We start from the raw sequence: 45,525 nt of genomic DNA, 5'->3' as shown, positions 1-45,525 counted from the left end.
CCTCGGCAGGGGTCTCGGCGGCGGGCTCGGCGGCGGCCGGGACCTCGGCGGCAGCGGACTCGTCGGCCTTCGGCGCACCGGTGGGCGCGGACGCACGGCGGGTGGCCCGGCGGCGGGTACGACGCGGAGCGGCCTCCTCACCGGCACCGCTCACCTCGGTGGCAGCGGCAGCCTCGGCCGCAGGAGCCTCGGCAGCGGCGACCGGTGCGGCCTCGGCGGCAGCGGACTCGTCGGCCTCCGGCCCACCGGTGGGCGCGGACGCGCGGCGGGTCGCGCGACGGCGCGGACGGGCGGCGGGCGCGGCCTCCTCCGTGGGCGCGGGCTGCTCCTCGGCCTGCTCGGTCTCGACGGCGGACGCGGCCGGAACGACAGCCTCGGCGGCCTCGGCGGACGCCGGCGCACCGGCAGGCGCGGAGGCACGACGCGTGGCACGGCGGCGCGGACGAGCGGCCGGCGTGGCCTCTTCCGCGGCGGCGGAGGCAGGGACGGTGGCCTCTGCGGCCACCGGGGCCTCTGCGGCCTCCTCGCTCACACCGGTCTCAGCAGCACCGACCGGCGCGGAGACGCTGCGCGTGGCGCGGCGGCGGGCCCGGCGCGGGGCGGCCTCCTCCCCGGAGAGGACCTCGCCACCCTCGGCGACGGCGACGGGCTTCTCGGTCTCGGCGGCGGACGCGGCCGGGACGACGGTCTCGACGGCCTCGGCAGGCGCCGGCGACCCGGTGGGCGCGGACGCACGACGTGTGGCACGGCGGCGCGGACGGCCTGCGGGCGCGATCTCCCCGGCAGCAGGTGCCGCGGCGGCCTCGACCGCTTCGGCCTCGATCGCCTCCACGGCCTCCTCGGCACCTTCAGCCCCCAGCGCCTCAGCGGCGTCAAGGACCTCGGCGACCTCGTCGGACTCCGCGGCCGGTATGGCCGGCACGGTCACCTCGGCGGGGGCCTCGGCCGCGGCGGCGGGCGGGCCCGCCGGGCGGGAGGCGGCACGGCGACGCCTGCGCGGCGGCAGGGTGTCGCTGGGAGTGTTCAGTTCGGAACCCTCGCGGGGTTCGGTCGGCTCGAGCATGCGGGCGTTTCTCCCGTCAGGCTCCCGGGCGCCGCGCCTGGTCCGGCACCGGTCTCGATCGACCGTCCGCCGTTGACGTCCACGGCCCGCGTGATCCGCGATGGCCGCCGTCCGGGGCGCGGGCGCCGCACGGGAGCACTCTGTGTCCTGTCTCGCCGGTTCCGTACGCCTTGTCGGTACGGCCTGGCGAAAGTCTTCTGGTCGGTGCGCTGCCCGACCCAGGTGGCTCCCGAGTACGAGGGCGGCGCTTACGACGTCCGTCCCTACGCGGGACCTTCCGGCGTCGGCGCCGTCGCGGCGGCGGCCGGTGCGGCCGTCAGGGCCCCGGCTGCCTCGCGGTCGGGCGCGAGCGGGTCGGTCACCGTGCCGGTCTCTTCATCGAGCAGCCCCTGCGCCAGCCTGGTCACCGCTGCGGGGACCGGCGGCGCCAGGTCGGCCACGGCGCGGAGACCGGACAGGACGTCGTCGGGTCGTACGGCAGGCGTCACGTGCCGAACAACCAGCCGCAGTATCGCACAGGGCTGGTCGGTAGGCCTATCAGCCGGTGAACCGTGCGTTTCCAGGCTCACCACGGCCGGGCGGGCGTCGAAGGTGCGGACGCCGCTCTTGGTCATCCGCTGGACCTCGACGGTCTCCGTCCGGTGGAACGCGTCGACCGCGCGCCCGGCGTCGGCCGGGTCGACGCCGTCCAGCCGCAGCTCCCAGACGGAGGCCGTCAGCCGGTCGGCGAGGCCCGGGGTCCGCGCCTCGACCGCCTCGACGACGTCGAGCCCGGGGGGCAGCGACTCGTCGAGGAGGACGCGCAGGGTCTCCGGGTCGCGCGGTGCGGTGAGCGCGATCTCCAGGTACTCCGCCTCGCTGCCCGTGCCGGTGGGTGCGGCATTGGCGTACGACACCTTCGGATGCGGCGTGAACCCGGCCGAGTACGCCATGGGCACCTCGGCGCGGCGCAGCGCACGCTCGAAGGCGCGCTGGAAGTCTCGGTGGCTGGTGAACCTCAGGCGGCCGCGCTTGGTGTAGCGCAGTCGGATGCGCTGCACCGCGGGTGCGGGCGGCGGGCCTTCGGGCTGTCGCTTGCCCAGTGTCCTAGTCCTTCGTGAGTGCGGTCGTACTGCTACCAAGAGTACGTGCCGCGCGCCCCTGAGGTTCCCGCCGGTCCACAGCGGCCGCCTGCCGTGGTTCCCCGAACAGCATCCGCCGGAGGTCGGCGCGGGCCTGCCGTACCGTGTCGCGGGCGCCGGTCAGGGCCTCGCGGACGGCTCGGCCCAGCACGCGTGCGCCCTCGGCGGCGGGCCGCAGGACGCCGTCCCGGACGAGGTGACCGGCCGGGGTCAGGACGGTCCGGTACACCCAGCGCACGGGCTCCACGAAGATCCACCGGAAGAGGGCCCCGAGCGCCCGGCCGAGGGCCCGGGAGATCCGTCCGGCGATCCGCCAGGCGTGCCCGAGGGCGTCGCCGACCTCACGCGCGACGACGGCGAGGAACCGGCCGACGGGGGCGAGAACCCGGCGCCGCAGCGCGAGGGCCGGCAGGACGAGGAGGACGCGGAGAGTCCAGTACAGGGCGACCCCGATGCCGGTGCCGATCAGGCCGAGCAGCCGGCCCAGCCCTCGTACACACCGGGCGACAGCACGCCCGACGGGCGTGAGCACCCGGTCGTACAGCCATCGCGCGGGTACGACGAGCAGATGCCTGGCCAGCCGGGCGACGGCCGTGTACACGCCGGTGCCGACGGCGGCGAGGACCGCGCCGACGCCCCTCAGCAGCCAGGTGATCGCGTGCCCGATCGGGCTGAGCACGCGCGCGTACACCCACGCGAGGGCGTGCCCGAGGGGCGTGAGCACGTACCGGTGGCACCACAGGGCCGGTACGACGACGAGAACCGTGCCGAGCCAGGCGAGCGCCCTGCCGACGGGGACCAGGACATAGCTCCACAGGCCCACGGACGGCCACACGAACAGGGCCTTTCCGACCCACAGCAGCGCCCGGCCGAGCGGCCTGAGCACGGTGTCCCGCAGAAACCTTCCGGCGACGACGAGGGCGTCCCACGCCATGCGCACCGGCACCACCAGCACCAGGACGACGATCCGCAGGGGCACCCGGATCGCGACGGTCAGAACCCTTCCGGCTGCCGGGGCCGGGGAGGCGGCTTGTGAGGTTCCATACCGGAGTAGACGCCGGCACCGCCCGTTCGGATCCGGCGATCCGGCCTCGCAGGCACTCGATGAGGGCCGCGGCGGGCGTCTCATGTCTCCGGGAACGGGGTGGCAGCTCGGCGGTGTCCACCAGATCCGGTGCGACACCGTCGAGCACCGAGCGTACGAAGCGCCGGGCCACGACGACGTTCTCCGGGACCGGAGTCAGGCGTCGCGGCGGCACTCCGGGACGACCGGGGCTGCCCGTACCGGCTGGGTAACCAGAAAGACCCGCCCGAAGAGGGCAGGTGCCCGGTCCGGCAGGCGCATGTCCGCGCCACCCCCGCGTGCTAAGTGCCGTCCGGTCGCGGCAGGTCCTGCTCGGTCCAGATGATCTTTCCCGTGGGTGTGTAGCGCGTACCCCAGTGATGGGTCATCTGGGCGATGATGAACAGGCCCCGTCCGCCCTCCTCGTCACTCGCGGCGTGCCGCAGGTTGGGCGCGGTGTGGCCGGTGTCGGAGACCTCGCAGATCAGGGCCCGGTCGCGGATCAGGCGTACCTTGATCGGACCGCCGACGTAGCGGATGGCGTTGGTGACCAGTTCGCTGACGATGAGCTCGGTGGTGAACGCCAGGTCGCCCAGCTCCCATTCACCGAGTTGCTTGCTGACGGTGGTGCGGATGGTGGCCACCGCCGCCGGGTCCGGGAGCACCGCCCACTCGGCGAACTGCTTGCGGTCGAGCCGGCGGGTGCGGGCCACGAGCAGTGTCGCGTCCACGTCCACCGGCCCCGGCAACAGGGCGCTCACCGCGCGGTCGCACAGTGTCTCCAGGGGCGCTCGGCCGTCGCCCAGGACGCGGGACAGCTGCGCGAGCCCGGCGTCACGGTCGTCGGCCGCCTGGAGGAGGCCGTCCGTGGAGAGGGCGACGAGACTGCCCGGGGCGAGGTCCAGTTCCGTGCTCTCGTAGGGCAGGCCGGCGATTCCCAGCGGCGGCCCGGTCGGCAGCTCCGGATAGTCGACGACGCCCGTGTGGGCTTGTACGACGGCCAGCACGGAGTCCCCGGCCCGGGCGAGGCTGCACTTCCCCGAGACGGGGTCGTACACCGCGTACAGGCAGCTCACGCCCAGCGCCTCGTCGACGTACGGCCTCAGGTGTCCCGGGCCTTGGCCGGCCTCGCCTTCGTGCGCGGTCTGCTCGACCAGGTCGGCCAGGCGGGACAGCAGCTCGTCCGGGCTCAGGTCCAGCCGGGCCAGAACGCGCACGCCCGTACGCAGGCGTCCCATGGTGGCCGCGGCACGCAGGCCATGACCGAGCACGTCCCCGACGACCAGGCCGACCCGGGTACCCGACAGGGGAATGACGTCGTACCAGTCGCCGCCCACCCCGGACCCGCTGTCGGCGGGCAGGTAACGGCTCGCCGAGTCGACGGCGGCGTGCGTCGGCAGACGGCGCGGAAGCAGGCTCCGCTGGAGTTTGAGGGCCACGGCGTGACCCCGGGTGACCACCGGCATCAGCAGGAGGCCGATCAGCAGGGAGCCGAGGCCCAGGACGGTGACGCCGCCCGTCCTGCCGATCAGCGGCAGGTCGACGGCTGTCGTGCCGTACCCGGGGTTCGCGTAGACGACGAAGGCGGCGTAGACGAACAGCGAGATCATCATCAGCCCGCCCAGCCCCGGCAGTACGCCCTTGAAGACCAGGTCCCTGGCGCTGCGGGTCAGGACCTTGCGGTAGTACCAGATGCAGGCGAAGCCGGTCAGGCCGTACTGGAACGCGATCGCGAGACCGACCGAGTCGATCGAGTCGGCCAGGACGTTCCGGCTGAACGACGCCAGCAGGACGAACAAGGCGATCGAGGCCGCTCCCATGCCGACGGTCCCCCAGGTCGGAGTGAGAAACCTGCGGTGGACCCGGGCGAACCGGGAGGGGACCGCCTTGTGGACCGCCATGGAGAAGACGGTCCTGGCCAGGGGCAGGATGGTGGTCTCGGCGGAAGCCAGCGCGGAGGTCAGCACCATCAGGATCAGCAGTCTCGACAGGAGCAGCCCCATGTCGTGGCTCCCGAACACGGCGTCGCCCAGCCCGGACAGCACGTCGCCCGAGTTGTGGGTGTTGCCGAGCCCGATGCCCGAGGTGCCGACTCCCGCGAACGCCTGCGCCGAGGTGGAGACCAGGCTGTACGTGATCAGGAGCAGCACGGTGGACACGACCGCGGAGCGCCCGGGGATGCGCGCGCTGTCGATGGTTTCCTCGTTGACCGAGAATGCGGTGTCCCAGCCCCAGTAGATGAAGACCCCCGCGAGGATTCCCGAGGTCAGGGCGCTTACCGAGGGCACCTCGAAGGGGTTGAACCAGGAGGCCGAGACGTGGATCGCCGTCGCGGGAGGGTCGGTGTAGACCCTCACCAGCGCGGCGATGGAGAAAAGGAACAGCATCACCATTTCCAGGCACAGCAACCAGCGCTGGACGGCCGCCGAGAACTCGATGCCGACGTAGCAGATCACGGTCAGCATGGCGATCCAGACGACGCCCGCCACGGTCGTCCAGAACCTGTCGTCCGCCAGTCCGTCCAGGCCCACCAGCCGGAAGCCGTACGCAGCGGCGATCTGGGCGAGGTTGCCCATGACGATGATGTTGGCGACGATCAGGCCCCAGCCGCCCATCCACCCCGTGCGCGGCCCGAAGGTGCGGGTGGCCCAGCTGAAGGTGGTCCCGCAGTCGGAGTTGCTCGCGTTGAGCTCCCGGAAGGCGCACGCGACCAGCACCATCGGTATGAACGCCAGCATCGTGACGATCGGGGCCTGCAGTCCGACCCCCGCCACGATGACGCCCAGGGTGGCGGCCAGGCTGTACGCCGGGCCGGCGGAGGCAAGGCCCATGGCCACCGAGGAGAACATGCCCAGGGCGTCGTTCTTGAGCCCTTTCCGGCCGGCCCCCGTCCCGGGGGCGGGGCGGCCGGCGGACACGGCGCCGTCGAAGTGCCTCACACTTGATTGCACCGCCGGGCCGGTTCCCTCCGCAACAGCGCAGGGCAGCAGCGGGAACCGCGCCGGTCACAAAACCGGGCGGCGCGTCCGACGCCCGCCGACCGCCCTTGGGGCGGTGGTTTCACGGCCTCTCGGTGTCGGTCCACGCTCGGATCGCCTCGGCATGTTCACGGATCAGAGACATCCGGGCCTCCCATTCCTCTCCGCGCCGGTGGTGGGGATGGGCGGTGATCTGGCCGCCGTGCTTGCGGTAGACCAGTCCGGTGTCGCCGATGAACCATCCGTCGGCCAAGGCGTCCAGACCGAGGAGAAGTCCGGTGTCGCCCGAGGCCGGCAGGGCCATCCAGCCACCCAGCAGCGCCAGCAGGGAGCGCCTCACGCACAGGGTGGCGGGGTGGACCTGGGGGCGGTGGTGCTCGGTCCAGAAGCGGAACGCGCTTCCCCGGGGGAGCCGGCCCGGTTGCGGGTCGCTGAGTTCGAAGGAGACGGTGCTGCCGTCCTCGAGGAGGTCGACGACCCGCGATGTCGTCCAGCCGACCGAGGCGTCCTCCTCCAGCACGGCGATGTCCCGTGCGAGAGAGCCGGCGGTGAGCTGGTCGTCGGAGTCCAGGGTCTTCAGGTAGACACCGGTCGAGCGGGCGAATGCCATGGTGCGTGCCACGTGGGGGCCGCCGGCGCGGGACGCCGAGATCCGGATCCGTGGATCGTCGGCCGGCAGATACGACTGTGCGCGCACGCCGCTGCCGTCCTCCTGCACGCACCACTCCCAGGACCATCCCTCGGGAAGGTCCTGGGAGAGCAGAGAGGCGTAGGCGTCGGGAAGAAAACGGACAGCATCGATGTGTACCGGGGTGACGATGGAGACGACGTTCACGACTCTCTTCCTGGTTCGCGGAGCGCTGTACGGGGGACCGATGCCGGCCGAGGCACGCGGCCCCTCCGGCCTGGACAGGAGAACTCCGGGTTCATCGGGGATCCGGCCCTCGGAGACGGCCTCGCCCAGCGGCAGCGCCCTGCCTTGCAACCGCTGGTCAACGCCTCACCGGCGACGGTGACGACGCTGACGAGGGGCACGGGTTCGGCGCTCCAGCACTGTGGTGTGGTAACGGGCTCGCTGCGGGGTTCAGGCTACAGGTGGCGCCGCCGACCCTCCCTTTCCTGTACGACGCCCGGATCAACTCCCGTACGACGCCCGGGTCGACCCCGATCCGGCCCGGCCGGCACCCCGCCCTCCTGGTGGTCCGTCAGCAGCGCGCCCCGCGCGGCGGAGAGGCTGCATCGTCGTGCTGTTCGGATCCCCGCAACGCCGCCGCCCCGCGGCCGACATGCCGCGCGTGGCGTAATGAACCGCTCCGGCGGCTTCCCGGGTCACGTTGTGCGGAGGTGGTCGGCAGCGAGGACGGGAAAGCGGGTGATCCACCGGGCCATGGGCACGGAGAGCATCGACCGATCGGAGGGCTTCGGCGAGCGGCTGCTCGGCCTGCTGCTGGACAGAGCGCGGCTGCTGCCGCCCCAGATGATCGCCCCGCTGATCGCGGAGGGGGTGGCCAGGATCGGCGGTCGTGACGTCTCCATCCTGCTCCAGGACTACGCGCAGGAGCTGCTGGTGCCGCTGCCGGGCAGGAAACTGCACGTGACCCAGCCGGAGCCGATGGCCGACTCCCCCGCCGGGCGGGCTTTCCTGCGCGGGGACGCCGTCGAGGTGCCGCAGGCCGCAGGCGTCCGGATCTATCTGCCGCTGCTGGACGGCAGTGACCAGGTGGGCGTCATGGCCCTCACCCTGGACGCCGTCGGCGACGACGACCGGCGCCTGCTGCACAGGCTCGCCAGCCTGGTCGCCGACATGCTGGTCACCAAGAACGCCTATACCGACCAGTTCTTCCAGGCCCGGCGCCGGGAGCCGATGAGCGTGTCCGCGGAGATCCAGTGGAGCCTGCTGCCGCCGCTGACGATGTCCGTTCCCCAGGTCGAGGTGGCCGGGGCCCTGGAGCCCGCCTATCGCGTCGCCGGCGACAGCTTCGATTACGCCCTCAACGACAACATCCTGCACATGGCCGTCATCGACGCGATGGGCCATGGCCTGGACGCCGCCACGATGGCGACCGTGGCCATCGGCGCCTACCGGCATGCCCGGCGCGTGTTCATCAGCCTGGACGAGAAATACACGTTCATGGACGAGGCCATTTCCCGGCAGTTCGGCCCCGACCACTTCGTCACGGCGCAGCTGATGCACCTGAACATCACCACCGGTCAGATGGAGCTGGTCAACGCGGGCCACCCCGCGCCGCTGCTGATCCGCGGCGGCCGGGTGGTGCGGCAACTGGAGAGCGCGACGACGCTGCCCGTTGGTTTCGGCGGCGAAATGCCCCGAGTCAAGGAACACGTGCTCCAACGAGGCGACCGGGTGCTCTGCTACACCGACGGCATCATCGAAGAGCATGTCGGCGGGGAGGTGTTCGGCGAGGAACGCCTCATCCACTGCGTCAACCGCCTGGGAGAAGAGCCGTCAGTGGGTGTGCGGGCGGATCTGCGCCGCCTCTCCCACACGCTGAAGAACGAACGGGGCGGGCTCACCACCGACGACGCCACCCTTTTCATGATCGAGTGGCACGGGGGAACCGCCGACCACCTCGCGACCCTCGGCTGAACGTCTCGACTGAACGTCTCGACGTCGGCCGAGTCCGCACCCGGCACCGGGCCGAGATCGGACCCGCGAGCCTCACTCACGTCAGTGAGCTCGCGCGTCAGGCCGAGGCCGTGGGGAGAGGCTGTTCGGTCCAGATGGACTTGCCGGTCCGGGTGTGCCGGGTGCCCCAGCGCCGGCAGAGTGCGGAGATGAGCTGCAGGCCTCGGCCGCCCTCGTCGGTGGCGGAGGTGTGGCGGATGTGCGGCGTGGTCAGGCTGGCGTCGGAGACCTCGCAGATCAGTGCGCGGCTGCGGAGCATGCGCAGCCGGATGGGGCCGCAGGCGTGCCGTACGACGTTCCCGACCAGCTCGCTGACCAGGAGTTCGGTGGTCATGATCAGGTCCTCGTCGGCCAGGTCCCAGTCGGTGAGCTGGGCGCGGACCAGCTCACGGGCCTGGCCTGCCGCCATCGGGTCCTCCGGCAACGGCCACTCCGCGACGTTCTCCGCGTCCAGCGGGTGGGTGCGGGCCAGCAGCAGGGCGGCGTCGTCCACCAGCGCGCCTTGGGCGGGCAGGAGAGCAGAGGTGAGGGTGGCGCAGAGGGCATCCAGGCCGGACGCGTCCGCCGGTGCGGCCGGCATGGCGTTCACGGACTGGAGGAGGAGCTCGGCGAGGCGGCTCATGCCCGTGGTGACGTCCCTGTCCTTGCTCTCGACCAGGCCGTCGCTGTAGAGGGCGAGCAGACTGTCGGCGGGCAGCAGGGTCTCGAGGGTTTCGAAGGGGGGAGCGGCCACCCCCAGCGGCGGGTCCGGGGTCATGGGCAGGAAGGTGACGGGGCCGTCGGGGTGGGCCACCGCCGGGGGCGGATGACCGGCGCTGGCGTACGACAGACGCCGGGTCACCGGGTCGTAGATGCCGTACAGGCAGGTCGCGAAGGCATCGTTGCCCAGGTCGCCGACGATGTCGTTGAGGTGACCGAGGATTTCGTCGGGTGGCAGCTCCAGCTCCGAGAGGGTGCGCACGGCCGTGCGGAGGGCACCCATCGTGGCGGCCTCGGCCATGCCGTGGCCCATGACGTCGCCGATCACGAGCGCCACCCGGGCCGCGGACAGCGGGATCACGTCGTACCAGTCGCCGCCCACGTCGGCCCCCTGTTTGGCCGGCTGGTAGCGCGCCGCCGCCGTCACCTCGGGCAGCTGGGGCAGGGCCCGCGGCAGCAGGCTGCGCTGGAGAGTACGGGCCCGGGTCGTCGCCTCGTCATAGAGCCCGGCCCGCTCCAGGGCCTGCGCGATCAGTCCGCTGAGCGCCGTCAGCAGCGTTCGTTCGTCATCGTTCAGCACCCGCGGTCGCCCGAAGGAGATCACCGCCGCGCCGATCTCGCGCCCCGATACCGCCAGCGGCAGAAAGGCCCACGCCTGCTTGCCACCCTCCCGGATCAGGATCTCGGTCCTCGGGTATCGATTCAGGAACTCCTCCGGGGAGGAGATGAAGAGCGTGGTGCGGGTGCGCAGGGCGTCCCCCAGCGGGCTGGTGGTGTCCCTCACCGTCCACTGCCCGTCCAGCTGCCGGGTGAAGCGCTCCGAATATCCCCGGGAGCCGACCACGGTCAGGCGGTCGCCGACCACGCCGAGCATGACGAGTCCGGTGGCCCCGAGGGGGGTCATCACGCCGTCGGCCACCGCGGCCATCACATCCTGCGCCGTGACGGCCTCGGCCAGCTCCCGCGTGATCCGCTGCACCAGGGCCGCCCGCTCCGCCGCCGCCCGCTCCGCCGCGGACCGCTCGAGCTCCCGCAGATGCCGCTCGGTGGTGTCGGTGATGTAGAGCGTCAGGCCTTGCGGCACCGGGACCAGCCGCAGGTGGTACCAGGACGTCCCGTCCGGCCCCGGTACGTCGAATCCGGCCGCTTGGCCCTCGGCCGCCGTGGCCCGGAACCGTTGCTCCAGCCCCGGCACGGCATGCAGCGCGGGAATGTCCCAGAGCAGGGCTCCGGCCACATCGCCCGCGGCGCCGAAGAGCCGCTCGGCGGCCTGGTTGAGAAATCCGATGCGCCAGTCCGTGTCCAGGGAGACGAAGCCGTCGCTCATGTGCCGCAGCGCCCGACCCACCGACTCGGCGGCGGTGTGCGTCTCGCTGCTGTCCCGGAGGGTGCCGATCACCTTCACCGGTGTCCCCTCCTCGTCCGTGAGCGTCCGGGCGCGAGCCTCGATCCAGAGGTACGTGCCGTCCTGGCGCCGGACCCGGTACTCGTCCTGGAAGCCGCCGCGGAGCTGGATGCCCATGTCGAAGCCGCTGACCGCCCCCGGCAGGTCGTCCGGGTGGATCAGTTCCGCCCACGCCTCGATGCCGCCGGCCATCACCCCCGGATCGATGCCGGCCAGCACCTCCTCGACGGGTCGGTCGGAGGTCAGCTCACCGGTCCGCAGGTCCCAGGTGTACGTGATGGATGGCACCCCTTCCGCGTCCCACCGGGATGCCTCCCCCTCGGCGTCCCACGGGGGAGTCTCCCGCGGTCCCGCCCCGTTCTCCAGGGCGCGCAGCAGGGTGGCGGACGGACCGAGGATCCCGGACGACCTGAGCCTCTCGGACATCCATGCCGCCACCTCGTTCAGGAAGGAGCACTCCGCCGCGCCGGGCTCGTCGCCCGGGGCGAAGAGGACCGAGAGCGCGCCCCGTCGCCGGCCGCCCGGAATGGGGACGGCCAGGTGAGCGATGCCGGCGGGGACTCGGGAGGGCCACAGGGCAGCGGGGTCCCGGCCCGGCACCGGGTCGGGCGGGGCCAGGTCGGGCTGCCAGGTGAGGGCGTCCTCGCGGGCGGCCCTGCTGGGCGGCGCCGTGCCCCGTGCCGGGATGATCAGCCAGGGCCGGATCATCGACTCCGGCAGGCCGCTGTGAGCGACCAGGTAGAGGATGCCGCTCATACCGCCGCCCGGGAGATGAACCATGCCGCCCAAGCCGTGCACCTCGGCCACCGCCTGCTGGAGCGCGGTCAGCAGCACGTCGACGTCGCGCCGGTCCTCGTCCACGGCTTCGAGCAGCCGCATCCGTATGAGGGGCCGCTCCGAAGGCCGTACGGCCTGTACGGTCCCCGAGCCCTGCGGCTGGTGCAGCGGATGGGAGGAGCGGGGCATGAACGGGTCGGTGTTGTGCGCATCGCCGCCTCTGGACTTCACCACTGCCGACAGTCACCTCCGCTGGCCCGCTGAGCCACATGGGGTCGGATGCGTACCTGCAGCGATCTACATCCGCACAATCCACATCCATCCTAGTCGGGACAATTTAAGCGATTTCACCCACTCAGGGGAACCGCTCGCATCGATGAACCGACAGTGGGATCACCTCACCGCTCGTCGCCCCTGAGGCTTTGCCCGACGGCTGGTGCGGCACGCGCAGCACAGTTGATCATTGGCCGTCTTCGAAGACGAAGAGCGGTTTGCTGCCGTGTGCGGGTGCTTCGGCGAGCGAGACGGCCTCTTTGAAGCTTTCGATCGGGAACGTCCGCCCCCGGGGGATGCTCAGCACCTCGTCGACGACGAGACCGCGAACCCGGGACAGCGCGCGCAGCGCATCCTCCGGTGGGGCAGTGCCGAACCAGCGGTTCAGCCAGAAGCCACGGACGGCCTTGGTCTCGTAGATGACCGAGCGTGCCTGCAGCGGGATCGTCAGTGCCGCAGGGTCGGTCTGCCGATGGGTCGAGAGCGCGCCGTAGACCACGAGCTCCCCTCCCGGAGCCAAGGCCTGGGACACCTGGGCACCCACGGGCCCCGCGACACAGTCGACGGCCTTCCGCACGCCGGCCGGCCCCGCTGTCTCAGCCACACGCCGCACCAGGTCCTCGTCCTCGGTGCAGATGACCTCGTCACCACCCAGCGCTTTGATCTCCTCGACGGCATCGCGTCGCCGCACGACATTGATCGTGCGAACACCCAGATGCCTGGACAGCTGAATGACGAGCCGGCCGACGGTGGAGCCCGCGGCCGTCTGCAGCAGCCATTCGCCCGGCTGTACGTCGAGTTCGCGCGTCACGAGGAGCAGCGCGGTCAACGGGTTGACGGCGAGTTGACAGGCGCTGGAGTCGCTCAGCTGGTCAGGGACCGGCAGCAGCCTTCGCGTGTCGGCAACGAGGTACTCCTGCCAGGTGCCGGCCACGGGGGGCCCGGGTACCGCCGGGACCACAGCGGCCACCACGCGCTCACCGACCCTCAGTCCCTCGGTATCCGGGCCCAGGGCCGCAATACGACCCACGCATTCCATGTGACCCCCGACAGCGGGAAACCCCGGGGAGAAGCCGTAGCGGCCGCGCAGCACGTGCAGATCACTGGCGTGAATCGGAGTCGCCTTCACACGGATCAGCGCCTGACCGGATTCCGGCGTGGGAACAGGCCGGGATTCCAGCCGCAGGACATCGGTGGGCTCGCCGGCCTCTACGGCTACGAGCGCGCGCATGGATCGAGGCATGAGCGGCCTTTCGTCTCTCAGCGCCCGAGAAACGTGTCGGCGCGCTGGATTCGTGCGGCCTCCTGAGGCCAGTGATCAGGACCGCTCGCCGCAGCGCGCCACACTGAGTTCGGATATGAATCCGTCATTTCACGCTACGCCCGGCCCCCGAAAGATTCCCGGCGGCGGACCATGCACCGCGGCGCGAACGCCCGGAAGGCAGCCGACGGCACCGGCGGGCCAGGACGCGAAACGCCGACCGCGCCTGGCGCAGCGGTCACCTCCTCCTCGCTCACCCGCGGGCCACCCGGTCGCTCCCGCCCGTGTTCAACCCGCGTCCGTCATGCGGCGGGCCGACCCTGCCGCCCGATCGGCTCGGGCCAGAAGGCCGGCTCGACTGCGAGGCCACCACATCAGGTCGGCCAGGAGGAGCACGACCATCAGCCACGAGGCGGTGATCTCGCCCGTGGCGCTCATCACGGTGTCGTACACGGCGAGAACGAGCGCGAGCGCGGTGACGAGCAGGACAACCCAGCGGCGCAGCCGCTCCTCCTCGGCGGCCCGGCGCAGGGCGCCGACGTACCCGATGACGGAGGGCGCCAGCCGGGGATCGCCGATGGCCTCGCCCCGCCGGGTGGCGCGCACCACAGCCGCGCGATCGGCGCGGTTCATGCCCTTGGCCTCGGGCCAGATCCTGTCCATACGGCGTGCCACCCGGACCCCGTAGAAAAGGCTCAGCACCACGAAGACCACCGCGGCGCCCGCCCATGACCTCGCCTCGATGAGAACGAAGGCCCCGAAGAAGACACCGGCGGCAAGTCCGGCGCCCACAGCCCGGCACACCGACCCCCGCTGCCACATCCAGCCTGGAACGAGAATCACCCGTTCACGGTGGCCACTGCCCCTCAAGGACGCAACCACCGCACCGGCACGTCGACACCCCGGCACACGCACACGGCGCACCACAAGGGCCAGCCGACCGACCTGGCAATCTCTTCAGCCAACGGCCGGGGCCCGAGCGCGGGCACTCCTCTCCCCCGCCGCAAGCCGTGATGCGGGCGCCGCAGTTCAGTTCCCGGTCTTCGCCTTCACGTTCACAACGAGTTTTCTTGCGAGCCCTAGGGCCAGTGCCCCCGGTCGCGGGAATAGACGTTGTTACTGGAAAAGACGATGTCGTGACCGACGCACCCCTTCTCTCGGCACGGGATACCGTTGAGCCCCTTGCTGCCAGGCAAGGGGCTCAACGGCTCACACAGTCATCCGTAAGCGTGGAGTCCGTCCTCCCCCTCGTCCTCACACACTCCCGCCGGCATCTCAATCACCCGATCGAGTGCCTCCCCCACCTCAGTGCGAGTGCCCACTCGAAGCCGGCGCCGGAGCTGCGTTCTTGACCGTCAGCGGCAGCAACTTCTTGCCGGTCGGGCCGATTTGGATGGCCGTGTCCATCTGCGGGCAGACGCCGCAGTCGAAGCACGGGGTCCAGCGGCAGTCCTCGACCTCCGTCTCGTCGAGGGCGTCCTGCCAGTCCTCCCAGAGCCAGTCCTTGTCCAGGCCGGAGTCGAGGTGGTCCCAGGGCAGGACCTCCTCGTAGGTGCGCTCGCGGGTGGTGTACCAGTCGACGTCGACGCCGTAGGGTGCGAGCGCCTTGTCGGCGCAGGCCATCCAGCGGTCGTAGGAGAAGTGCTCGCGCCAGCCGTCGAAGCGGCCGCCGTCGTCGTACACCGCGCGGATGACCGCGCCGATGCGGCGGTCGCCGCGGGAGAGGAGGCCCTCGACGATGCCCGGCTTGCCGTCGTGGTAGCGGAAGCCGATCGAGCGGCCGTACTTCTTGTCGCCGCGGATCTTGTCGCGGAGCTTCGCGAGCCGGGCGTCCGTCTCCTCCGCGCTCAGCTGCGGGGCCCACTGGAAGGGGGTGTGGGGCTTGGGGACGAAACCGCCGATCGAGACCGTGCAGCGGATGTCGTTCGAGCCCGAGACCTCGCGGCCCTTCTGGATGACGCGCGTCGCCATGTCGGCGATCTGCAGGACGTCGTCGTCGGTCTCCGTGGGCAGGCCGCACATGAAGTACAGCTTCACCTGGCGCCAGCCGTTGCCGTAGGCCGTGGCGACCGTGCGGATCAGGTCGTCCTCGGAGACCATCTTGTTGATGACCTTGCGGATGCGCTCCGAACCGCCCTCGGGGGCGAAGGTGAGGCCCGAGCGGCGGCCGTTTCGGGTCAGCTCGTTCGCCAGGTCGATGTTGAAGGCGTCGACGCGGGTGGAGGGCAGCGAGAGGCCGATCTTGTCGTCCTCGTAGCGGTCGGCCAGGCCCTTGGCGATGTCGCCGATCTCCGAGTGGTCCGCGGAGGACAGGGACAGGAGGCCCACCTCCTCGAAGCCTGTTGCCTTGAGGCCCTTGTCGACCATTTCGCCGATGCCCGTGATCGAGCGCTCGCGGACCGGGCGGGTAATCATGCCGGCCTGGCAGAAGCGGCAGCCGCGGGTGCAGCCGCGGAAGATCTCCACCGACATGCGCTCGTGAACCGTCTCGGCCAGGGGGACCAGGGGCTGCTTGGGGTAGGGCCACTCGTCGAGGTCCATCACCGTGTGCTTGGACACGCGCCACGGAACGCCCGACCTGCTGGGGACGACTCGGGCGATGCGGCCGTCCGGGAGGTACTCGACGTCGTAGAACGCCGGGACATACACCCCGCCCGTCTTCGCCAGGCGGAACAGCACCTCCTCGCGGCCGCCGGGGCGGCCCTCGGCCTTCCACTCGCGGATGATCCGGGTCATGTCGAGCACGGCCTGCTCGCCGTCGCCGATGACCGCCGCGTCGATGAAGTCGGCGATCGGCTCGGGGTTGAAGGCGGCGTGGCCGCCCGCCAGGACGATCGGGTCGTCGTCCGTGCGCCCCCTGGACTCCAGGGGGATTCCGGCGAGGTCCAGGGCGGCGAGCATGTTCGTGTAGCCCAGCTCCGTGGAGAAGCTGAGGCCGAACACGTCGAATGCCTTCACCGGGCGGTGGCTGTCGACCGTGAACTGCGGGACGCCGTGCTCGCGCATCAGCGTCTCCATGTCCGGCCACACGCTGTAGGTGCGCTCGGCGAGGACGCCCTCCTGCTCGTTGAGGACCTCGTAGAGAATCTGGACGCCCTGGTTGGGCAGGCCGACCTCGTACGCGTCCGGGTACATGAGTGCCCAGCGGACTTCGCACTCGTCCCAGTCCTTGACGGTGGAGTTGAGCTCTCCGCCGACGTACTGGATGGGCTTCTGCACGTGCGGGAGCAGTGCTTCGAGCTGCGGGAACACCGACTCGGCGGCTTCGGCAGGCATCTCGCGAACCTTCGTGAGCTGACAGGGGTGACCATCAAGCCTAACCCGGCCGAGGACCTCCCCCGCACGCTCAGCCGGTCGCCCCGGACGTGATCTCCTTCCACAGGGCGGGCAGCTCCGCCTCCGCGCGTGCCGCCCGGGCCTCCTCGCGCCCGTACAGCACCCCGTACGTGAAGGCGCTCTCCCCTGCCGCGTGGGCCACCGAGGACAGCTCGCGCAGGGTCAGGCGGGTCATGACGCTGTCCTGGTGGTCGCCGAGGAGGGTGGTCAGGGACTTCATGTCCTTGGTCAGGGAGCGGGCCGGTCTGCCGAGGGCAGCGGTGGCCGCCTCGGCCGCGTACCGGGTGCGCTTGGCCTTCTTGCGGGCCTCGTGCACGGCGAGGTCGCGTTCCTCGCCGGGCGGGACGCCGATCGCCCGCTCGACCAGGGCGGACAGGGTCGCCAGGTCCTTGTCCATGGCCTTGGTGAGCACCTTCTGCGGCTTCTTCCCGGCGGCCTTGCGCAGCGGCGGGTCGGCGAGGAGGGCGTCCAGGGTGTCCAGCAGGGTCAGATAGCGGCGGGAGTCCAGTACGCCGGTCAGATGGGCATGTGCGCCGCCGCGGCGGGCCTCGGCCCAGGAGGCGAGTCGTTCGGGGACCGGTCCGGCGACCAGGTCGGACGGGAGGGCGTCCGTGGCGGCCGTCAGGCGTTCGGCCATCACCTCCTGGTCGCGGCCCACGCCCAGCTCGCCCGCGAGCCACTTCAGCTCGTCCGCGACGGGGTCGGTGGCGGCGCGGTCGAGGACGGAGCGGAAGCTGCGCAGGGTGCTGCGGGCGCGGCGGGTGGCGACCCGCATGCGGTGCACGGAGTCGGGCACGTCCCGGCGGACGGCGGGGTCGAGCTCGACCAGTACGTCCCGCTGGGCGCGCAGATAGGCGAGCACGTGGTCGCCGGCCGTCACCGGCGGCGCGGGCTTGTGCTTCCCGCGGCGCGGTCCTCCTGTCTGGTCCAGGGCCCGGGCGAGTTTCGACGGTGATTTCGAGGGGCGTACGCCCGCCCTGCGCAGCCGTTTGTCCACCAGGTCCAGGAAGGCGGGGTCGCCTTCGTCGGCCAGTTCCACCTCGATCTCGGTCCACTGCGCGGTCCCGCCTTTGCCGCCGAGCCGCTCGGCGGTCACGGCGTCGACGCTCGCCTCGGCCAGCAGGGTGCCGTCGGCGTCGACCAGGTGGCGCACGTCCCGGGCGGAGCGCAGCCGGACCAGTGGGACCAGCTCGGCGTCCCGGACCCGGGAGCGGACCAGGGCGGCGATCTCCTCCGGGACGGAGTCGGAGAGCGGGGCCCGGATCTCGTCCCGCACGCCCGGTTCGACCGGGAACTTCAGATGCCAGCCCGCGTCCGAGCCTCCGGTGCGGCGGCGCAGGGTCAGGGCGGCGGCGGTCAGGCGCTCGTCGGCGGTGTCGTAGTAGATGGCGTCGAGCTCCAGTAGGCCCTTGTCCAGGACGGCCGCCACTGGGCCGACGCCGGTCAGGTCGGGCAGCCCGCTGTCGTCGGACTCGTACTTGCGCTCGATCTCGCGTTTCGCATCCGCCATGGATCGAATCTAGTTGTCCGCGAGGCGGTGCGGCAGGGGCAGCGCCGGGTGAATGGCCGGAAAACTCCCGTGGTCCACCCGGCGAACGGCGCCCTGTCCAGCACCCGCCGGACCGCCGGAGGCCTACGCCGACATGGGTCTCTGGACCTTGATCGACTGCAGTAGTCCTATGGCCACCCAAACGGCGAACATCGACGAGCCGCCGTACGACACGAACGGCAGCGGCAGACCGGTGACCGGCATGATGCCGAGGGTCATGCCGATGTTCTCGAAGGACTGGAAGGCGAACCAGGCGACGATCCCGGCGGCCACGATCGTCCCGTACAGCTCGGTGGAGTCGCGGGCGATGCGGCAGGCCCGCCACAGCACCACGCCGAGCAGGAAGATGATGAGGCCGGCGCCGAGGAAGCCCAGCTCCTCCCCCGCGACCGTGAAGACGAAGTCGGTCTGCTGCTCGGGTACGAACTGGCCGGTGGTCTGCGAGCCGTGGAAGAGCCCGGCCCCGGTCAGGCCACCGGAGCCGATGGCGATCCGGGCCTGGTTGGTGTTGTAGCCGACGCCCGCCGGGTCCAGTCCCGGGTTGGCGAAGGCGGCGAACCGGTTGATCTGGTACTGGTCCAGGATGTGCAGCTGCCAGATGGCGACACAGCCGATCACACCCATGGTGAGCAGGCCGAAGACCCAGCGGTTGGAGGCGCCGGAGGCGAGCAGCACGCCCAGGATGATGGCCACCATGGCGAGCACCGAGCCGAGGTCCGGCATGAGCAGCAGGATCAGGCACGGTACGGCCGCGAGGCCCAGGGACTGCGCCACGGTCCGGTGGTCCGGGTACATCTTGTCGCCGGCGTCCACCCGGGCCGCGAGCATCATCGCCATGCCCACGATGATCGCGATCTTGAGGAACTCGGCGGGCTGCAGCGAGAAGCCGCCGATGACGAGCCAGTTGCGCTGGCCGTTGATGGTGGCGCCGAGCGGGGTGAGGACGGTCAGGGCCAGCAGCACCGACAGGCCGTAGAGGATCGGCACGGCGTTGCGCAGGGCGCGGTGGCCCAGCCAGAGCGTGGCGATCATCAGGGCGAACCCGATGCCGAGGTTGATCAGGTGGCGTTCCAGGAAGAAGTACGGGTCGCCCTGGTTGATCTCGGTGCGGTTGCGGGTCGCCGAGAACACCAGCGCGGACCCGATCAGGGACAGCGCGACGGCGGCCAGCAGTATCGGCCAGTCGAGCCTGCGGGCCAGCGAGTCACGGGCGAAGATCCTGGTCCAGCCGGCCCGCTCGGGGCCGTACCCGGAGACGGAGAAGCTGTTCGCGCCGGTCATGAGGGCATCCTCCGGCTTCCCCGCCCGGGGATCCTGCGTCCTCGCCTGCGGGTGTTGCGGTTGCCCGTGGTGGGCGAGGGCGAGGTGGCGGGCTGCTGGTCGCTGCCGTTGCTGGGGTTGTTCTGCTGGGAGGCCTCGGCGTCCTTCGCCGGGTCGCCGGCGACCGTCGGGGCCTCGATGGTGCCGTCCGTGCGGACCTTCGGCAGGCCCTTCTGCGGCTCCGGCAGCAGCGCCTTCTTGGTGTCGATGGAGCCGTCGCCCTGGACGCCGTAGAGCGCGCTGTAGATGTTGCGCACGGCCTCACCGGCGGAACCGGAACCCGTACCGGCCTGGGAGATCGTCATGATCACCGAGTAGTCCTTGGAGTACGTGGCCAGCCAGCCGGTGGTCTGCTTGCCGTAGACCTCGGCGGTACCGGTCTTGCCGTGCAGTGCGATCTTGCTCTGCGGCCAGCCGTTGAACTTCCACGCGGCCGTACCGCGGGTGATGACGCCCGCGAACGCGTCGTCCATGCCCTTGAGGGTGGCCTGGCTGACCGGGAGCTTGCGCTCCACCTTGGGCTTGATCTCCTGGACGCTCTTGCCGTCGGCGCTGATGACCGCCTTGCCGATGGTCGGGACGTACTCGGTGCCGCCGTTGGCGACGGCGCCGTAGATCATGGCCTCCTGGATCGGCGTGACGAGGGTGTCGCCCTGGCCGATGGAGTAGTTGATCTCGTCACCCTCGCGCATCTTGTTGCCTTCGAGGCAGTTCTCGTAGGCGATCTTCTCGACGTAGGAGCCGTCCTTCTTGCCGCTCTTGCACCAGGCGTCCTTGTTGGCCTTCCAGTAGTCGAGCTTCCACTGGCGGTCGGGGACGCGGCCGGTGACCTCGTTGGGCAGGTCGATGCCGGTCTCCTTGCCCAGGCCGAACTGGTGGGCGGTCTTGAAGAACCAGTCCTTGGGCTGGCCCTTCTTGGGGTTGATACCGCCGTCCTTCTTCCACTCCCGGTCGCCGAGGCCGTAGAAGACGGTGTCGCAGGAGACCTCCAGGGCGCGGCCGAGGGAGATCGGGCCGAAGTTCTCGCCCTCGAAGTTCTTGAAGACCTGGCCGCCGACCGAGTAGGAGCTGGTGCAGGGGTAGCCGCCGTCCCAGGGGTAGCCGGCCTGGACGGCGGCGGCCGTGGAGACCACCTTGAACGTCGAACCGGGGGCCGCCTGACCCTGGATGGCCCGGTTGAGCAGCGGGTAGTCGGAGTCCTTGCCGGTGAGGGCCTTGTAGTCCTTGGCGGAGATGCCGCCCACCCACACGTTCGGGTCGTAGGTCGGTGCCGAGGCCATCGCGACGATCCGGCCGGTCTTGGCCTCCATGACGACGACCGCTCCGGAGTCGGCCTTGAAGTTCTCGCCGGTGTTCTTGTCGAACTGCTGGCGGGCGGCCTTCATCGCCTTGTCCAGCTCGTACTCGGCGACGCGCTGGACGCGGGAGTCGATGCTGGTGACCAGGTTGGAGCCGGGCTCGGCGGCGTCCGACCTGGCCTTGCCGATGACCCGGCCGAGGTTGTCGACCTCGTAGCGGGTGACGCCGGCCTTGCCGCGCAACTCCTTGTCGTACTCCCGCTCCAGGCCGGAGCGGCCGACCATGTCGGAGCGCAGATAGGGCGAGTCGGTGCCCTTGGCCTTCTGGATCTCGGCGTCGGTGACGGGCGAGAGATAGCCGAGCACCTGCGCGGTGTTGGCGTTGCCCGGGCCCGGGTAGCGGCGCACGGCCTCGGGCTCGGCGGTGATGCCGGGGAAGTCCTCGGCGCGCTCACGGATCTGCAGGGCCTGCTTGGGCGTCGCCTGGTCGGTGATCGGGATCGGCTGGTACGGCGAGCCGTTCCAGCACGGTTTGGGGGTCTTGGCGTCGCACAGCCGGACCTTCTGGATGACGTCCGCGGGATTCACGCCGAGGACACCGGCGAGCTTGGTGAGGACCGCCTTGCCGTCGTCCTTCTGCTTGAGCAGGTCGGTGCGGGAGGCGGAGACGACCAGGCGGGTCTCGTTGTCCGCGAGGGCCACCCCGCGGGCGTCCAGGATGTCACCGCGCACGGCGGGGTCGACGACCTGCTGGACGTGGTTGCCGGACGCCTCCTTCTGGTACTGGGCGCCCTCGCGGATCTGCAGGTACCAGAGCCGGCCGCCGAGCGTGCCGAGCAGGGAGAGGACGAGGATCTGGATCACGACGAGCCGGATCTGGACCCGTGGGGTCCGGCCGGTCTCGGGGATGTTGGTCACTGCGGTTGCCTCCCCCTCTCAGTGCGCATGTGCGAGAACGCGTACGAATGATGAACGACCAGCCTCTGAACCCGCGTTCCACGAATGCTGACCCGTTCGAGTGAACTCCCCGGGCGTTTCGACCGCCTGACCCGCGCTCACAGCCGCTTGACCCCCTTGATCCGGCCGACCCGCGTGGAGCGGGTGCGGGCCTTGGCCTTCAGCGCGCCGAAGCCGCCGCGCTGGCTGCCGATGCGCAGGCCGGTGCCGGAGGAGAGCCAGCCGGCGGAGATGTCGCCGGCCTTGGCGGCGGGGCCGGACTCGGTCAGCGGATCGTTGTCCGCCCGGCGGGCCAGCCACATGATGCCCGGGACCACGAACGGGGCGAGCAGCAGGTCGTACAGGGCCGCCGAGAACAGCAGCCCGGGCAGGCCGACATGGCGGGCCGCGGTGTCGCCGACGAGCGCGCCGACGCCCGCGTACAGCAGCGTGGAGCCGATGGCGGCGGCCACCACGACGGCCATCGGGCCGGTCGCCGACTTCAGGCGGCCGTTGTCCGGCCTGATGAGCCCGGCGAAGTAGCCGGTGACGCACAGTACGAGGGCGTAGCGGCCGGCCGCGTGGTCGGCGGGCGGGGCCAGGTCGGCGAGCAGGCCGGCACCGAAGCCGACGAGGGCGCCACCCACATGGCCGTACACCATGGCGAGGCCGAGGACGGTGAGCAGCAGCAGGTCCGGGACGGCGCCCGGCAGATGCAGGCGGGCGAGGACGCTCACCTGGATCACCAGGGCCACGACGACCAGCGCGCTGGAGAGCAGGATCCGGTTGAGGCGCATGGAAGAGTCAGCTCCTAGTGCTGCTGGCCGGTCGTGTTGTTCGCGCCCGCCGAGGGGGTCACCGTGACGGTCACCGTCGGCGTCGGAACCGGCTTGGGCTGGGCCGGCAGGACCTCGTCGCGCGGGTCCTTCTTCGGGGCCTGGACGACCACGCCGACGATGTCGAGCTTGGTGAAGCCGACGTACGGGGTGACGTAGATCGTGCGGGTGAGGCCGCCGTTGGAGGGCTCGATGCGGGAGACCACGCCGACCGGCACGCCGGGCACGAACGGCCGGTCGGCCTCCGAGCCGAAGGTGACGAGCCGGTCGCCCTTCTTCACCTCCGCCTTGGCGTTGAGCAGTTCCACGCGCAGCGGGCGGTCGCCCTGCCCGGAGGCGAAGCCGAGTTCGTCGCTGCCCTCCATGCGGGTGCCGACGGTGAAGTCGGGGTCGTTGGCGAGCAGCACGGTGGAGGTGTCGGGGCCGACGGTGGTGACGCGGCCGACCAGGCCGTCGCCGTTGAGGACGGTCATGTCGCGCTTGATGCCGTCGTTGGCGCCGGCGTCGATGGTGATGGTCCAGGAGAAGCCCTGGGCCGCTCCTATGGCGATGACCTGGGCGCCCTTGATGCCGTACTGGCCCTCGCCGGCGATCTTCAGCATCTTGTCGAGCTGGTTCAGCCGGCTGCGGTTGCGGTCGTCGCTGCCGAGTTTCGCCTTGAGGGCCGCGTTCTCCGTCTCCAGCAGAGCGAGCCGGTCGTGCCGGTTGCCGGAGTCCCGGATCGCGGAGACGGCGTTGCTGACCGGATCGACCGCCGAGGACAGGCCGTTCTCGACGGGGCCGAACACCGCGGCCGCGGCCTGCCGGGCACCGTCGACCGGGGAGTTCCGGCCCCCGCGGATGTCGACCGTGATCAGCGCGAACGCGATGGCGATCAGCAGGACCAGAAGCAGCCGGCTCTCTTTCGTGTCCCTCACGTGCGGCGGCCGTGCCCTTCCTCAATAGGAATTCGGGAGCCCCTTTGCGGTGCGATGCGCGAAACGCAAACCCGAGGGGCCCATTTGGGGAGCTTATGCCTCTATATCAACGATCCGCCGCACGAGAGGAGAACGTCTCGTACGGCGGAATCGAAGAGCGACGTCATCTGCGCGGCTGGGCGTCCAGGACCTGCTGCAGCGCCTCGAACTCCTCGACGCACTTGCCGGAGCCGAGCGCCACGCTGTCCAGCGGGTCCTCGGCGATGTGGATCGGCATGCCGGTCTCCCGGCGCAGCCGCTCGTCGAGCCCGCGCAGCAGGGCTCCGCCGCCGGTCAGAACGATTCCTCGGTCCATGATGTCGCCGGACAGCTCCGGCGGGCACTTGTCGAGGGTCGTCTTGACCGCGTCGACGATCGCGTTGACCGGCTCCTCGATCGCCTTGCGGACCTCGGCGGCCGAGATGACGACGGTCTTCGGCAGCCCGGACACCAGGTCCCGGCCGCGGACTTCGGTGTGCTCGTCGGCGTCGAGGTCGTACGCCGAACCGATCGTGATCTTGATCTGCTCGGCCGTGCGCTCACCCAGCAGAAGGCTGTACTCCTTCTTGATGTACTGGATGATCGCGTTGTCCAGCTCGTCGCCCGCGACCCGGATGGACTGGGCGGTGACGATGCCGCCGAGCGAGATGACCGCGACCTCCGTCGTGCCGCCGCCGATGTCCACCACCATGTTGCCCGTGGCCTCGTGGACCGGCAGGCCGGAGCCGATGGCGGCCGCCATGGGCTCCTCGATGATGTGCACCTGGCGCGCACCCGCCTGGGAGGACGCCTCGATCACGGCGCGGCGCTCGACGCCCGTGATGCCCGAGGGCACACAGACGACGACCCGCGGCCGGGCGAGATACCGCCGCTTGTGGATCTTCAGGATGAAGTAGCGGAGCATCCGCTCGGTGATCTCGAAGTCGGCGATCACGCCGTCCTTCAGCGGGCGGACGGCCACGATGTTGCCCGGCGTCCGGCCGATCATCTTCTTCGCTTCGGCACCGACCGCGAGGATCCCACCCGTGTTGGTGTTGATCGCGACGACGGACGGCTCGTTGAGTACGATCCCGCGACCCCTGACGTACACCAGCGTGTTGGCGGTCCCGAGGTCGACAGCCATGTCACGGCCGATGAACGACATTGAGTTCCCCATCCGGATTCATCTGGCCTTCCCCAGCTTTTGAGGGCATATCAGGTCGGCGAGGCGGGTGCTGTGACGTGAAGGCCTCCATCGTAAACGCGCCTGCACGAACACTGCGCGAGGGTCTCCGCCATTGTCACCAGATGGCCGCCCGCCCCGCTTGTGGAGACGGTCCATCGGAGGCACGCGTTCCCCCGAACGGCAAGGCATATGCCAAGGGACGGCCGGAAATGTACGGCCGTCCCTGGTCAGGCGCCACCGAACAGAGCTGACGCCCACTCAGAAAAATTACCGAAAACTCAGCGGGAGCTCACGCCCGGCCCGGGAAGAAGATCTTCACCTCGCGCTCGGCCGACTCCTCGGAGTCGGAGGCGTGGATCAGGTTCTCGCGGACGATCACTCCGTAGTCGCCGCGGATGGAGCCCGGCGCGGCCGCGATCGGGTCGGTGGGGCCGGCGAGCGCGCGCACGCCCTCGATGACCCGCTCGCCCTCGACGATCAGCACGACGACCGGACCGGAGGACATGAACTCGACCAGCGGCTCGTAGAACGGCTTGCCGACGTGCTCGCCGTAGTGCTGCTCCAGCGTGGCACGGTCCAGGGTACGCAGCTCCAGCGCGGTGATCTGCCAGCCGGCCTTGCGCTCGATACGGCTGATGATCTCGCCGGTCAGGCCGCGACGGACGGCGTCGGGCTTGAGCAGGACGAGGGTGCGCTGGCTCACGGGTGGACTCCTTCTGAGGTCGTCTGCGGTGGTGGGACGAGGTTACAGGGCGTGTCGGGACCCCCGTTACGCAGCGTCAGGTGTAGACGAGCCGGACTCCGCCCGGGCGGCGAATGCGGCCTTCGCCTCGTCCACTTTTCTGCCGAAGTGCACCGACGCCCACCACAGCGCCGCGAACACCGCGCCCATGAAGTACATGGTCGGGACGAAGACGCCGGAGGCGATCAGCGCGAGCTGCAGGGCCCAGCCGAGGGCCACCCCGCCGGGCCGGGTCACCATGCCGCACAGCAGCACACACAGCAGCATGGCGATGCCGCTGACCAGCCAGACCGTGGACACGGACAGGCTCGGGTCCTTCATGGCGACGAGCCCGGCGAAGCCGATGACGAAGAACTCACCGATCAGTGTCGATGCACAGAGCGTACGCATCCGCGATCCTCAGCCCTTCCCCAGCAGCAGCCGGGCCTCGCCGACGGTGATGACGGAACCGGTGACGAGCACACCGCCGCCCGCGAACTCGCTCTCCTCCTCGGCCAGCGTGATCGCGGCCTCCAGGGCGTCCGGCAGCCGCGGCTCGACCTGCACCCGCTCCTCGCCGAACACCTCGACGGCGAGCGCGGCCAGCTCGTCCGCGTCCATGGCGCGGTGGCTGGAGTTCTGCGTGACGACGACCTCGGCGAAGATCGGCTCGAAGGCCTCCAGCAGGCCCCGTACGTTCTTGTCGCCGCTCGCGCCGACCACGCCGATCAGCCGGCTGAAGTCGAACGCCTCCTGCACCGCCTCGGCGGTCACCCGCGCGCCCGCCGGGTTGTGCGCGGCGTCCAGCACGATGGTCGGGGAGCGCCGTACGACCTCCATGCGGCCCGGCGAGGACACGGCGGCGAAGGCCCTGCGGACGGCGTCGATGTCCAGCGGCTCGGCGCGCTGGGCGCCGACACCGAAGAACGCCTCGACGGCGGCGAGCGCCACGGCCGCGTTGTGCGCCTGGTGGGCGCCGTACAGCGGGAGGTACACCTCGGGGTACTCGCCGCCGAGGCCGCGCAGGGTGAGCAGCTGCCCGCCGACGGCGACCTGCCGGGCGACGACCCCGAACTCCAGGCCCTCGCGGGCCACGGTGGCGTCCACCTCGACGGCCTTCTTCAGCAGCACCTGCGCCGCGTCGACCGGCTGCTGGGCCAGGATCACGGTCGCGTCCTGCTTGATGATCCCGCCCTTCTCGCCGGCGATCTCCGCGGGCGTCTCGCCGAGGCGGTCGGTGTGGTCCAGGTCGATCGGGGTGATCACGGCGACGTCACCGTCGATGACGTTGGTGGCGTCCCAGGAACCGCCCATGCCGACCTCGACGACGGCGACGTCCACGGGGGCGTCCGCGAAGGCGGCGTACGCCATGCCGGTCAGGACCTCGAAGAAGGACAGCCGGTACTCCTGCGACGCGTCCACCATCTCGACGTACGGCTTGATGTCCTGGTACGTCTCGATGAACCGCTCGGCGGAGACCGGGGCGCCGTCCAGGCTGATCCGCTCGGTGATCGACTGCACGTGAGGGCTGGTGTAGCGGCCGGTGCGCAGCTCGAAGGCGCCGAGCAGGGCCTCGATCATGCGGGCGGTGGAGGTCTTGCCGTTGGTGCCCGTGATGTGGATCGAGGGGTACGAGCGCTGGGGCTCGCCGAGGACGTCCATCAGCGCGGAGATGCGGCTGACCGAGGGCTCCAGCTTGGTCTCGCCCCAGCGGGTGGCCAGCTCGGCCTCGACCTCACGCAGGGCCTTGTCGACCTCCGGGTCCTCGGGCCGCGCGGGTACGTCGGCCTGCGGCGGGCCTCCCTGGGTGCGCAGGGTGCGGCTGCCGGCCTCGATGACCGCGAGGTCGGGGTCACGGGTGGTCTCGGCCTCGATGATCTCGTCGAAGTGGTCGAGGGGGTCGGGCTGGTCGGTGCCGTTCGGGTCGCTCACAGGGCCCAGTTTACGGAGCGGCACCGACAATGGATGCAGTGGCTTGGGACGCCCGCTGAAGCAGCGGCGGCGATGCCGTGCGGGCAAGCGAAGGCCCCCGGTACCTCGAACACACCGGGGGCTTTCACTCACGTGACGCGGCTCACGCCTGCGGCAGCTTCTCCAGCTGGGCGGTGATGCGGGCGATGTCCTCCTCGGCCTTGGCCAGGCGCGTGCGGATCTTGTCCACCACGTGGTCCGGAGCCTTGGCCAGGAAGGCCTCGTTGCCGAGCTTGGCGTTCGCCTGGGCCTTCTCCTTCTCGGCGGCGGCCAGGTCCTTGGCGAGGCGCTTGCGCTCGGCGGCCACGTCGATCGTGCCGGACAGGTCGAGCGCCACCTCGGCGCCGGCGACCGGCAGGGTGGCCGTGGCCGTGAAGGAGTCGCCCTCCGGCTGCAGGCGCAGGAGCTGGCGGATGGCGGCCTCGTGCGGGGCGAGGGCCGTACCGTCGAGCTCCAGGCGGGCCGGGACGCGCTGGCCCGGCTGCAGGCCCTGGTCGGCGCGGAAGCGGCGGACCTCGGTGATGACCGACTGGAGGCTCTCGATCTCCCGCTCGGCGGCCGTGTCGCGGAAGCCACTGTCCTTCGGCCAGTCGGCGATGACGAGCGACTCGCCGCCGGTGAGGGTCGTCCACAGGGTCTCCGTGACGAAGGGGACCACCGGGTGGAGCAGCCTGAGCGTGACGTCCAGGACCTCGCCCAGGACGCGCTTGCTGACCTCGGCCGGCTCGCCGCCCGCCAGGAAGACCGTCTTGGACAGCTCGACGTACCAGTCGAAGACCTCGTCCCACGCGAAGTGGAAGAGGGTGTCCGACAGCTTGGCGAACTGGAAGTCGTCGTAGTGGGCGTCGACTTCGGCCACGACCGAGTTCAGGCGGGAGAGGATCCAGCGGTCGGTCGCCGACATCTTCGCCGGCTCCGGCAGCGGGCCCTCCACCGTGGCGCCGTTCATCAGGGCGAAACGGGTGGCGTTCCAGATCTTGTTGGCGAAGTTGCGGGAGCCCTGGACCCAGTCCTCGCCGATCGGGACGTCGACGCCCGGGTTGGCGCCGCGGGCCAGCGTGAAGCGCAGGGCGTCGGAGCCGTACTTGTCCATCCAGTCCAGCGGGTTGACCGCGTTGCCGAAGGACTTCGACATCTTCTTGCCGAACTGGTCGCGGACCATGCCGTGCAGGGCGATGGTGTGGAACGGCGGGGTGCCGTCCATCGCGTAGAGGCCGAACATCATCATCCGGGCGACCCAGAAGAAGAGGATGTCGTAGCCGGTGACCAGGACGGAGTTCGGGTAGAACTTCGCGAGCGACTCGGTCTGTTCGGGCCAGCCGAGGGTCGAGAAGGGCCACAGGCCGGAGGAGAACCAGGTGTCGAGGACGTCGGTGTCCTGGTGCCAGCCCTCGCCGGTCGGCGCCTCGTCGTCGGGCCCGACGCACACGACTTCACCGTTCGGGCCGTACCAGACCGGAATCCGGTGACCCCACCACAACTGCCGCGAGATGCACCAGTCGTGGAGGTTGTCGACCCAGTCGAAGTACCGCTTCTCCATCTCCTGCGGGTGGATCCTGACGCGGCCGTCGCGGACGGCGTCGCCGGCGGCCTTCGCCAGCGGGCCGACCTTGACCCACCACTGCATGGACAGGCGCGGCTCGATGGTGGTCTTGCAGCGCGAGCAGTGGCCGACGGAGTGGACGTACGGCCGCTTCTCGGCGACGATCCGGCCCTCGGCGCGCAGTGCGGCGACGATGGCGGAGCGGGCCTCGAGCCGGTCCAGGCCCTGGAAGGGACCGTGGGCGGTGATGACGGCGTGCTCGTCCATGATCGTGATGGACGGCAGGTCGTGCCGCTGGCCGATCTCGAAGTCGTTCGGGTCGTGGGCCGGGGTGACCTTGACGGCGCCGGTGCCGAACTCGGGGTCGACGTGGGTGTCCGCGACGACCGGGATGGAACGGTCGGTCAGCGGGAGCCTGATGAGCTTGCCGACGAGGTGCCGGTAGCGCTCGTCGTCCGGGTGGACGGCGACCGCGGTGTCACCGAGCATCGTCTCGGCGCGGGTGGTGGCGACGACGATGGAGTCCTCCCCGTCGCCGTAGCGCATGGAGACCAGCTCGCCGTCGTCGTCCTGGTACTCGACCTCGATGTCCGAGATGGCCGTCAGACAGCGCGGGCACCAGTTGATGATGCGCTCGGCGCGGTAGATGAGCTCGTCGTCGTAGAGGCGCTTGAAGATGGTCTGGACGGCCTGGGAGAGGCCCTCGTCCATGGTGAACCGCTCACGGGACCACGCGACGCCGTCGCCGAGGCGGCGCATCTGGCCGCTGATCTGCCCGCCGGACTCGGCCTTCCACTGCCAGACGCGGTCGACGAACGCCTCACGCCCGAGGTCGTGCCGGGACTTGCCCTCCTTGCCCAGCTCCCGCTCGACGACGTTCTGCGTGGCGATGCCGGCGTGGTCCATGCCGGGCTGCCACAGCGTCTCGTAACCCTGCATGCGCTTACGACGGGTGAGGGCGTCGATGAGGGTGTGCTCGAAGGCGTGGCCCAGGTGCAGGCTGCCCGTGACGTTCGGCGGCGGGATGACGATCGTGAACGGCGGTTTGTCGCTCTTGGCGTCCGCCTCGAAGTAACCGCGCTCTACCCAGCGCTCGTACAGCGGCCCCTCTACATCGGCCGGCGCGTACTGGGTCGGCAGTTCGGTGTCGGGCGCGGGTGGCTGCTGCTGAGCGTTCTCGGTCACGGGGCTCAGTTTAGAGGTGTCACGGGGTGGTCCCGAAACACGTTTGTTCTGTAACGGTGCGCCCCCCGGTGCCGCGTGCTTTCCGGGCCTGGGCCAGGATGTCAGGAACACATAAGCGTCCTAGGGGGAACCCAGAAATGAGCAACAACCAGCCGGGCCCGTACGGCCAGCCACCCCAGCAGCCGGGTCCCTACGGCCAGCCGGGGCAGCCGGGTCCGTACGGCCAGCCGGGGCCCTACGGCCAGCCGGGCCAGCCGGGCCCGTACGGCCAGCAGCCGCAGGCCCCGCAGCCCGGCTATGGCTACCCCCAGCAGGCACCTCCGGCCGCCCCGCCGCAGCCGGGTTACGGCTACCCGCAGCAGGGCGGCGTGCCGCAGCAGCCGAATCCTTACGGCCAGCAGCAGCCGAACCCCTACGGGCAGCAGCCCTACGGCATGCCGCAGGCTCCGCAGCCGGCCGGCGGCAAGAAGAAGACCGGCCTGATCATCGGCGCGGTGGCCGTGGTGGCGGCCGTGGCGGTGGGGGCGTACTTCGCGTTCGCCGGCGGCACCGGAGTGACGGACGACGGTCCGCACAAGCTGACGACTCCGCAGGCCGTCATCAACGGCACCTACACGAAGAGCGACGCCGCCGACTCGTCGAACGGCCCCGGCGACTCCGACAAGTCCGACTTCGAGAAGTGGGGGGTGACGAACCCCACGGAGGTGGCCGCCGAGTACGACAGCGGCAGCGGGCTGACCAAGAAGGCGATCAAGTTCAACGGCGTGTACGGGAGCATCAAGGACCCCGAGGCGCTCGTCGACTCCATGTTCGCCAAGATCAAGACGGCTTCCCAGAAGGACCAGAGCGGTTCCAGCTTCAAGGGCAAGCTGATCGGCAGCCCCGAGACCGTCCACCCGGCGGGCTTCTCCAACGGCGTCATGAAGTGCCAGGTGGCCCAGATCGACACCTCCGCCTCGTCGTCCACGGACGCGGGCGTGCCGAAGAGCATGCAGATGCCGCTCTGCATCTGGGGCGACCACAGCACCGCGTCCCTCGTGATGTCGTACAGCGTGGCCTCCCTGGCCTCGGGGCAGGCCGGCTCGCTCGACGACGCCGCGGAACTCGCGGCCAAGCTGCGCAACGACGTGCGCGTCAAGGCCTGACGCCCGCACAACGCGGAAAGGGGCCCCGGTCGGTCGACCGGGGCCCCTTTCCGTGCCTGGGAGTTACGCCGACTTCTGCTCGCCGGAGCCGCGGCCGCGGGCGTCCCGCGGGATCAGGGTCGGGTTGACGTTGGAGAGGACCACGTCGGCCGTGATGACGACGCGGGCCACGTCCTTGCGCGACGGGACCTCGTACATGACGCCCTGGAGGACTTCCTCCATGATGGCGCGCAGGCCCCGGGCGCCGGTCTGGCGGAGGATCGCCTGGTCGGCGATGGCCTCCAGGGCCTCGCGCTCGAAGTCCAGCTCCACGCCGTCGAGTTCGAAGAGGCGCTGGTACTGCTTGACCAGGGCGTTGCGGGGTTCCACCAGGATCTTGAGGAGCGCTTCGCGGTCGAGGTTGTGGACCGAGGTGATCACGGGCAGGCGGCCGATGAACTCCGGGATCATGCCGAACTTGACCAGGTCCTCCGGCATGACGTCCTCGAAGACGTCCTTGGCCTCCAGCTCGCGCTTGGAGAGGATCGTCGCGCCGAAGCCGATGCCCTTCGCGCCCGCGCGGGCCTCGATGATCTTCTCCAGGCCGGCGAAGGCGCCGCCCACGATGAACAGGACGTTCGTCGTGTCGATCTGGATGAACTCCTGGTGGGGGTGCTTGCGGCCGCCCTGGGGCGGGACGGAGGCCGTGGTGCCTTCGAGGATCTTCAGCAACGCCTGCTGGACGCCCTCGCCCGAGACGTCACGGGTGATCGAGGGGTTCTCGCTCTTCCTCGCCACCTTGTCGATCTCGTCGATGTAGATGATCCCGGTCTCGGCCTTCTTGACGTCGTAGTCCGCCGCCTGGATCAGTTTCAGGAGGATGTTCTCGACGTCCTCGCCGACGTAGCCGGCCTCCGTGAGCGCCGTGGCGTCGGCGATCGCGAACGGCACGTTCAGCATGCGCGCCAGGGTCTGCGCGAGGAGGGTCTTGCCGGAGCCCGTGGGGCCCAGCAGGAGGATGTTGGACTTCGCCAGCTCGATGGCGTCGTCACGGCCGCCCGGGCCGCCGTTCTCGCCTGCCTGGACCCGCTTGTAGTGGTTGTACACCGCGACGGAGAGGGCCTTCTTAGCCGCCTCCTGGCCGACCACGTAGCCCTCGAGGAACTCGTAGATCTCGCGGGGCTTGGGGAGTTCCTCCCAGCGCACCTCGCTGGTCTCCGCGAGCTCTTCCTCGATGATCTCGTTGCAGAGATCGATGCACTCGTCGCAGATGTACACACCGGGCCCTGCGATGAGCTTCTTGACCTGCTTCTGGCTCTTGCCGCAGAACGAGCACTTGAGCAGATCGCCGCCGTCACCGATGCGTGCCACGGTGTGCTTCCCCTTCGCCTGGGAGACGCCCGGACGCTTTCGAGTCCAGCGGCTCCTGGTGCTGCCTTATGTCGACGGTACCTTGCCGGGCCCCGTGTTCGGGCCCCCCTTGGCAGGGTTCACTTTGACGCGGACCCTGCCAAGAAGGGCCCAGAGTATGCCGTTCCGCCTCAGCGGACCGCGGCGTTGTTCAGCTTGCGGGTGGAGATGATCTGGTCGACGAGGCCGTACTCCAGCGCCTCCTCGGCCGTGAGGATCTTGTCGCGCTCGATGTCCTCGCGGATCTTCTCGATCGGCTGGTTCGAGTGCTTGGCCAGCATGTCCTCCAGCTGCTCGCGCATCCGGGTGAACTCGTTGGCGATGATCTCCAGGTCGGAGAGCTGGCCGCGGCCGGTGGAGCCCGCCGGCTGGTGGATCAGCACACGCGAGTTCGGCAGGGCCATGCGCTTGCCGGGCGTACCGGCGGCGAGCAGGATGGCCGCCGCGGAGGCCGCCTGGCCCATGCAGACCGTCTGGATGTCGGGCTTCACGAACTGCATCGTGTCGTAGATCGCCGTCAGGGCGGTCATGTCGCCACCGGGGCTGTTGATGTAGATCGAGATGTCCCGGTCCGGGTCCATCGACTCCAGGCACAGCAGCTGCGCCATGACGTCGTTGGCGGAGGCGTCGTCGATCTGGACGCCCAGGAAGATCACGCGCTCCTCGAAGAGCTTCGCGTACGGGTCGTACTCGCGGATGCCCTGGGAGGTGCGCTCGACGAAGCGCGGGATGACGTAGCGGCTGTCGGGGCGGGGCCCTTCGTACATGCCGCTGGCGGCGCCGGGGAAGTTGTTCATGGGGTGTTCACCGTCCTGGTGGCGTTCTGGGGGCTGGGGTCGTGGCGGTGCTTGGCGTGGCCGGGCCGGTCAGGCACCGGTGCCGCCGCCTCCCGGAACACCCGAGGCGTGCGTGATGATCTCGTCAATGAGACCGTACTCCTTGGCCTCTTCCGGGGTGAACCAGCGGTCGCGGTCGCCGTCGCGGATGATCGTCTCGACGGACTGGCCGGAGTGCAGCGCGGTCAGCTCGGACATGGTCTTCTTCGTGCGCAGCAGGTACTGGGCCTGGATCTTGATGTCCGAGACCGTACCGCCCAGGCCCGCGGAGCCCTGGTGCATCATGATGTCGGTGTGCGGCAGGGCGAAGCGCTTTCCGGCGGTGCCGCCGGTGAGCAGGAACTGGCCCATCGAGGCCGCCATGCCCATGCCGATCGTGACCACGTCGTTCGGGATGTACTGCATGGTGTCGTAGATCGCCATGCCGGCCGTCACCGAGCCGCCGGGGCTGTTGATGTAGAGGTAGATGTCCTTGTCCGGATCGGCGGCAAGGAGAAGCAGCTGTGCGGTGATCTTGTTGGCGATGTCGTCGTCAACCTGCTGGCCGAGGAAGATGATCCGCTCGCCGAGCAGCCGGTTGTAGACCTGGTCGCCGAGGCCACCACCGATGGAAGGCTCGCCGGCGGCTGAGGGCATCAGATTCGTCACGTATCCACCTGCTCGTCTTACGACGGCGCCGGGCCGTCTCATTGTTCTGCCTTTCATGGACCCTAACGCGAGGGTCCCTTCGGGGAATCCCGGAGATGGTGGTGTTCGCCGGGGGCGTAGCGCTCCGCTGGGGGGCCGGTGCGGTTCGTAGGGGGTGCCGGGGTCGTCGTCGGGCCGCGGGTGAGTGGGGGCGCGTGGGGGCTTGTCGCGCCCGTGCGGCGGAGCCGCATTTGGGATGCAGCCCCGCGCCCCTTTCGTCGGCGCGCCCCAGTACGGCAAACGGGCCCCGGGGAAAGTCCCCAGGGCCCGCTGTGCGTGCCTTACAGGCGCCGTAGGGCCGGTCAGCCCTCGGCGTTCTCCTCGGAGGTCTCCGAGCCCTCGGCGGCCTCGACCGTCTCGATGGCGGTCTCGGTCTCCTCCTCGTCCTCCAGGTCGACGACCTCGCCGTTGGTGTCCTTCACCGTGGCGGCCTCGACCACGACGGCCAGGGCCTTGCCGCGGGCGACCTCGCCGACCAGGAGCGGCACCTGGCCGCCCTCGACGACGGCCTGGGCGAACTGGTCGGGGGACATGCCGGAGGAGGCGGCGCGCCGCATGAGGTGCTCGGTGAGCTCCTCCTGGTTGACGTTGAGCTGCTCCTTCTTGACCAGCTCGTCCAGGACGAACTGGGTCTTGATGCCCTTGACCGCGGCCTCGCGGGTCTCGGCGTCGAACTCCTCGGCGGTCTTGCCCTGGATCTCCAGGTACTTGTCGAGGGTCAGGCCCATCTGGCCGAGCTGGTGGTGCTCCAGGTTGTGCTTGCGGGTGTTGATCTCGTCCTCGAGCAGCTTCTCGGGGACCGGGACCTCGACCAGCTCGAGGAGCTTCTCCAGGACGCGCTCCTGGGCCTGGGTGGCCTGGTCGAACTGCTTCATGTTCGCGAGGCGCTTGCGGCTGTCGGCCCTGAGCTCGTCCAGGGTGTCGAACTCCGAGGCGAGCTGCGCGAACTCGTCGTCCAGCTCGGGCAGTTCACGGGCGGCGACCTGGGTGACCTTGACGGTGACCTCGGCCTCCTTGCCCGCGGCGGAGCCGCCCTTCAGCTCGGAGGTGAAGGTGGCCTCCTCACCGGCGGACAGGCCCTTGACGGCGTCGTCGATGCCGTCCAGCAGCTCGCCGGAGCCGATGGTGTAGGAGACGCCGTTGGCGATGCCGTCCTCCAGCACCTCGCCGTCGACCTTGGCCTGCAGGTCGATGGTGACGACGTCGCCGTCCTCGGCGGCGCGCTCGACCGGGGAGGTGGAGGCGAAGCGCTCGCGCAGCTGCTCGACCGACTTCTCGATGTCCTCGTCGGTGACCTCGACGGCGTCGACCTCGACCTCGATGCCGGAGTAGTCCGGGATCTCCAGGGCCGGGCGGACGTCGACCTCGGCGGTGAAGTTCAGCGTCTCGCCGTCCTTCAGCTCGGTGATGTCGACCTCGGGCTGGCCCAGCGGGCTGAGCTCGGCCTCGTTGACCGCCTCGGTGTAGAACTTCGGAAGCGCGTCGTTGACGGCCTCCTCCAGCACGGCGCCACGACCGAACCGCTGGTCGATGACCCGGGCCGGGATCTTGCCCTTGCGGAAGCCCTTCACCGTGACCTGCTGGTTGATCTTCTTGTACGCCGCGTCGAGGCTGTCCTTGAGCTCCTCGAAGGGCACCTCGACAGTGAGCCGAACCCGGGTCGGGTTCAGGGTCTCCACGGCGCTCTTCACGGTTCGGTCTCCTTGTGGCTGACTTCTTGGATTCTGCCGGAGCCAGACGGGTCCGGCGGATTCGCCGCCCGGAGGAGTTCGTAGGCCGAGTGGGCCGGGACACACGGGCGCGCAGCTTGCATAGTAACCGCAGCCGGTCAGCGCCCCAAAAGGCGATCATCACGACGTCGTGAGCAGGTGCCCGGGCAGGTGGTCGGGGTGGCGGGATTTGAACCCACGGCCTTCCGCTCCCAAAGCGGACGCGCTACCAAGCTGCGCCACACCCCGTCTGGTGCGACACGTAGGGTACATGCCCTGGCCGGTTACGTCGGCCGCATTCTTCGAGGCGGTACGCGCGAGGGCTCCGGCGCGGGGGCGCGAGGGGGCACGTACGGCGCGTACGGGAGCTGTGGGATCAACTCGTTGGCCTCGGCACCGGGCGACCCGCTACGATTGCCTCCAGTGCCGCGGTCACCGACCTGCGGCGCACTGTTGCGGGCGTAGCTCAATGGTAGAGCCCTAGTCTTCCAAACTAGCTACGCGGGTTCGATTCCCGTCGCCCGCTCCGATCGGTCGCCATGACCAGCCCAGGGGCCCGGTTCCGCTTCGGCGGGGCCGGGCCCCTGGTGTGTCCGGGGGTCCCTGACGTTCGCCCGTCCGTCGCGGCCACGAGGTGTGAGCGCCGTGTCCCGTCGAGTGCGTGACCGTCGGGCGCGAGGTCGAGGTGGCCGCCGGCGAGGCCGAGCCGACCGTCACCGCGGGTAGCGTCCGGCGTCCGGGCCGTCACTGCGGTACGGGTCCTGCACGGCAGGTGCTGTCGTTCTTCCCGCCTGTCGGTGACCTGGTGTTCGCGTCCCCGGTCGGCGCCATGTGAGCCGGGCCGGTGGCCGGGATGCCGTCGGCCGCGCGGAGCAGGGGCGTGCCGGTGGCGGCGCAGTGGTTGAAGGAGTCGCTCGGGTCGGCACCGGAGGGGTCCTGGCCTGGCAGGCGCCGGGACCGTCGCCACGGCCGGCGACGGAGGCGGGCCATCACCGGGGCCGGTGCCGTCGTACCGGCTCCACCGGGCGGGCGTGCGGGATCGGTCTCCGCGGCGGGTCCCGTGCCGGGCGGTCCTGGGGTGTTCGCCCGGTCCTCCAGGGGCTCACGCCTTCGAGGGGGCAGCGCCGGGTGGCGGCGTGCACGAGGACCGCGCCCGGCGAGTGTGACGTCGGCCGGTTTCAGGTCCTGGTGGGCCACTCCTGCGCGTGGCCGTCCAGGGGCGCGCGGCGGCGGCCTCGCGGTTGAACCGGATGCGGAACTCGTCGTCGGCGGCGGTACGGGCCGTGGACGACCTTGACCGCGAGCCGGCGGCCGGAGGCGGAGCGGGCGGGGTGGACCACGTCCTCCCCCACCTGTTCAGCTCTGTAGTCGTTCAGCGCGTTCCGGCCCCCGGCCCCGCACCGGGTCAGAACTTGATCGAGCTGATCGAGTCCGCTATCGAGTTCAGGAAACGGTCGATGGACGGGGCCATACCGGTCGAGGCGAGGAAGAACCCGAAGAGGACCGCGACGATCGCGGGCCCCGCCTTGATGCTCCCCCCTCTCAGGAGCACTACAAGGATGATCGCCAACAGCAGCACCACAGACAGTGAAATGGCCACAACTGATCACACCCTCGGTCGGTCCGCTCTCCCGGCCCAGGGGTACGACCCGCGCACCCCCGCCAGAACCATCGTGCCACCAACCCTGCCGCCTCATGCGGCCCGTGACACAACGTCGGGCACCGAACCGACGCGGGCGCCCCGCCGCACGGGAATTCGACGGGTGCCCGCACGTAACTCACCGGAGAATTACGCGACTTCGTTTCTCGCTACACACATCTCGTGCACAACTAATTCGAGTTGATGGTGAATCGAAGACACAGGGTAGCGGTATGCCCCATTTAGTGGGGATGAATATGGACATCCAGGGTGAACTGACGACCCGTGGTGGGATATCAGCGGCCACGCGAAGGCATTAACCAGGAATAATTGCCGGGGTTTTACGAAATCCCGCGGGCGACGCTAGGGTGCCTGAGATGTCTGACGCCGCCTCCTCCCCCGGCCGGAACCGCAGGCCGCTCCCCCCGGCACAGTCGCCGGCGGACGGAGTGCCCGGTTCGCGTACCCCGATGACTGCGCGGAAGGGGCCGGCGAAGGCGGACAGATCCGGCGAACAGCGTGACGGCCCGCAGCACGACGGCCCGCAGCGCGACGGCCTGCAGCGCAACGCGTTCTTCGACAACGCCAAGTACCTGGCCATCGTGCTCGTGGCGGTGGGGCACTCATGGGAGCCGCTGAAGAGTGACAGCCGCATCCTCCAGGGCGTGTACGACGTCGTGTACACGTTCCACATGCCGGCCTTCGTCCTCATCTCGGGCTACTTCTCCCGCACCTTCGACCTGAGCCCGGCCCGGCTCAAGCGGCTGATCACCGGCGTCGCCGTGCCGTACGTCGTCTTCGAGACCGCCTACTCGCTCTTCGAGCGCTACTTCAACCACAACCCCGGTCAGGACATCAGCCTCGTCTACCCCTTCTACCTGACCTGGTTCCTGTGCGCGCTGTTCGTCTGGCGGCTGACCACGCCGATCTGGCAGCTGGTGCGCTGGCCGGTGCCGCTCGCCCTCGTCGTCGCCATGCTGGCCACCGTCACCTCGCACATAGGCGACGTCCTGAACATGCAGCGCCTCCTGCAGTTCCTGCCGTACTTCGTGCTCGGCCTGTGCCTGAAACCCGAGCACTTCCGGCTGGTGGACCGCCGCTCGGTGCGGATCCTGTCGGTGCCGGTGTTCGCGACCGCGCTGCTCGTCGGCTGGTGGGCGGCGCCACGGATGAACACCGCGTGGTTCTACCGCCGCGACTCGGCGCCGGGGCTGGGCGCGCCCTGGTGGACCGGTCCGGTCATGACGCTGGCGATGTTCGGCTGCGCGGTGCTGCTGACCGCCTGCTTCCTGTCCTGGGTGCCGGGCCGGAAGACCTGGTTCACGGCGATCGGCTCGGGCACGCTCTACGGCTACCTGCTGCACGGTTTCCTGAGGAAGGCCGGTGAGTACAACGGCTGGTTCGACCACGCCTGGCTGCACACCCCGCTCGGTGAGATCTTCATGACCGTCCTCGCGGGCGCCGTGGTCACCGTGCTGTGCACCAGGCCCGTGCAGCGCGTCTTCCGGTTCGCGATGGAGCCGAGGATGGAGTGGGCGTTCCAGCAGGACCCGGCCGAACTCGCCCGGGAGCGGCAGCGGAAGGACCGCGAGCGCGAGAAGGTCAGCGTGTGAGGCCCGGCTGCGGCAGACCGAGAAGGGCGCGCATCCGGGCGTACTTCTCGGTCAGCCGTTTCCTGGTCGGCTCGTCCAGGGCCGCCAGCCGCTGCGGGTCGGCGTTGTGCGCCAGGTCGGCCTCCTTCACCAACCGCGCGCCGTCCGTGGCGAGGATCCGCCGCGCGTACGCCTCCGGCTCCTCCCCCGGCCGCTTGGTGAGCGCGTCCACGATGGCCTTGGTGCGCGCGCTCAGCGCCGCCTGTGCGAGCCACTGACGGGTGAGCGCGTCGTCCTCGACGGCGTCGTGCAGCCAGGCCGCCGCGATCTGTTCCGCGTCCCCGCCCCGGGCGCGCACACCGGCGGCGACGGCGGCGAGGTGTTCGGCGTACGGCCGTCCCGCCTTGTCGGTCTGGCCCTCGTGGGCGGTGCGGGCGACGGCCTCGACCTCGGTGAGCGTGAGTTGTGTCATCGGCCCAGTGTGCCGTGGCACCGGGAACGCCGGGTGAGCCGGGTGGACCAGGTGGGCCGGGCAGCGGGCCGCTGGTTGAGCGGGTAGCGGATCAGCCGATCAGCGGGGCCGGCCGGCGGCAGATCAGGAGCAGCGCCCGGTCGTCGTTGACGTCCTTCGCGACCGCCTCGATGAGGTGCCAGGCGGCGCCGTGGAAGCCGCCGGCGACATAGCGGTCGGCCTCGCCGGTGAGCCGGTCGATGCCCTCGACGATGTCGCGGTCGGAGGTTTCCACCAAACCGTCCGTGAACAGCATCAACACGTCACCGGCGCGCAGCGAGCCCTTCACGGGGTCGAACTGGGCGCCGTCGTACACACCGAGAAGCGGGCCCTCGGCCGTCTTCTCCTCCCAGCGTCCGCTGCCCGCGCTCAGCTGCAGCCCGGGCGGATGCCCGGCGGAGTACAGCTCGTAGTCGCCGGAGTCGAGGTCCAGGACGAGATGGATGGAGGTGGCGAAGCCCTCGTCCCAGTCCTGGCGGAGGAGGTAGCCGTTCGCGGCGGGCAGGAAGGCGTGCGGGGGAAGGGAGCCCAGGAGGCCCCCGAAGGCCCCCGACAGCAGCAGGGCGCGCGATCCCGCGTCCATGCCCTTGCCGGACACGTCCGTGAGCACGACCTCCAGCGTGCGGCCGCCGTTCGTGCGGGCCGCGACGACGAAGTCCCCGGAGAAGGACTGGCCGCCGGCCGGCCGCAGCGCCATCTCGTGGTGCCAGCCCTGTGGCAGCTTCGGCAGCTTGCTCTGCACCCGGATCCGCTCGCGCAGGTCGAAGAGCATGGTGCCGCCGCGCCGCCAGGGCACGCCGACCCGGCTGCGGAACTGGGCCGTGAGCAGGCCGAAGAAACCGCACGCGGCCACCACCAGCACCACACCGGGAGTGACCCGCGAGGGCCCCTCGGTGTACGGCCCGAGCCGCACCGACTCCACGATCAGCGCGGTGGCCGCCGCCGCGTACAGGCCGAGCAGGCTCGCCGGGCGCAGCAGCAGGCCGCCGGCGATGATCGGCAGCACCAGGGTGGCCGGGGAGCACCACACCGAGTCGACCAGGGTCACGCCCATGAGGACGGGGATGGTGAGCAGCAGTCCGGCGAACGCGATCCAGTCGGAGCCGTCGCCGCGGAAGTAGTCCACGGCGCTTCTGCGCAGGCCGGTGCGGACCCGGTGCCACTGCATCCGCCACCGGGCCGTGAACGTCTCGGCCTTCGCGCGCCGCTCTCGTCCTGCTGCCATTAGTTCGGGACCCTATCCATCGGACCGGCTGCTTGGCACGGGAGGTCCCACTTGTCCCCCGTGCGGGGCCCGACTTCGCGCCTTGTCGTCGGTTCGTCCTCACAGTGAACGGCACACGAGGCGATCGCGCCGCCGTCCGGGAGAAATTCGCTGGCCCGTCCCGCAAGGCCCTGGTACGCATGGCGCATGGGGACTGACCGGGGAACCGAGTTGAGGGTGCTGCGCGAGTCCGACTGGGACCGGTGGTACGACGTCCTGTACCGCGCCTTCGGCGCATCGGCGGCACCGCCCGAGGAACGCGAACTGGACAGGTCCCTCACCGAGTTCGACCGTTCGCTGGCCGCATGGGACGGGGACGAGATCGTCGGTTCGACGGGGTCGTTCGGCTTCCGGATGACCGTGCCGGGCGGTGCCTCGGTCCCGGCGGCCGGCGTGACCATGGTGAGCGTGGCGGCCACCCACCGGCGGCGCGGGGTGCTGACCTCGATGATGCGCCGGCAGCTGGACGACGTTCGGGCGCTGGGCGAGCCGCTCGCGGTGCTGACCGCGTCCGAGCCCGCGATCTACGGCCGCTTCGGCTATGGCGCGGCCACGTTCCGGACGACCGCCGAGATCGACACGAGCCGGGTGACGCTGTCCCTGCCGCCCGGCGTGGAGGACGTACGGCTGCGCTACACCGCGCCCGCCGACGTCCTGGACGCCTGCGAGGCGGTCTACGCGGCGCTGGTGCCGCGGCGGCCCGGGATGCTGGCACGGCAGCCCGGCTGGGAGCGGGCGGGTCTCCTCGACCCCGAGAGCGAGCGGGACGGGGCCTCGGCGCTGCAGTGCGTGGTCGCCGAACGGGACAGCGCGGTGACGGGGTACGTCCGCTTCACCACCAAGCTCGGCTGGGGCGAGAGCGGGCACGACGGCACGGTGCACGTGAGGGACCTGGCCGCGCTCGATCCCGTCACCGAGGCGGCGCTGTGGCGCTTCCTGTTCGGCATCGACCTGATGACGTCGCTGTCGGTGAGGTCACGACCGGTCGACGACGCCTGGCGGTACCTGGTCTCGGACACCCGCCGCTGCCGGCCGCGCCTGAGGGACGACGCGTACGTCCGTCTCGTCGACGTCGGTGGGGCACTGTCGGCGCGTACGTACCAGGCGCCGGTCGATGTCGTGCTGGAGGTGGAGGACGTCTTCTGCCCGTGGAACGCGGGGCGTTGGCGGCTGACGGGCGACGCCAAGGGCGCGTCCTGCGAGCGTACGTCCGACGCGGCCGACCTCTCCCTGTCCGTACGGGAGCTGGGCGCGTCCTATCTCGGCGGGGTGACGTTGCTGTCGCTCGCGGCGGCCGGGCGGGTACGGGAGCTGCGGCCGGGGGCGCTGACGGAGGCGTCGGTGGGGTTCGGCTCACCGGTGGCCCCGTGGCTGCCGCACGGCTTCTAGAGCGCTGCCCCACCACGACGTACGGCACGGTGAAGGAGTCCTTCACCGTGCCGTACGTCGTGGTGGTCGAAGCGGAGGCCGGTCAGCCCACGGACACCTTGTCGGCCGGGGCCTCGACGGCGGGGGCCGGGCGGTTCGCCGTGAGCTTCTGCTTCACCACGGCGACGGTCACCACCACCGCCGCGACCGCCACCGACAGCAGCACGGTCGTACGGCCGCTGCTCTCGCCCTTGGTGTCGGTCAGCATGTAGCCGAGGACGAAGACGATGAAGGCGGCCGTCGCCCAGGTCAGGTACGGGTACAGCCACATCCGCACGACGAGCTTCTCCGGCGCCTCGCGCTGGATGATCCTCCGCATCCGCAGCTGAGAGAAGCAGATGACGAGCCACACGAACAGGGCGACCGCCCCGCTGGAGTTGACCAGGAAGAGGAAGACGGTGTCCGGGTAGGCGTAGTTGAAGAAGACCGCCACGAAGCCGAAGACGACCGAGGCCAGGATCGCCGCCATCGGCACACCGCGGGAGGTGGTGCGGGCGAACGCCTTCGGGGCGTCACCGCGCCGGCCGAGCGAGAAGGCCATGCGGGAGGCCGTGTACAGGCCGGAGTTGAGGCAGGACAGCACCGAGGTCAGGATGATCACGTTCATGATCTGACCGGCGTTGGGGATGCCGAGCGAGTTGAGCGCGGCGACGTAGGAGCCCTGCTCGGCGATGGACGGGTCGTTCCACGGCAGCAGCGAGACCACGACCAGGATCGAGCCCAGGTAGAAGACGCCGATACGCCAGATGATGCTGTTGGTGGACTTGGTGACCGCGCGCTGCGGGTCCTCCGACTCGCCGGCCGCGAGCGTCGCGATCTCGCTGCCCATGAAGGAGAAGACGACCAGCAGCACACCGGTGAGGATGGTGCCGGGACCGTGCGGCAGGAAGCCGCCGTGGTTCGTCAGGTTGCCGAAGGACGCCTTGTCGGCGTGCACGCCCGGCAGGACGCCGAAGATCGCCAGCAGACCGACGGCGATGAACGCGCCGATCGCCACGACCTTGATGCCGGCGAACCAGAACTCGAACTCGCCGTAGGAGCCGACGGAGACCAGGTTGGTCGCGGTCAGCACGGTCATCACGATGAGGGCCCAGCCCCACTGCGGCACGCCCGGGACCCAGCCCGAGAGGATCTTGGCGCCGGCGGTGGCCTCGACGGCCAGCACGACGACCCAGAAGAACCAGTAGAGCCAGCCGATGGAGAACCCGGCCCAGCGGCCGAGGGCACGGTCGGCGTGCGCGGAGAAGGAGCCGGAGGTGGGGTTGGCGGCGGACATCTCGCCAAGCATGCGCATCACGAGGACGACGAGGGTGCCGACGATCGCGTACGACAGGAGGATGCCCGGTCCCGCGGTGGCGATACCGGAGCTGGAACCGACGAAGAGGCCGGCTCCGATGACGCCACCGATCGCGATCATCGTCAGGTGACGGTTCTTGAGTCCTGCTTGGAGGCCCGAACCAGGGGTCATGGACGGATTTCCTTTACGCCAGGCGGAGCATTCGTACGAGCGGTGTACGAGCCGGTCCAGTGAATCCGAGGCGAACGGATTCGGGAACCTCTGAATCCGTATCGTTACTTGAGGTTCCCTTGAGGTTCTATGGTCCCGCTCACATTTCGGGCAGCCTGGCGGGGTGCTTCCCGGGGCCCGGCGGGGGGCCGCCACCCGAGGCTGCTGCCCTTCATGGGGCGTGTCACACTCATGGCATGCGCGTGTATCTCGGCTCCGACCATGCTGGCTACGAACTCAAGAACCACCTCGTCGAGTGGCTCGAGGCGGCGGGTCACGAGCCCGTCGACTGCGGGCCGCACATCTACGACGCCCAGGACGACTACCCGCCCTTCTGCCTGCGGGCGGCCGAGCGTACGGCGGCGGACGCCGACGCCCTCGGCATCGTGATCGGCGGCTCCGGGAACGGCGAGCAGATCGCCGCGAACAAGGTGAAGGGCGTGCGGGCGGCGCTGGCCTGGAGCGAGGAGACGGCGGCACTCGGCCGGCAGCACAACAACGCCAACGTGGTGGCGGTGGGTGCGCGCATGCACAGCACGGAGGAGGCGACGAAGTTCGTCGAGGTCTTCCTCAACACGCCTTTCTCCGGTGACGAGCGTCACATCCGGCGGATCGACATGCTGTCGGCGTACGAGACGACGGGCGACCTGCCGCCGATCCCGGCGCACCATCCGCAGAGCTAGCGGTCCCCTGGGGGCTGCGCCCCCCTGACCCCATCCGCCCGCCCGGCCCGGTCGGCCGCCGGCGGGCGGATGGGCGCGAGGAAGGAAAGGACACCCCCGCCGTGCCGGAAGGGCACACCATTCACCGGCTGGCCCAGGACTATGCCGAGCGGTTCCTCGGGAGCGGCCCGCGTGTCACCAGCCCCCAGGGCAAGTTCTCCGACGCCGCGGCCCTGCTGGACCGGGCCGAGCTGACGGCCACGGAAGCCCACGGCAAGCACCTGTTCCTCCGCTTCCGGGACACCGACTGGGTCCACATCCACCTCGGCCTGTTCGGCAAGGTCACCTTCGGCGGCGCCCCTGCGCCCCCGCCGACGGACACCGTCCGGCTCCGGCTCGCGAACGGCACGGCGTACGTGGACCTCCGCGGCCCCACGACCTGCGCACTGATCACCGACGGCGAGAAGCGGGCCGTACACGACCGCCTCGGTCCCGACCCGCTCCGCGAGGACGCCGACCCGGGCGCGGCGTACCGCAGGATCTCCCGCAGCCGTACGACGATCGCCGCGCTTCTGATGGACCAGAAGATCGTCGCCGGCGTCGGCAACGTCTACCGCGCCGAGGTGCTGTTCCGGCACGGCATCGACCCGTACCGGGCGGGCAAGGACATCACCCCGGCCGAGTGGGACGCCCTCTGGGCCGACCTCGTCGAGCTGATGCACCAAGGGGTGCGGAACAACAGGATCGACACGGTGCGGGCCGAGCACACCCCGGAGGCCATGGGCCGGCCGCCCCGCGTGGACGACCACGGCGGCGAGGTGTACGTCTACCGGCGCGCCACCCTGCCCTGCCACATCTGCGGCGACGGGATCCGCACCGCCGACCTCGCCCAGCGCAACCTCTTCTGGTGCCCCACCTGCCAGAGACCGTGACAGCGGTTCCTGGTCGGCTGCGCTAGCTTGATCTTTAACCTGTGCGGCGGGGCTTCGGGGTGGTCGTCTTCTTCTTTGGTCGTTTTGCTGGCTGGGTTTTCTTGGGCGTGTGCACGTCGTG

At 70.3% G+C, this 45,525-nt stretch carries 33 protein-coding genes, 2 tRNA genes and 1 pseudogene; 8 read left to right on the top strand and 28 right to left on the bottom strand.

What is annotated here, in order from left to right:
* The 5 genes and pseudogenes from ABT288_RS32120 to ABT288_RS32100 all read right to left on the bottom strand — a co-directional run.
* Positions 1-1,063: pseudogene (locus ABT288_RS32120) on the bottom strand (Rne/Rng family ribonuclease); the annotation flags it as partial.
* A gap of 263 nt (positions 1,064-1,326) precedes the next feature.
* Complete coding sequence (locus ABT288_RS32115; protein ID WP_351615195.1) at positions 1,327-2,103, bottom strand: TIGR03936 family radical SAM-associated protein; 777 nt, start codon at positions 2,101-2,103, stop codon at positions 1,327-1,329.
* Between the two features lie 46 nt (positions 2,104-2,149).
* Positions 2,150-3,163: a hypothetical protein gene (locus ABT288_RS32110; protein WP_502972873.1), complete on the bottom strand. Its 1,014-nt coding sequence runs from the start codon at positions 3,161-3,163 to the stop codon at positions 2,150-2,152.
* 386 nt (positions 3,164-3,549) lie between these two features.
* The gene (locus ABT288_RS32105; RefSeq protein ID WP_451335430.1) at positions 3,550-6,186 is read right to left on the bottom strand and encodes an amino acid permease; all 2,637 of its coding nucleotides are present in this window, start codon (positions 6,184-6,186) and stop codon (positions 3,550-3,552) included.
* A gap of 121 nt (positions 6,187-6,307) precedes the next feature.
* The gene (locus ABT288_RS32100; RefSeq protein WP_351615192.1) at positions 6,308-7,060 is read right to left on the bottom strand and encodes a glycosyltransferase family 2 protein; all 753 of its coding nucleotides are present in this window, start codon (positions 7,058-7,060) and stop codon (positions 6,308-6,310) included.
* 552 nt (positions 7,061-7,612) lie between these two features.
* Here ABT288_RS32100 and ABT288_RS32095 point away from each other — a divergent pair.
* Positions 7,613-8,833, top strand: coding sequence for a PP2C family protein-serine/threonine phosphatase (locus ABT288_RS32095; protein WP_351615189.1), 1,221 nt, complete (start codon positions 7,613-7,615; stop codon positions 8,831-8,833).
* Positions 8,834-8,930: 97 nt separating this feature from the next.
* On the opposite strand, the gene ABT288_RS32090 is transcribed toward ABT288_RS32095, so the two are convergent.
* The 14 genes from ABT288_RS32090 to ABT288_RS32025 form a co-directional block, all read right to left on the bottom strand.
* On the bottom strand, positions 8,931-11,987 hold the full coding sequence (locus ABT288_RS32090) for a SpoIIE family protein phosphatase (RefSeq protein WP_351615187.1): 3,057 nt from the start codon (positions 11,985-11,987) through the stop codon (positions 8,931-8,933).
* Between the two features lie 226 nt (positions 11,988-12,213).
* Entirely contained in the window at positions 12,214-13,257 is a 1,044-nt protein-coding gene (locus ABT288_RS32085; protein ID WP_351615184.1) for a zinc-dependent alcohol dehydrogenase family protein, read from the bottom strand.
* A 318-nt stretch (positions 13,258-13,575) separates the two neighbouring features.
* Positions 13,576-14,130: a hypothetical protein gene (locus ABT288_RS32080; RefSeq protein ID WP_351615181.1), complete on the bottom strand. Its 555-nt coding sequence runs from the start codon at positions 14,128-14,130 to the stop codon at positions 13,576-13,578.
* Positions 14,131-14,592: 462 nt separating this feature from the next.
* Positions 14,593-16,563: a TIGR03960 family B12-binding radical SAM protein gene (locus ABT288_RS32075; RefSeq protein ID WP_351615179.1), complete on the bottom strand. Its 1,971-nt coding sequence runs from the start codon at positions 16,561-16,563 to the stop codon at positions 14,593-14,595.
* Between the two features lie 70 nt (positions 16,564-16,633).
* Positions 16,634-18,133 (bottom strand): CYTH and CHAD domain-containing protein, encoded by a 1,500-nt coding sequence (locus tag ABT288_RS32070; RefSeq protein ID WP_351615176.1) that lies wholly within the window; start codon positions 18,131-18,133, stop codon positions 16,634-16,636.
* Positions 18,134-18,256: 123 nt separating this feature from the next.
* A complete protein-coding gene (rodA, locus tag ABT288_RS32065) occupies positions 18,257-19,453 on the bottom strand; it encodes a rod shape-determining protein RodA (protein ID WP_351615173.1) in 1,197 nt (398 codons plus the stop codon).
* Positions 19,450-21,708, bottom strand: a complete 2,259-nt coding sequence (gene mrdA / locus ABT288_RS32060; protein ID WP_351615170.1) for a penicillin-binding protein 2 — start codon at positions 21,706-21,708, stop codon at positions 19,450-19,452. The genes rodA and mrdA overlap by 4 nt, the downstream gene beginning before the upstream one ends.
* 137 nt (positions 21,709-21,845) lie before the next feature.
* A complete protein-coding gene (mreD, locus tag ABT288_RS32055) occupies positions 21,846-22,523 on the bottom strand; it encodes a rod shape-determining protein MreD (protein ID WP_351615167.1) in 678 nt (225 codons plus the stop codon).
* 14 nt (positions 22,524-22,537) lie between these two features.
* Positions 22,538-23,479 (bottom strand): rod shape-determining protein MreC, encoded by a 942-nt coding sequence (gene mreC / locus ABT288_RS32050; RefSeq protein WP_351615164.1) that lies wholly within the window; start codon positions 23,477-23,479, stop codon positions 22,538-22,540.
* Positions 23,480-23,642: 163 nt separating this feature from the next.
* Positions 23,643-24,662: a rod shape-determining protein gene (locus tag ABT288_RS32045; protein WP_031158632.1), complete on the bottom strand. Its 1,020-nt coding sequence runs from the start codon at positions 24,660-24,662 to the stop codon at positions 23,643-23,645.
* A 310-nt stretch (positions 24,663-24,972) separates the two neighbouring features.
* On the bottom strand, positions 24,973-25,386 hold the full coding sequence (ndk, locus tag ABT288_RS32040; RefSeq protein WP_351615161.1) for a nucleoside-diphosphate kinase: 414 nt from the start codon (positions 25,384-25,386) through the stop codon (positions 24,973-24,975).
* A gap of 66 nt (positions 25,387-25,452) precedes the next feature.
* A complete protein-coding gene (locus ABT288_RS32035) occupies positions 25,453-25,815 on the bottom strand; it encodes a DUF4233 domain-containing protein (RefSeq protein WP_351615158.1) in 363 nt (120 codons plus the stop codon).
* 9 nt (positions 25,816-25,824) lie between these two features.
* Positions 25,825-27,336 (bottom strand): bifunctional tetrahydrofolate synthase/dihydrofolate synthase, encoded by a 1,512-nt coding sequence (gene folC / locus ABT288_RS32030; RefSeq protein ID WP_351615155.1) that lies wholly within the window; start codon positions 27,334-27,336, stop codon positions 25,825-25,827.
* 142 nt (positions 27,337-27,478) lie between these two features.
* Entirely contained in the window at positions 27,479-30,103 is a 2,625-nt protein-coding gene (locus tag ABT288_RS32025) for a valine--tRNA ligase (protein ID WP_351615152.1), read from the bottom strand.
* 137 nt (positions 30,104-30,240) lie between these two features.
* On the opposite strand from ABT288_RS32025, the gene ABT288_RS32020 reads away from it, so the two are divergent.
* The gene (locus ABT288_RS32020) at positions 30,241-31,248 is read left to right on the top strand and encodes a hypothetical protein (RefSeq protein WP_351615149.1); all 1,008 of its coding nucleotides are present in this window, start codon (positions 30,241-30,243) and stop codon (positions 31,246-31,248) included.
* A gap of 63 nt (positions 31,249-31,311) precedes the next feature.
* On the opposite strand, the gene clpX is transcribed toward ABT288_RS32020, so the two are convergent.
* The 5 genes from clpX to ABT288_RS31995 form a co-directional block, all read right to left on the bottom strand.
* Positions 31,312-32,598 (bottom strand): ATP-dependent Clp protease ATP-binding subunit ClpX, encoded by a 1,287-nt coding sequence (gene clpX, locus ABT288_RS32015; RefSeq protein ID WP_208900879.1) that lies wholly within the window; start codon positions 32,596-32,598, stop codon positions 31,312-31,314.
* 170 nt (positions 32,599-32,768) lie between these two features.
* Positions 32,769-33,434: an ATP-dependent Clp protease proteolytic subunit gene (locus tag ABT288_RS32010; RefSeq protein ID WP_351615145.1), complete on the bottom strand. Its 666-nt coding sequence runs from the start codon at positions 33,432-33,434 to the stop codon at positions 32,769-32,771.
* Between the two features lie 69 nt (positions 33,435-33,503).
* A complete protein-coding gene (locus ABT288_RS32005) occupies positions 33,504-34,109 on the bottom strand; it encodes an ATP-dependent Clp protease proteolytic subunit (RefSeq protein ID WP_351615198.1) in 606 nt (201 codons plus the stop codon).
* 353 nt (positions 34,110-34,462) lie between these two features.
* A complete protein-coding gene (tig, locus tag ABT288_RS32000; RefSeq protein ID WP_351615142.1) occupies positions 34,463-35,851 on the bottom strand; it encodes a trigger factor in 1,389 nt (462 codons plus the stop codon).
* A gap of 190 nt (positions 35,852-36,041) precedes the next feature.
* A tRNA-Pro gene (locus ABT288_RS31995) sits at positions 36,042-36,118 on the bottom strand.
* A 206-nt stretch (positions 36,119-36,324) separates the two neighbouring features.
* On the opposite strand from ABT288_RS31995, the gene ABT288_RS31990 reads away from it, so the two are divergent.
* Positions 36,325-36,395, top strand: a tRNA-Gly gene (locus ABT288_RS31990).
* 135 nt (positions 36,396-36,530) lie between these two features.
* Positions 36,531-36,704: a hypothetical protein gene (locus ABT288_RS31985; RefSeq protein ID WP_351615140.1), complete on the top strand. Its 174-nt coding sequence runs from the start codon at positions 36,531-36,533 to the stop codon at positions 36,702-36,704.
* Positions 36,705-37,274: 570 nt separating this feature from the next.
* Here the strand turns inward: ABT288_RS31985 and ABT288_RS31980 are convergent.
* Positions 37,275-37,469, bottom strand: a complete 195-nt coding sequence (locus ABT288_RS31980) for a hypothetical protein (RefSeq protein ID WP_351615137.1) — start codon at positions 37,467-37,469, stop codon at positions 37,275-37,277.
* A 416-nt stretch (positions 37,470-37,885) separates the two neighbouring features.
* Between ABT288_RS31980 and ABT288_RS31975 the strand changes: the two genes are divergently transcribed.
* Positions 37,886-39,121 carry an acyltransferase family protein gene (locus tag ABT288_RS31975; RefSeq protein ID WP_351615135.1) on the top strand — a complete coding sequence of 412 codons (1,236 nt, stop codon included), beginning with the start codon at positions 37,886-37,888 and terminating at the stop codon, positions 39,119-39,121.
* Here the strand turns inward: ABT288_RS31975 and ABT288_RS31970 are convergent.
* Positions 39,111-39,572: an HD domain-containing protein gene (locus ABT288_RS31970; protein ID WP_351615133.1), complete on the bottom strand. Its 462-nt coding sequence runs from the start codon at positions 39,570-39,572 to the stop codon at positions 39,111-39,113. The two genes, ABT288_RS31975 and ABT288_RS31970, sit on opposite strands and share 11 nt — an antisense overlap.
* A gap of 91 nt (positions 39,573-39,663) precedes the next feature.
* The gene (locus ABT288_RS31965) at positions 39,664-40,836 is read right to left on the bottom strand and encodes a SpoIIE family protein phosphatase (protein WP_351615132.1); all 1,173 of its coding nucleotides are present in this window, start codon (positions 40,834-40,836) and stop codon (positions 39,664-39,666) included.
* A 186-nt stretch (positions 40,837-41,022) separates the two neighbouring features.
* Here ABT288_RS31965 and ABT288_RS31960 point away from each other — a divergent pair, with 186 nt between their 5' ends.
* Positions 41,023-42,264 carry a GNAT family N-acetyltransferase gene (locus tag ABT288_RS31960; protein WP_351615130.1) on the top strand — a complete coding sequence of 414 codons (1,242 nt, stop codon included), beginning with the start codon at positions 41,023-41,025 and terminating at the stop codon, positions 42,262-42,264.
* 82 nt (positions 42,265-42,346) lie between these two features.
* On the opposite strand, the gene ABT288_RS31955 is transcribed toward ABT288_RS31960, so the two are convergent.
* Positions 42,347-43,771: an amino acid permease gene (locus ABT288_RS31955; protein WP_351615128.1), complete on the bottom strand. Its 1,425-nt coding sequence runs from the start codon at positions 43,769-43,771 to the stop codon at positions 42,347-42,349.
* Positions 43,772-44,007: 236 nt separating this feature from the next.
* Between ABT288_RS31955 and ABT288_RS31950 the strand changes: the two genes are divergently transcribed.
* Both ABT288_RS31950 and ABT288_RS31945 read left to right on the top strand, forming a co-directional pair.
* Positions 44,008-44,493 (top strand): ribose-5-phosphate isomerase, encoded by a 486-nt coding sequence (locus tag ABT288_RS31950; protein WP_351615126.1) that lies wholly within the window; start codon positions 44,008-44,010, stop codon positions 44,491-44,493.
* A gap of 101 nt (positions 44,494-44,594) precedes the next feature.
* A complete protein-coding gene (locus tag ABT288_RS31945; RefSeq protein ID WP_351615124.1) occupies positions 44,595-45,404 on the top strand; it encodes an Fpg/Nei family DNA glycosylase in 810 nt (269 codons plus the stop codon).
* The last annotated feature ends 121 nt before the right edge of the window (positions 45,405-45,525 follow it).

The organism is Streptomyces sp. NPDC001093, from assembly GCF_040298985.1.
Lineage (GTDB): Bacteria > Actinomycetota > Actinomycetes > Streptomycetales > Streptomycetaceae > Streptomyces.
Note: the sequence above shows the minus strand (reverse complement) of the source record. Positions and strands in the feature narration are given on the sequence as shown.

Excerpts from the sequence above, each read along its gene's own strand:
- ABT288_RS32045 (WP_031158632.1), bottom strand. The coding sequence starts at position 24,662 with ATGTCGTTCATCGGCCGTGACATGGCTGTCGACCTCGGGACCGCCAAC.
- ABT288_RS32005 (WP_351615198.1), bottom strand. The coding sequence starts at position 34,109 with ATGCCCTCAGCCGCCGGCGAGCCTTCCATCGGTGGTGGCCTCGGCGAC.
- rodA (WP_351615173.1), bottom strand. The coding sequence starts at position 19,453 with ATGACCGGCGCGAACAGCTTCTCCGTCTCCGGGTACGGCCCCGAGCGG.
- mreD (WP_351615167.1), bottom strand. The coding sequence starts at position 22,523 with ATGCGCCTCAACCGGATCCTGCTCTCCAGCGCGCTGGTCGTCGTGGCC.
- ABT288_RS31965 (WP_351615132.1), bottom strand. The coding sequence starts at position 40,836 with ATGGCAGCAGGACGAGAGCGGCGCGCGAAGGCCGAGACGTTCACGGCC.
- ABT288_RS31955 (WP_351615128.1), bottom strand. The coding sequence starts at position 43,771 with ATGACCCCTGGTTCGGGCCTCCAAGCAGGACTCAAGAACCGTCACCTG.
- ABT288_RS32035 (WP_351615158.1), bottom strand. The coding sequence starts at position 25,815 with ATGCGTACGCTCTGTGCATCGACACTGATCGGTGAGTTCTTCGTCATC.
- ABT288_RS31975 (WP_351615135.1), top strand. The coding sequence starts at position 37,886 with ATGTCTGACGCCGCCTCCTCCCCCGGCCGGAACCGCAGGCCGCTCCCC.
- ABT288_RS31960 (WP_351615130.1), top strand. The coding sequence starts at position 41,023 with ATGGGGACTGACCGGGGAACCGAGTTGAGGGTGCTGCGCGAGTCCGAC.
- ABT288_RS32085 (WP_351615184.1), bottom strand. The coding sequence starts at position 13,257 with ATGCGCGCGCTCGTAGCCGTAGAGGCCGGCGAGCCCACCGATGTCCTG.
- ABT288_RS32070 (WP_351615176.1), bottom strand. The coding sequence starts at position 18,133 with ATGGCGGATGCGAAACGCGAGATCGAGCGCAAGTACGAGTCCGACGAC.
- ABT288_RS32020 (WP_351615149.1), top strand. The coding sequence starts at position 30,241 with ATGAGCAACAACCAGCCGGGCCCGTACGGCCAGCCACCCCAGCAGCCG.
- ABT288_RS32095 (WP_351615189.1), top strand. The coding sequence starts at position 7,613 with ATGGGCACGGAGAGCATCGACCGATCGGAGGGCTTCGGCGAGCGGCTG.
- ABT288_RS31950 (WP_351615126.1), top strand. The coding sequence starts at position 44,008 with ATGCGCGTGTATCTCGGCTCCGACCATGCTGGCTACGAACTCAAGAAC.
- ABT288_RS31970 (WP_351615133.1), bottom strand. The coding sequence starts at position 39,572 with ATGACACAACTCACGCTCACCGAGGTCGAGGCCGTCGCCCGCACCGCC.
- ABT288_RS32010 (WP_351615145.1), bottom strand. The coding sequence starts at position 33,434 with ATGAACAACTTCCCCGGCGCCGCCAGCGGCATGTACGAAGGGCCCCGC.
- ABT288_RS32075 (WP_351615179.1), bottom strand. The coding sequence starts at position 16,563 with ATGCCTGCCGAAGCCGCCGAGTCGGTGTTCCCGCAGCTCGAAGCACTG.